The organism is Oceanotoga sp., assembly GCF_030445905.1.
GTDB lineage: Bacteria > Thermotogota > Thermotogae > Petrotogales > Petrotogaceae > Oceanotoga > Oceanotoga teriensis.
Genome location: NZ_JASUSU010000005.1, coordinates 1 through 57,671, shown reverse-complemented (window position 1 = coordinate 57,671; position 57,671 = coordinate 1). Strand labels below are relative to the sequence as shown.

The window sequence follows — 57,671 nt, the reverse complement described above, 5'->3', positions numbered from 1 at the left end:
TATATAAAACAAATGGGAGGCTTCAATAGCCTCCCTAATTATTAATCATTTGTATAAGGTAATAGCATTACATGTCTTGCTCTATGTATTGCTTGTCTCAAAACTCTCTGATGTTTTGAACAGTTTCCATTTATTCTTTTAGGCATAATTTTACCTTTTTCATTTACATAATCAGATAATAATGTTAAATCTTTATAATCTATATATTTTGTTTTCATTGAGCATAATTTACATTTTTTTGTTCTTTTTCTTCTTTTAAATGCCATGAATTTTCACCTCCAATTAGATAGGTTTTTCATCTGAAGATAAATCATCTTCGAGATCGCTGAATGGGTCTTCGAATTCAGGCATTTCATCAGAAAGTATATCATCATCAATACTATCTATCGAAGGATTATTTTTATAACCATCTTCAACTTTTATATCTAAATTATTGAATTGTGAATATTCTTCCTGTGATTTTTTTGTTTCCATAAAATTCATTCTGGAGGCCCAAATTTCAGCTGTTTCTCTTTTTATATCGTTTCTATCGGTCCATCTATTAATATGCAATGAACCTTCAACTAATATTAATTTTCCTTTTGACAGATAATTTGAAGCAAATTCAGCTTGCTTACCAAAAGCTACAATGTTTATAAAATCTACTGCATCATTATCTTTAGTCATTCTATCAACGGCAAGGGAAAAATTTGCAACCGAAGATCCACTAACAGTAGAACGAATATCAGGATCTCTGGTTAATCTGCCAACAAGTATGACCTTGTTGTATGCAATAGCCATTTATATCACTCCGCAGCTTCTTCAGTTGTAACTGGTTCTTCAACTGTTATATTTGATTCTTTCTTTATAGCTTTTTTTTCTAAATCTTCTCTTCTTAAAGTCATAAATCTCATTACATCTTGAGTTATTTTGAAGAAATTTTCGAGTAAATTTACTTTTTCAGGATCTGCTTCATATATAAAATATGCGTAGTCACCTTCTGTATATTTACCATGTGGAGTTTTATATGCTAATTTTCTCATACCCCATCTTTTTTCTTCTTGAATTTTACCTTCAACTTTTACTTCAATAAAATTCTTTACTTTTTCTACCATGGCATTTCTTTGATCTTCTGTTAAGTCAGGTTTTACTACAATCATAGTTTCGTAGAATCTAACTTTTGCCATTACTACACCTCCTCCCGTGGTCTTGGCCTCTATTTTTTATAGAAGCGGGGTTTAACCTTAAAGATTATATCAGAATTTTTTCTTTTTTTAATATATAGAATTTAAATTTTAGTTGAATTTATTATTAACTAATTTTATTTTGATGTTTTAATTTTTTTTATTTATTGTATAATATAGTTGAAAATAGGAGGTTTTAAATGAAAAATTATTATTTGAGACTTAGAAGGATTATTGTTTCTTTTATAGTTATTATCTTTATAATAATAATAGGTACAGCAGGATATATGGCATTAGAAAAATGGACATTTATTGATTCTTTATTTTTTACATTGGTTACTTTAAGTACTGTTGGTTATAGTATTCCAGATGATCTAAGTTTTGTAAGTCAATATTTCACAATATTCTTGATTTTATCTGGAATGACTTTTGTGATTTATTCTCTTTCTCAGATAACTTCATTTATCATAGAAGGAGAAATAAAGAATCTTTTGGAGGTTAGAAAAAGGATGAAACAAATTTCTAATATGAATAATCATTTTATAGTTGTTGGAGCGGGAAAAACTGGATTTTATGTCTGTGAAACTTTAAAAAAAAGTAATAAAGATTTTGTTCTTATCGATAAAAATGAAGAGAATGTAAATAAAATTATAAATAATTTTAATTCGGATTTTCCTTTTATAATAGGAGATATAAAAGATGAAGATGTTTTTATTAATGCAGGAATAGAAAAAGCTGGAACTATTATATTAACACTTCCTTCTGATATAGATAATTTATTTGTTATACTTACTGTTAAAACTATAAACGAAAATATAAAAATCATTTCCAAGGCAAACGAACCTGAATCATTAAAAAAATTAAAATATGCCGGAGTAGATAAAGTAGTTCTTGAATCTGAAATAACTGGTAATAGGCTTGGTTATTTGTCAATAAGACCTAACATAGTAACTTTTTTAGAGACCATTACAAGAACAGAAGATAAAGAGTTAAGACTAGAAGAAGTTAAAATACCTCAAGAATCTTGGATGGTAAATAAAACTTTAAAAGAAATATCTTTACCTAATTTAGTTGATTTAATAGTTATTTCAATAAAAAAATATTATGATGAAGATATATTCAATCCTAAAGCTGATTCATTAATAGAAGCTAATGATAGAATAATAGTTCTTGGCGAAGAAGAAAAAGTTCAAAATCTTAGAAAAATAGTTAAGGGGGATTATAAATGACTTTTTTTAAAAGTATTTTTTTTATGGCATTTATACAATTTGCAATTTTAGGAACTCTTGGAGAGATAGTAGCTTTAAAACTATCTAAAAAGAAAATTATAGTTTTAAAAACTATATATTCTGCTATTGTATGGGGGGTTCTTGGTATAATTATAAAATTTGTTTTTGTAGGGTTTAATGGATTTGTAAATGAACTTGTATCTTATGGATATCTTCCATCTGGAGATTTTTGGAAAGCCTTTTTTAAATCATTGTTTATGAATTCTATGTTTGGACCTGTTATGGTTGTAATACACAGATTTTTAGAAAATTTATATAATTTAAAGTTAAAAATTTCTAAAGAAGGTCTGAAAAAAGCATTTTGGGCTTTATTATGGTTTTGGTTACCGGCGCATACAATAACTTTTATGTTACCAAATAATTGGCAAATAACTCTCGCAGCGGTTTGGAGTTTTGTTTTAGGTCTTCTTTTAAGTTTTTTCAATACTATGAAGAAAGAAAGTGATTAATTATAATTAATCACTTTGCATTTTTATAGTATAACTTTTTAATTCAATCAACTATTAATTTAAAGGGACTTTTTCTAAATATTTTAAAGCCTCTCTTGCATCTTTTGCATAAAAATCAGCACCTATTGAATTTGCAAATGTTTTTGTAACTACTGCTCCACCAATTATTATTTTTATATCATCAAATTTTTTTCTTATTTCTTTTACAGTATTTTCCATATTTATAAGAGTTGTAGTCATTAAGGCTGAAAGTCCCACTATTTTAGCCTTAGAATCTTGAATTTTTTCTAGTATTTTATTACAAGCAACATCTTTACCTAAATCTATTATTTCATAACCATAATTTTCAAGTATTACTTTTACTATATTTTTTCCTATATCATGTATATCTCCTTCAACAGTAGCAAGTATTATTTTATCTTTTTTATTTGATGAATCTAAATCAGGTAATTTATTTTTTATTTCTTTAAATACTATTTTTGCAGTTTCTGCCGATTGTATTAATTGAGGTAAGAAGATTATTTCTTTTTCATATTTATCACCAACTTTATTTAACGTTGGGATTAATATATTATTTATTATTTCAAGAGGATCTGTATTTTTTAATTTTTCAATAGTTATAATTTTTGTTTTTTCTTTTAATCCATTTTCTATACAGTATTCCAATGTTTCATTTTTTAGTTCTTCTTCTTTTTGTTCGGAGTAAATACTTATATATTTTTTGCAATCTTTATCTATATTTGCAAGTACTTTGTAAGAATTTATTGTATCCATCATATCTTGTGATGATGTGTTTATTATTGGTAAGTTTAATCCAGCTTGCAAAGCCATGGCTAAAAATGTTCTATTTAATATTTTTCTATTTGGAAGACCAAAAGATACATTACTTACACCTAAAGTTGTATTATAATTATATGTGTTTTTGACATAAGATAAAGTGGACAATGTATTGTATAGTTCATTTTGTTGAGCCGATACTGCCAATACTAAAAAATCAAATATTAAATCTTTTTTTGATATTCCGTATTTCAATGCTGTGTTTTCTATGTTTTTGGCAATTTGTAACCTTTTTTCCATTGTTTCAGGTATTCCATCTTCATTTAAAGTAAGGCAAATAACCATAGCTCCATATTTTTTTATTACAGGGAATATTTCTTTCATAGAATTTTTTTTACCATTTACAGAATTTATTATAGCTTTACCATTATAATATCTTAAACCATTATCTATAACCTCTATATTTGTTGAATCTATTTGAAGTGGAATATCAATTAATTTTTGGATTTCTTTTATAGATTTTATCATTAATTTATTTTCATCTATTTTTGGAACACCCATATTTACATCTAGTATTTCTGCTCCTTCTTCTTTTTGTTTTAATGCAAGATTAGTTATATATTCCATATTTTCTTCTATTATGGCTTGTCTTAATTTTTTCTTTCCAGTTGGATTGATTCTTTCTCCTATTATATGAATATTTTTGCTAACATCATATGTTTTTGAATAAGAAGATATGAATGAATAGTTTTTATCGAATACAGGTTTAAATGGAATTTGTTTTCTTGAATTATTTAATTTTCTTATATATTCATCGGTTGTTCCACAACATCCGCCTATAATTTGAATACCTTTATTCATTAATTTTTTTGTATGTTCATTATATTCATTTGAGTTAATATTATATATTGTATTTCCATTTTTGTAATCTGGGAGTCCTGCATTTGCTTGAACTATTATTGGTGTAGATGAATATTTTACTAATTTATCTACTAATGATCCCATTTTATCTGGGCCAAGAGAACAGTTTATACCAAGTGCGTTAACATTAAGTCCTTCAAGAACAGATATCATTGTTTTAATATCTGTTCCAGTGAATGTTCTTTTATCATCAGAAAAAGTCATTGTAGCAAATATCGGTAATTTTGTGTTCTCTTTAGCTGAGAGTATTCCAGATTTTAATTCGTATATATCTGAAAATGTTTCAAATAATATTAAATCAGCTCCATATTTTTCGCCCGCTATAACCTGTTTTTTAAAAAATTCATAACTTTCATCAAAAGTCATTTTTCCCATAGGTTCTATCATTCTACCTATGGGACCTATATCGAGAGCTATTAAATTGTTTTTTTGAACTGACTTTGCTATTTCAATTGCATTTTTGATTATTAAATCTGAATCTACATTATATTTTTTTAATTTATGATTATTTGCACCAAATGTATTTGTTGTTATAATATCTGCACCAGCTTCAATATATTTTTTGTGTATAGATCTTATTAAATTAGGATTTTCTAAATTTAATAGTTCAGGCAATGTATTGATGTTTTCTTTTTGAATCATGCTTCCCATAGCACCATCAAAAAGAATAAATTTTTTATTAAGCAAATTACTTAAATTCATATTATCCCTCCAAACAATAATTCAATATTTTTAAATTTTTTTAATACCTATTAAGGCTGTTATCGTTTTTATTGGAATTAAATTATTATATTCATCTGTGTATATTCCACAACTTTTACTTGCATTTAATTCTTCTAATATATCATGTTGAATATTTAATTTTAAATCTCCATATCCAGGTGAGTATCTTCTTGTAAAGATATGAGATTTGTATTTTAATTTTAATTCTTTTTCAATTTCATCACATATTTCATCAATGTATACTGATGAAGTTGTATTGAATATAATACCTTTTGCTAAATTAATTTTTTCTAAGTATTTTATTTTTTTATCTATATTAATTCCTAAAGTTGCTGCAAATATTATTACTTTGTTGCAATTAATTAATAATTTGTTTATGCTTTTTCCTTTAAGCTGAATTTCAGAGTTTTCTAATTGAATAATTTCTTCAGAAATTGATTTTATTTTATAAATTTTATATGTATATCTAATATTAGAATATTTTTCAACTTCTTCAATAGATTCATTTAAATATATTTTTGTTTTTTCATCTAAAATTTGATTTTTATAGTTTAAATATCTTAATATCTCTTTTTTATCCATTATTTTCACCTAAATATTTTAAAATATTTTTAATTCTTTCTACTATTTTTCTTGCAGTAATAGGGTTATTCATTACATACAAATGTATTCCATCTACATCAGAAGACAATAAATCAATTATTTGATCACAAGCGTAAGTTACTCCTGCATCTAATAAAGCTTCTTTATTATTTTCGTATTTATTCATAACTTTTATAAATTTTTCTGGCATATAAGTTCCACATAATGATACTATTTTTTCTACTTGTTTTTTATTTACAACTGGCATAATACCAGCTTGAAGTGGGATTTTTATATTTCTGTTTTTTAGTTTTTCTTGATATTCATAAAAAAATTTATTTTTAAAAAATAACTGACTTATTAGAAAATCAGTACCTTTATTGATTTTTTCTTGTGTATAAAATAAATCCATGCTTTTATTTAATGCTTCTAAATGTCCTTCTGGATAAACTGCAGAACCTATACAAAAATTAAAATTTTCTTTTATATATTCTATTAAATCAGAAGCATGATTAAAATCTTTTTTCAATTTATAATCTGGATGAATATCACCTCTTAAAGCTAAAATATTTTCTATGTTTTCATTTTCTAAATTGTTTAAAGTATTATAAATATCTTTTTTGTTAGAATTTATGCAAGTTAAATGAGCAAGTGATTCAATATTGTATTTATTTTTTATTATTGAAGCAATTTCTGTAGTTTTATCATGTTCAGATCCTCCAGCTCCATAAGTTACGCTTATATAATCTGGAGTTAATACGGCTAATTCTTCTATAGTTTTATAAATCTTTTTAATAGACCCAGTTTTTTTAGGTGGAAATATTTCAAATGAAATTATAGGTTTTTTATTTATAAATTTATCTTTAATAAACATATTATCAACTCCTGAAAATTACTTTTAATTTTATTTAACAGATGTTTATATTACCTATTGCACCAACTTTATCATCTTTTATTATTATTCCCCCATTTATATTATCTATACTATTTATATAATTTAATACATTTTTTATATCATTCTTTGATTTTATTTTATTGGCTGCTGATGTTGCTAAACTGTCAGCAAGTAATGTATCTTTAGATATTATTACTACTGCATCAGCTTTTCCATAGCTATAAGAATGACCAAAAGTTCCTGCAGAAGTACAAATTCCAAGTTCGGAATTTTTTGATATTAATATTGATAATTTATTGGATAAAGGAGATTTTCCAGCATAAATTTTAATCTTTCTATCTATTAAAGTTTTTAAGAAAATATCTCCACCATTTTCTATAATTATTTCATCTGTAAATAATAAAGCTATTTTTCCAATATATTCTGAAATACAACCAGCTATACTTGCCATAGGCCCAACATTTACTTTTGAAGAAGCTATGATCATTTTTTGAATTATTATATTATATGAATAATCATTATTTATGGGGGTATGGGATTTTAAAAATGAAGAATTATAAATACAATGCATTTTTATTATATTTCTTATGTATTTTAATTGAATTAGCAATAATTTACTCAAATTAATTTTTGAGGATATATTCAAATCTGATTCTTCTACGCATATATTATAATTTATTAAATTTTTAGGTTTCATTATATTCCTATAATTTCTTTTTTCATACATAAATTCACCTCATTTTTTCATTTCTTTAACTTTCGTATTATTAAATTTTCTTATAGGTTTAGTTAAATAAAATTTTTTATTTAAAATTTTTTCTTTTAATTTTATGCAAATTTTTTCTGATTTATATAAACTTGAAATTGATGATGTTTTAATTATTTTCCCATTTATTTCCACTTTTCCAGATCTTAATTGATCATAATTAACTCTTTTAATTGTTGGTTTGTTTTCTTTTGAATAATCTAAAATATTAGTGTAAATATCTTTATTTCTAATAGCTAAGCTTTTTAATATATCTTTATTTAATACTGGAATAGGTATACCAATACCAATAAACATAGAAATGCCATAACCTTTAAGAATTGCAGGTTTTATATATTCTTTATCCATGTCTTTTAAATCTCCGATAACAGCAAGTGTTGCAGCGGGTGCTACAGGTAATTTATTTTCATCTCTTTTTATATCAGAATTAAATTGAGTTCCTTCATGAACTATCATTCCTGTAGCTCCTGCAAGAAATATTGAAGTTCCAATACCTATTGTTTGATAAGTTGGATCATTCAATAGAGGACTTATTTCTCCTGAAGTACAAAAATTTATATTTTCTGAATTTTCAAAAAGTATTCCCATATATGTATGAAGTTTTTTATTAGATGTATTTATTGCGGCATTATAATTTTGATATACATTTCTTGGATTGAATAAATAAGCTTCATTTAAATCGGATAGTTTTAGTTTTCTTTTAATATATTTTCTGGGATAACAATCGGTACCTTTTCCACTTGCTATTATTTCTACTTCTTTTCCACATATTAAATCATAAATTACATGAGCTCCTCCATAATTATTATTAACTTTAGATTCTTGTGTAACTCCTATATAAGTATCTACAGCTGCAATACCAGAATAAGATTCTACATTGTTTATAAAGGTTTTTTCCATTCTAATGGGAGGATTTGCATGACCAAAATTTAAAAATGCTCCCGATGAACACATAGGTCCAAATGTAGCTGTTGTTACAACATCAACTTTTTCAAAAACTTTATCTATACTTTCTTTTTCAATTAAATTTTTTACTTCGATAGCTGTTAATACTACAGCTTCACCATTTTTTATTTTATTATTTATTTCATCAAATGTTCTCATATTATTTCCTCCTGTTTTTTGAGATCAGATTCTATTAATTCATAATGTAGCAAATTTATAGCTTTACAAATGTTTTTTTTATCAATTAATAAAGAAATATTTATTTCAGAACAAGAAATCATATTTATATTTATTTTATTTTGATTTAATGTATTAATTATTTTACTTATTATTCCATAATTGTCTTTTATTCCATCTCCGACAATAGAAATTTTTGATAAATTTTTATAAATATTAATATTTAATATATTAATATTGGATTTTATAGTATTTAATAATGAAATTGTCTTTTCGTAATACTTATTATTAATTGAAATAGATATGTTTTTTAGTGATTGAGATACTATATTTATGTTTATTTTATTTTCAGATAGTATTTTAAAAAAATCTGAAAGATCTTTTAAATTGGTTATTTCAAAATTAATAATAAAATTATCTTCTAATAAAGAAATACCACTGATAAAAGATTTTTCTATATTATCATGAATGATAGTTCCAGTTTTATTTGAGAATGTATTTTTTAAATTAATTTTTAAATCATATTTATGGGCTATTTCTACACATCTATTATGTAACACTTTTGCTCCAGATGAAGATAATTCAATCATTTCTTCATAAGATAATGATTTGTTTTTTATAGGATTTTTAACTAATTTTGGATCACAAGAATATACATAATCCACATCAGTATAGATATCTACGTATTCTAAAGATAAAGCAGCAGCTATAGCTATTGCTGTAATATCAGAACCACCTCTACCAAGTGTGGTCACTTCAAATTTTTCTGATATTCCTTGAAATCCAGGTATTATTAGTACATCATAAAGTCTTAAAAGATCATATATTTTGTTTATATCGATTCTTTTAATCTTTGCATTATTAAAATTATTATCTGTGATAAGATCTATATCTCTAGGGTTTACAAATGAAGATTTAATATCATTATTTTTCAATATAGAAGATAAAACAGAAATAGAAATATTTTCTCCTAAAGATAAAATCAAGTCTAACTCTTTGTTACTTGGATTAGGACTCATTTCTTCTATTAATTTTTGAAGATAATTAGTAATACCAGATGGTGCTGATACAATTGTTATTACTTTTTTGTTTTTTGTTAACTCTTGTGTTATTTTTTTTACAACTAATTTTATAGATTCTTTGTTTGCCATAGATGTTCCACCAAATTTTTGAACTATTATATTCAAAGATTACACCTCCAAATAAAAAAGTCAGTTATGCATTGGCATAACTGACTAAAAAATCTATAGCAAACTTTTTAGGCATTTTTATGTTATGCCAATAATCAAAACTTTTTTATGTTTATTTGATTTTATTGAATTATTAATTTTCATATTATACATATCACTCATATCACAATTTATTTTAATCACCTCTTAAAAAAAGAATTCCTCTTTCTATTGTTTGAAAGAGGAATAAATATTTTATCTTATCTTTCATTTCAAATAGAAATGTCGGATTTAGCACCAACGCAATTGCAGGTTGCTGAAGTATCAACGGGCCGATTCCCTACTCTTCTCTGGATAAGTACTATTTAATTTGATAAAATAATAACATAATTATTTTTATTTGTCAAATTTGATTTAAATATTTTATATTTTATTTTTTGCAAAGTTAGCTTGACAAAAAATGCAAAGTATGCTAAACTAAAAATGTAAAGTTAACTTTGCAAAATTAGTAGGTGATTTTTTTGAAAAATAAAATTAGAGAATTAAGGAAAAAGAACAAATTATCTCAGGAAGACTTGGCATTGGAAGTAGGCACTACAAGACAAACGATAACTTCTATTGAAACTGAAAAATATACCGCTTCTTTGATTCTTGCATATAAGATATCAAAATATTTTGGGTTATCAATTGAAGAAGTTTTTGATTTTTCTGAAATAGAATAGAGGAGATGAACCATGGAGAATTTTAGAAAAAAAGTTATAAAAAGAATTAGAATTTTAACTGTATTTATTTTGATTTTTTGTGTTTATATTGTTTTGGATGTTTTTTTTATTAGGAATAATATTGATTCAGAGAATTTTATAAATTCTTTTCAATTTGGATTGATGTTTGGTTTAGAAATGTTAGCTATTATAAATTTAATCAAATTGAATAAAGTTGTTAAAAGTGATAAAAAATTAAAATTATTGTATAATAAAGAAAATGATGAAAGATTAAAGTTAATACGTAGTAAAGCAGGAATGCCATTATTGCTTATTAATTCGGTTATTATGATAATATCGGGTATAATATTGGGGTATTTTAATACAATTATATTTTTAACTCTAATAATCACTGCCGGTATTCAAATGTTGATTGGATTGTTCATAAAATTTTATTGTTTAAGAAAATTTTAGGTTAAAATATGAAAAAATTTTTTATAGGATCTTTTTTGTATACAATAATGATATTATTAATAGTTTTTATGTTTGTTAATTTTTTTATATATCGATTTCCAGATTGGATTGTAAGAATTGTAGGAATTTTTATGTTAATCAATATATTTTTAATTTCATATAATATTAATAAAAAAATAAAAAGATAATTTTTGAGTTTGTTATTAATATATAAAAAAGGGCATCATTTTGATGCCCTTTTTGATTATTTTAATATTATTACTGGTTGATCTCCATCGACTGAATCACCTTTTTTAACAAGTATTTTATCAATTATTCCTGAATATTCAGATTGTATATCATTTTCCATTTTCATAGCTTCTATTACTAATAATTTATCACCTTTATTTATTTGTTGACCTTCATTTACTAATATATCTAATATTACTCCTGGAAGTGGAGCTAAAATTTCTTCTCCAGAAGATTTTTCAACGATTTTTTCTTCTTTTTTTGGTTCTGTTACTTCTTTTTTTGCGATTGTTTTTTCTAGATTTTTTTCTTGAGGTTTTATATCAATATTTTGTTGGGTTTTATTTTCTATTATTTCATTATTTAATTCTTCTACTTCTACATCATATGATTTACCATTTACTTTAACTTTAAAATTTTTAATCATTTTCCTACCCCTCCAAATTATCTATTTGTTCTCCATATTTGTACTGGTTGAACAGAACCCCATCTTGCAGGTTTTGATTGTTTGATTTTTATTTCATTTTCTTTTTCTATACTTCTGATTTTATATTTTTTGTTACCCATAAAATACGAAATTGCAGCACTTATTGCAGCAATTTCTTCTAAATCATCTTCTTTGTTTTCTGCAAAATATTTTGTTTCTTTAGAAATAGTTTCTTTAGGAGATATTTTATTTAATTTTTTAAGATCTTTTTTTGTATTTTTTGTAGATACTTTTCCAAATATTATGAAAACTATCATTAATATCAATAGTACAATAAAAACCGTAAAAATTCCTGTTAGAGTTATTAAAGCAACATCACTCATTTATATTCGCCTCCATTATAATGGAATATTTCCATGTTTTTTGTTAGGCTTAGATTCAGCTTTAGTTGAAGCGAAATTAAGTGCATAGGATAATTTGTATCTTGTTTCTTTTGGATCTATTACATCTTCGATGTATCCTCTGGCAGCTGCTTCATAAGGGTTTGCAAATCTATTTTTATATTCATCTATTTTTTCTTTTCTTGTTATTTCAGGAGTTTCTGAATTTTTTATATCTTTTGCAAATATAATATTTGCAGCACCTTCTGGTCCCATAACAGCAATTTCAGCTGTTGGCCAAGCATAAACAAAATCAGCTCCTAAATGCTGAGAAGACATTGCTATATATGCTCCTCCATAAGATTTTCTTAGTATTATAGATAATTTTGGTACAGATGCTTCAGAGTATGCATATAATAATTTTGCACCATGTCTTATTATTCCACCATGTTCTTGATTCACTCCTGGCAAGAATCCAGGTGTATCAACAAATGTTATTATTGGAATATTAAAAGCATCACAAAATCTAATGAATCTTGCAGCTTTATCTGAAGCATTTATATCTAATGCACCAGCAAGAACTTTTGGCTGATTTGCTATTATACCTATTGATTGGCCTTCCAATCTTGCAAACCCAATTACCATATTTTTTGCAAAATGGGGTTGTATTTCAAAAAATGATTTTTCGTCAAAAACTTCATTTAAAACATCTCTAACATCATAAGATTTTTTTGGGTTCGGAGACACTAATTCATATATTTTATCTGATATTTCTTTTTCTTTATATTCAATATTTTCTACAGGGTCTAAATTATTAGCAGGTATATAAGAAAGAAGTTTTTTTGTCAAATTCATGGCTTCTTCATCATTTTTTGCTATTAGATGAGCAACTCCGCTTATTGAATTATGAACTTTTGCTCCTCCTAAACTTTCTTTATCTACATTTTCACCAGTTACAGCCTTTATTACTTGAGGACCAGTTATAAACATTTGAGAACTTTTATCTACCATTATTATAAAATCAGTTATAGCAGGAGAATAAACTGCACCACCAGCACATGGACCAGCAATAACAGTGATTTGTGGTATTACTCCTGAAGAAATAGTATTTCTATAGAAAATTCCACCATAACCGTATAAAGCATCTATTGCTTCTTGAATTCTTGCTCCACCTGAATCATTTACTCCTATTATAGGTACTCCAAATTTTAACGCCATATCTTGGACTTTCATTATTTTTTTTGCATGCATTTCTCCCAATGATCCACCTTGTACTGTAAAGTCTTGAGAAAAAACGGCAACTCTTTTACCATTTACAGTTCCAAAACCGGTTACAACTCCATCATATGGAAATTCTTTTTTATCTAATCCAAAATAAGTACTTCTGTGTTTTACAAATTTGTCAATTTCTTCAAAAGAATTTTCATCTAAAAATAGATTTAATCTTTCTCTTGCGGTTAATTTATTTTTTTCATGTTGTTTTTCAATTTTATCTTTACCGCCACCAAGTGAGAGTTTATCTTTTTTTTCATGAAACTCTCCGAGAATATTTTTTAACTGCTCATCAGCCATTTTAATGACCTCCCTATTTGTGTTGGACAAGTTCTGTTAAAATCCCGTTTGCAGATTTAGGATGTAGAAAAGCAACTAATGTATTATGTGCCCCATCTTTAGGAACATCGGATAGAGGCTTAAAACCCATATTTTTGGCTTCTTCTATAGCTTTTGAAACATCTTCAACTTTATAAGCTATATGATGAAATCCATTTCCTCTTTTTTCTAAAAATTTTGAAACTTCTGAATTATCTGATATAGGTTGTAATAATTCAATTCTTGTATCTCCTATCTCTAAAAAAACTACTTTCAATCCTCTATCTTCTAATATTTCTTCTCCAGAAGGTTCTATTTTTAACAAATTTTTATATAAAGGTAATGCTTCTTCGATTGAATTTACAGCAATACCTATATGATCTATTTTAGTCATTTGATTTACCTCCAGTTAATTTTTTTATTAAATTATCTTTCAGTTCAAATAAGTTTTCTTCTTCTATTTTATAATCTTTTATTGTATAATCAAGTTTTCTTATTATGTTACTTCTTGTTCTTCTAACTTTTCTTCTTTTTATTCTATCTTCTATTTCATTTGTTTTATATAAATTTTGTTTATGTTTATCTATCCAATCAATTACCTCATCTAATCCTTTATTCATTATTGCACTTATACCAAATATTTCTCTTAAATGTTTTTCTTCGTATTCAAGATTTAATGTGTTTTTTAATTGTGTTAAAAATCTATTAGCACTTTGGAGATCTATTTTGTTTACTATATATGAATCAGCTATTTCCATTATTCCAGCTTTAAACATCTGTACTTCATCACCAGAATCAGGTGACATGACTAATAATATAGTATCAGCAACATAGACAACTTCTATTTCTGATTGGCCGGCTCCTACAGTTTCAATTATTATTTTATCAAAACCATATGAACTCATCACATCTACTATATCAAATATTGAGTCACATAATCCTCCAACAGATCCCCTTGAAGCAACACTTCTTATATAAACATTTTCAGGATTTAAAGTTCTCATTCTTATTCTATCACCTAAAAATGCTCCGCCAGTAAATGGACTACTTGGATCCACTGCAATTATTCCGATTTTTTGATTTTTTTCTGAGTATTTTTCAACCAGTTTTGATACCATAGTACTTTTTCCAGCTCCTGGAGAACCTGTTATTCCTATTATGTGAGGAGATTTATTTTTAGGAAGTTTGGAAATTATTTTCCAAGCATCATCTGGATTATTTTCTACTAAAGTTATCATTTTAGCTAAAGCGTATTTGTTTTTATTTTTAAAACTTTCGATTATATCATTAAACTTCTTTTCCCAAAACAATTTCTTTCACCCTTGTAGAAATAAGATTTAAAGAAGTACCAGGTCCAAATACTTCAGTAACTCCTATTTTTTTTAGTTGTGGTATATCATTTTCTGGTATAATACCTCCAAGGAAAAGTGGAACATTATCTAATCCTTTTTCTTTCATTATTTCTATTACTTTTTCACATAACCTTATATGTGCTCCAGATAAAATTGAAAGTCCTATTATATCAGCGTCTTCTTCAAGGGCAGTTTCAATTATTTCTGATGGTGTTTGTCTTATACCTGTATATATCACTTCCATACCGGCATCTCTCAAAGCTCTTGAAACAACTTTTGCACCTCTATCATGACCATCTAAACCTGGTTTTCCTATTACAACTCTTATTCTTCTATCCATAAAAATGCACTCCTTTTATAGAATTACCGACTCGTTGAATTCACCATAGATTTCTCTTAAAACATTAGTTATTTCTCCAAGTGTTGCATAAGATTTTACACATTCTAATATGAATGGCATAACATTTTCATTATTTTTTGCAGCATTTTTTAGAGAATCAAGATTTTTCTTTACTAAATCATTGTCTCTATTTTGTCTTAATTTTTTTAATTTTTCTTTCTGTTTTAATTCCATTTCAGGATTAACTTTTAATATTTCGCGTGGAGGTTCATGATCAGTTTCAAATTTATTAACACCTATGATTATATCTTCTTTGTTTTCAATCTTTAATTGAGCATCATAAGCTGAATTTAAGATTTCTTTCTGTATATAACCATTTTCTATAGCTTTTACCATTCCACCCATTTCATCTATTTTTTCAATATAGTTCATAGCTTGTTCTTCTATATCATTTGTTAGTTTTTCAATAACATAAGAACCAGCAAATGGATCTATTGTATTAGTTACTCCAGATTCATATGCTATTATTTGTTGAGTTCTTAAGGCAATTGTTGCAGACTCTTCTGTTGGTAATCCCAATGCTTCATCATATGAATTTGTATGCAAAGATTGTGTTCCGCCCATAACTGCTGATAATGCTTGTAAAGCTACTCTAACAACATTATTCATAGGTTGTTGTGCCGTTAAGGTTGAACCTGCTGTTTGAGTATGAAATTTTAATTTCATAGCTCTTTCGCTTTTTGCTTTAAATCTATTTTTCATTATTTTTGCCCATAATCTTCTTGCGGCTCTAAATTTTGCTATTTCTTCTAAAAAATTATTATGAGCATTAAAAAAGAAAGAAAGGTTATTTCCAAAAACATCTACATCTAATCCAGCTTTTATTGCAGCATCAACATAAGAGATACCATCTGCAAGTGTAAAAGCAACTTCTTGAGCTGCATTTGCACCAGCTTCTCTAATATGATATCCAGATATACTTATGAGATTAAATTTTGGTAAATTTTTTGAACCATATTCAAAAATATCAACTATTACTTTCATTGAAGGTTCTGGAGGGAATACATAAGTACCTCTTGCGATATATTCTTTTAATATATCATTTTGTATAGTACCTCTTAATTGTTCAGGTTTTACACCTTGTTTTTCTGCTACGGCTATTAACATTGATAATAATACTGAAGCAGTTGAATTTATTGTCATTGATACAGATACTTTATCTAAAGGAATTTCATTGAATAGAATTTCCATATCTTCTAAAGAATCAATAGCAACACCAACTTTTCCAACTTCTCCATCAGACATATCATCATCTGAATCATATCCAATTTGTGTGGGAAGATCAAAAGCAACCGAAAGACCTGTTTGTCCTTGAGATAATAAATATTTATATCTTTTATTTGATTCTTCGGCTGAAGCAAATCCAGCGTATTGTCTCATGGTCCAAAATCTTCCTCTGTACATTGTAGGCTGTACACCTCTTGTGAAAGGATACTGGCCTGGAAATCCAAGATCTTTAGAATAATTTAAATTTTCAATATCTTCAGGAGTATAAATTCTTTTTAATTCTTCTCCATATGTTGTTTCAAATTTTTCTTTTCTCTCTGGAAACTTTGATAATGCTTTGTTTACAGAATTTTGCCATTTTTCTTTTTCGCTTATTAAATTTTTATCTTCACGTTCTGCCATAGAAAACACCCCCAGAATCATTTTACATCTTATATTTTACATTATTATTTTTAATATTACAAACTTGCAAAAGATTATTATTGAATACTTTTAAAAGAATAATGAAAAAAATTTCATTCTATTTGGCTCTTATTTATTTATTTGGACTATTAAGTGTTTTCTTTTTTTGTGGTATTATATGATAGAAGAAGAATTTTGGGGGGAGTGAAGATATGGATGATTTCATATACGCCAAAATAATTGATGGTGACATTATTTTCTTTTTTGAAGAAGGTTGCACTCAAAAAGAGTTATTTGAACAGTTTCAAAAGAAATTGAATATGATGAAAAACTTTTTTAAGATGGGTGACTCTTTTTATATTTATTTAAAAGATGATACTCAGTATAATTTGTTACCTAAAGTAGCTAAGTTTGCATCTACTTTGAATTTACAACTTGCAGGGGCGTATTTTGGTGATTTACCTTCAGTAAAAAAATCAAAAAAAGAATTGAATCTCTCCAGTACAAAAATTTTTAGAAAACATGTCAGATCTGGACAAGTCATAGAAAATCCGGGAGATATAATTATTTTTGGTAATATTAATAAAGGTGCAGAGGTTAATGCTGGTGGAAGTGTAATTGTTTTTGGTAAAGTAGCTGGAATAATAAGAGCTGGTTTGAGTAATAAAAGAAATGTTTTTATAATCGCTTCACAAATGGAATCTTCTCTTATAGAAATAGCAGAAATACCTCTTTTTAATTATCAATGGCCTGAAACACCTGTTTCTATAAGAACAACTGGAGATGAAGCTTTGGTAGAACAGCTTGAGATCTAATTTTAATTTTTAGGAGGTTTTTTCATGGATACAAAAGAAGTATTGATGAAACTTTCAAACTCTTTTGGAGTTAGTTCATATGAAAGTTATACATTTGATCTGATAGAAAACATTATAAAAGAGAATTTTAAAGATATAGAACTGAGAAAATCTGGTACAGGTAATTTAATTGCAAAATATGGAAATACAGGTAAAAAAATTGGTTTTTTTGCGCATGTTGATGAAATTGGAGTTGTTATTTCAAAAATTGTTGATGATTGTTTTGCTAGAGTTGAAATGATTGGTGGAGTAGATCCAAGAGTTTTAATTTCAAAAAGAATTTATTTTGTTAAAAATGGAAAAGAGAAAATTGGAGTTATAGGTATGCTTGCTCCACATCTTCAGAATGCTAAAAATAAAAGTAAGTCACCATCATTTGATGAATTGTTTATAGATTTTTCTATTTCTGGAGGCACAAAGGATATAGATGTTGGTGATATGGGGTATATTAAAATGGAATCAAAGGAACTACAAAATGGTGTAATTACCGGAAAATCTCTTGATAATAGAGTGGGAGTTACAGTTCTTTTGAAAGCATTAGATTATTTAAAAGATTTTAAATTTGATGGAGAATTGCATCTTGCATTCAATAAGGGAGAAGAAGTTGGGCTTGTTGGAGCTAAAGGGACAGCATATGATATTTTTCCTGAGTCTGCAATAATAGTAGATGTTACTTTTTCTGAAGACTTACCGGCAAATGTTGAAACGATGTTGTTAGGCAAAGGACCTGCAATTGCAAGAGGATCGGCTATAAACGATGAAGTTTTTGATTTATTAATAAAAATATGTAAAGATGAAAATATAAAACATCAAGTAGAAGTTCTTCCTATGAGAACAGGGACAGAGACTGATGTCGTTCAAATGACAAAAACAGGAGTTAAAACAGGATTGGTATCCGTTCCAATATATAATATGCATAGTCCAGTTGAATGTGTTGATTTAAGTGATATAGATGCATCTTCAAAACTTCTCGCACTTTTTGCTATGAAAGAGGGGAAAAAAAGATGAGAAAATATTTAAAAGAATTAGTTGAAATTCATGGTCCATCTGGAAAAGAAAAAAAGGTAAGAGATTATATAAAAGAAAAAATTGAAGGTAAAATAGATGAAATAAAAGAAGATTGTATGGGTAATTTGATAGTTTTTAAAAAAGGAAATAATCCTCAAAAAAAATTAATGGTTGCTGCACATATGGATGAAGTAGGATTTTTGATTACTAAGATAAACAAAGATGGAACTTTTGGAATTTCTCCAGTAGGAGGTATCGATCCAAGAGTTGTTAAAGCTCAAAGACTTTTAATAAACGGAGAGATAAGTGCGGTAATAAATTCAAAACCTATACATCTTGAAAAAGATACAAGTGCTGTTGCTAATTATTCTGAAATAAAATTATATGCCGGCTTTACAAATGATGAAAATGCGAAGAGTAAAGTTAATCTTGGAGATATGGTTACATTTGATGTCGATTATATTGAAAGTGATGGACATGCTCTTTGTAAAGCTTTTGATGACAGAGCTGGTTGTTCTGTAATGCTTGATACTATAGATTTTTTGTTTGAAAATGATTTGAAACCAGAATATGATACTTATTTTTGTTTTGTAGTTCAAGAAGAAACAGGTCTTAGAGGTAGTGGTTCAGCGGCTGAATATGTTAAGCCAGATGCTGCTTTGATTTTAGAAGGTACGACAGCTGGAGATAATCCTGAAAATGAGCCTGAAAAATGGGCAACTCATATTGGAAATGGTCCGGTTTTAACTTTCATGCATTCTGGAGTTGTATTGGATAAAAAAATATATGAAAACATTGTAAATACAGCTCAAGATTTAAATATAATCTATCAGCATAAAATGAGAACTGCTGGAGGAACTGATGCTGCAAGACTTTCAAGAAGTATGTATGGAATACCTTGTGGAGTTATTTCTGTTCCTTGTAGATATTTACATTCTCCTAATACAATAATAAGTCTTGATGACTATGATGGAGTTGTAAAGCTAGTTAAATCATTAATTTCAGAAGGGAGGATTTTTTAATTATGAAAGAATTAATAAAAAATATAACAGAAATATATTCTCCAAGTGGAAGAGAAGATAAGGTGAGAGAATTTATAATTAATGAAATAAAGGATTATGTTGATGATATAAAAATAGACAAGTTGGGTAATTTAATAGCTATTAAAAAAGGTCAATCAGATAAAACTATATTATTTGATGGACATATGGATGAAATAGGTCTTGTTGTTACTCATATTACAGAAACAGGATTTTTAAAAGTTGATGCTGTTGGTGGAGTAAATCCAACTATTTTATTGGGAACAAGACTTCAATTTAATGGTGTTACAGGTGTTGCTGGAGTTGAAGGAGAAACGCTAAAGGAATTAAGAGAAAATAATACATCTTTAAGTATGGATAGTATATTTATAGATATCGGTGCTTCTAACAGAGAAGAAGCTGAGAAAATAGCTCCTATTGGAACATTTGGTACATATGATGCGAATTTTGTTGATCTTGGTAATAGATTGATTTCTAAAGCTATGGATGATAGAATAGCTTGTGCAATTATGATACAAGCTATTAAAGGTATTAAAGATAATAAAAACAATATTATATTTGCATTTACAGTACAAGAAGAGGTTGGTCTTGTGGGAGCAAGTGTTGCAGGTTATGACTATGATATAGATATGGCAATTGCAATAGATGTAACTATGGCTGGAGATACTCCTAAAGGTCTTAAAAGAATATCTATGGAACTTGATAGAGGACCATGTATAAAAGTAAAAGATTCAGCTTCTATAAGCGATAGAGAAGTTGTTGATTTTATTAAGGAAACTGCAATTGAAGAAAAAATCCCTTATCAAATGGAAGTATTGTTATTTGGAGGAACTAATGCAGCTGGATATCAAAAGACTAAAGCAGGAATTCCAGTAAGTACAATATCAATAGCTACAAGATATATACATACACCACATGAAGTTGTTTCATATGAAGATGTTGAAAATACTGTAAAATTAATTCTTGCTATGAGCAAGAAAGATATATAGGTGATAAAATGAATGTTGCTTTAATAGCTCATGATAAGAAAAAATTAGATTTAGTTATGTTTGTTAAAGAGTGGAAACATGTTTTTGGGCAATGTAATCTTTTTGCTACTAAAACTACTGGAACATTGATAGAAGAAAAAATAGGACTCGATATTAAAACATTCAATTCTGGTCCTCTTGGTGGCGATTTACAAATAGGTGCTCTTTTAGTTACTGGAGATATCGATTTTGTTATTTTTTTAAGAGATCCTCTTACAGCTCAACCACATGAACCAGATGTTTCAGCGTTTCTTAGAATTTGTGATGTTCATAATATACCTCTTGCTACTAATGTTGCATCAGCAGAGGCATTAGTTCTTGAAATAGAAAAACATTTGAAAAAATAATGAAATAAATAAAAAGGGATTGATTATAAATCAATCCCTTTATTCATGTATTTTAAAAATATTTTATAAACTATTAAAGCGAGTATTAATTTGAATATATCTAACCAAATAAATGTTGGAACAAGAATTTTTATTGCTAAAAATATATCTATATCTTTATAAACTTTAAAAAAATATATTCCAGTTATATATATTATTATTATTTGAAATATACCAGAAATTAAATTATTAAAATTAAAAAAATAAATAAATGAAGAAATAAAAAATCCAATCAAAAATCCACCTGTTGGTCCAAGTAAAGTACCTATTCCACTATTAAAACCAGAAAAAACAGGCAAACCTAATATACCAAGTATTAAATATATACCTAATATTTTCCATGAGTTTTTTTTCAGGATAAAAGATATTAATAATACACCAAATACTTGAAAAGTAAAGGGTATACCCATTGGTAAAGGAATATAAATCCAAGAAAATAATATCATTAAACATACAAATATAGCATATAAAGAGATTTTTTTACTTTTTATTTTTATCAACTCCGTTTATTTTAAAATAAAAATAGCTGAAAAAGCTGAAGCTAATATAATATATATTGGATCTATTTTAGTAAATATGAAAAAAATAAAAGAAATTGCTGAAATTATAAATGTACTGTATTCTTTATTTAAAAATACAGTTTCGGTAAGACTTATAAGGCTAAATGAAATTAAAAGAACAGTACCTAATTTTAAAGAGTTTAAAAGATTTTTTCTATTTACATTTATCTTTTTTAATATGAATAAGCCAATGTAAAATAATATTATAGGTGGCAATATTAAAAAAATAGTATTTAAAAGTCCTCCTATAAATCCATAAGCACTATAACCAACATAAGTAGCTACGTTAACTGCAACTGGTCCTGGTGTCATTTGAGCAATTGAAACAGCTTCATTGAACTTTTCTAAAGATAATAATCCATTATTAACTATTTCTTCTCTGAAAATCCCAACTGCTGACCATCCACCACCAAATGAAATAAAACCAACTTTAAAGAATATCATTATCATTTTTAACATTTTTTATCACAACCACGATTTTCTTTTATATAAGCAAATAATACTATTGCTACGAAAATAGGGATCATCAAATCTGATTTCATATAAACAATTATTAAAGAAAATATTATTAACATAATTTTATATAAATTCCAGGATTGATTTTTATATAATTTATAAACTAATCCTGATATCATTCCCAAAAGAGCTCCATAGGCACCCCTTAAAAATCTTTGTAGATATATATTATCTTGATATTTCATTATTATACTCGAAGCTAAAACTATTGCAAAAAATGGTGGTATCATAACCCCTAAACTTGCAAAAAGAGCTCCTTTAAATCCATTTAATTTTTTCCCAGTAAGCCAAGATATGTTAAAAGCTATTGGACCTGGTAATGCTTGAGCTATTGTTAGAAGTGTATAAAAATCTTCATCAGACATCCAACCTTTTTTTTCAAGATTTTTTTGTATTACTGGTACCATAGCATAACCACCACCAATAGTTAATGCTGATATTTTGAAAAAGGTTAAGAATAATTTTAACATATAATTTGCTCCTTTAATATTTTAATTTGTCAAAACCTTGGCCATAAACACTTGAAGAATTTGATATAGATATAAAAGCATCAGGATCTATTTGATGGATACTTCTTAATACCCATTGAACTTCTTTTTTTCTAACTATTACAAGTATAACTTCTTTTTCATTTTTAGTATACCAACCTTTAGCTTTTAAAAGAGTAATACCTCTTTTAATCTCTTCGCTTATTTTATTTGAAACTTCATCATACTTATCTGAAATGATAAGAATTTGAGAAGTTTGCTTTCTTCCTTCTAATATCATGTCTATTGTATATGCAGCTATTGCCATAGTTACAAAACCATATATCATAGTTTCAACAGATCTAAAAACTATATAAGAACTTCCAATTATAATTAAATCTAAAATAAAAAAAACTTTTCCAGGGGATATATCTTTATAATGAGTTATAATCATTGTTATTAGATCTGTCCCACCTGTACTTGCACCTTCATAAAAATAAATTCCTACTCCTGCTCCAGATAAAAATCCTCCAATAACTGTAGCCATAAAAGAGTCTTTTACTAAAGGTTCTTTTATAAAACCTTGTAATAAAAATACAAAAAAAGCAGATAAAAATATTCCATATAAAGTTTTGAACCCAAATTTAGCTCCAACTATTTTAACGCTTATAATTATTAAAATAGTATTTAAGACAGCTATAGATATCCCTACAGGAATTTTAGTTGCATAGTATATTATAGTTGAAAGCCCTGTAAAACCACCACCAACGATTTTGGAAGGAATTAAGAAACCTGCCCAACCAAATGAGTTTACAAATATACCTAAAGTTATTATAAAATAACTCCAAAATTTTTTATTTTTTTGTACCATAAAATCCCTCCGAATTATGTTATCATATTTATGTAAACTATTTTTATTTATATATTGGAATTTCAAGAAAATAAAGAGGAGTGATAATATTGAAAAAAGTAGCATTTACTTATAGGATACCAGAAAAAGGAATTAATTTTTTGAAAAATAAATATGAAGTTTGGGTAAATAATGAAAATAGACAACTCACAAAAAATGAACTTATTAATATTTTTGAAGAAAATGATGCTGTAGTTACTTTGTTATCTGATAAAATAGATAGTGATATTTTGAGATCTAAAAAAAATAGAGTAAAAATAATATCAAATTATGCTGTTGGATATAATAATATCGACGTAAAAACAGCCAAAGAATTGGGAATAAAAGTTACAAATACTCCCGATGTTTTAACAAATGCAACAGCTGATTTAGCTTGGACTTTACTTATGTCAATTTCAAGAAGAATAGTAGAATCTGATAAATTTGTTAGAGAAGGAAAATTTAAAGGTTGGGAACCTGAATTATTTTTAGGTAGTAATTTAGTTGGAAAAAAATTAGGAGTTATAGGCTTTGGGAGAATTGGAAGAGCTTTTGCTAAGAGAGCTAAAGGATTTGATATGGAAGTATTTTATTATAAAAGAAAAAGACTTGATGATGATACAGAAAGATCTTTAGAAGTGTTATATTCAGATATTGATTATATAATGAGAGAATGTGATTTTATAAGTCTTCATATGCCTTTAACTGAAGATACGCATCATATTATAAACAAAAGAAGATTGGATATGATGAAAAAAAATTCTTATATAATAAATACTGCAAGAGGTGCAATAATAGATGAAAAAGCTCTATTCGAAAAATTAAAAAATAATGAAATTAGCGGAGCAGGTTTAGATGTATATGAATTTGAACCTAATCTTACAGAAGGATTGAAAAAATTAAATAATGTTGTTTTATCACCACATATAGGATCTGCAACCGTTGAAACTAGAAATGAAATGTCATTAATGGTCGCAAAAGATATAGATCTTTTATTATCTGATAAAAAACCAATAAATGAAGTTGTATAAATCAAGAGGATATCAATTAAGATATCCTTTTTTTGTTATGTAATATTTACAAGAAAAAAAGTAAAAAAATACATATAAATTCATTTATGATGATAAAATATAGAAGGATTATTAAAGGGAGGTATAAAAAATAATATATAAAAAAGTTGATTTAAATGATTTTAAAAATATAGCTAAAAAACTTTCTTTGAAGATAAAAAAGGGCGATAAAATTCTGCTTTTTGGAGAATTAGGTGCAGGTAAAACAACATTTTCACAATTTTTAATAAAAAATATATTAAAAGAAATAGATTATGTTTCGAGTCCAACTTTTTCTATAATGAATGAATATGGTGAGGATATCAAAATATATCATGCTGATTTGTACAGGATTGCTGATCCTTATGAAATAGAATATATAGATCTTTTTAATGATGAAGAGGGTATTTACCTTATAGAATGGGCTGAATATTTAGATTATTTAACCCCAAAAAATAGATTAGAAATAAAAATAAAATATAATGAAGATATTAAATATAGAGATATAGAAATAAATTATATAGGAAATGAATATGATGAGAAATTTCAGGAGGAATTAATATGAAAATAGGAATTTTTGGATTACCAATGAGTGGAAAAACAACTATTTTTTCTTTATTAACAGATACACCATATGATGGATCTTATAAAGTTAACTCAGAAGAAAAAAGAGCTTTTATAAGAGATGAAAGAATAGAAAAACTTTCAGAAATATATCAACCCAAAAAAACTACGTATGCTGAACTTGATTTTGTTGATATACCAAGTTTTGATTCTTCTTCAGATCAAAAAGAAAAAAGTAGAATATTACAAATGATTCAAAATGTTGATTCTATGATACTTGTAATAAGAGCTTTTGAAAATGATGAAGTTCCATATCCAGATAATAATGAAACTCCATTAAAACAATTAAATACTTTAATTGCAGAACTTATAATAAGAGATATAGAAGTTGTTGAGAATAGGTTGGCAAGACTTGAAATTTCAATAAAGAAAAATAAAGCATCTAAAGATGAGATAAAAGAAAATGAAATTTTAGAAGGAATTAAGAATCTTTTAATGGAAGAAAAATTTGCAAGTAACTATGAATTAAATGAAGAAGAAAAAAAATTAATAAGTTCATTGTCTTTATTTACTTTAAAACCAATAATAGCTGTTGTGAATATTGATGAAAATCAACATGATTCTGATGATTACTCTCAAAAAGAAGAATTAATATCTACTTGTAAAGACAATAATTTTGCTTATATAGACATATCTGGAAAAATAGAATCTGATCTTGTAGAACTTAATGAAGATGAAAGAAAAATGTTTATGGAAGAGCTCAATATAGAAAGACCAGGTATATCAAGATTATCAAAGGTAGTTTATGATCATATAGGTTTAATTTCTTATTTTACTGTTGGTAAAGATGAAGTTAGAGCTTGGACTATAAAAAAAGGGACTAATATGAAAAAAGCTGCTGGAGCAATACATTCTGCTTTAGAAAAAGGTTTTATAAAAGCTGAAGTTATCAAATATGAAGATTTAATAGTAGCTGGAAATGATGAAGAAGCTAGAAAACAAGGATTAAGTAGGCTTGCTGGAAAAGATGAAATTGTAGAAGATGGTAATATAATGGAGATAAGGGCGAATAGTTAATGTCTATTCAAAGAATAATTAATGTTTTGAATGAAAAAGATTATTATGAACATGTAAAAAGAATGAAAAAAATATTTAATCTTGCAAGTTTTTATATAAAAAAGCCTAAAGAACTTGATAATAGAAGAATGTTTTGGATATACAGAGTTCTTGGAAATGATGCGGAAAGAAAAATACCAAGAAAACATTTAAATGATTTTCAATTTTTAGTGATGCATGTTTTAAAAAAACCAACCGAAAATAGATTTGAAGATATAAAAAAACATTATAATTTAAAAGATGAAACCTTACAGAATATAAAATTTTTAATATATCCAGATAAATTTCCGCCTGGTAAATATAATGAAGGTTTAAAAAAATATGATGTAGAATTTTATGATTCAAAAATTATTTTAAAAAAATTAAAATTTAAAGATTATAGGGATCTATATTATTTGATGACATATTTTCCAATAGATTCTAAAAGTCCTTTTATTCAAAATATTCTTGATGAAATTTTAGGATTAAATCCTTTATTATCTAAAAAATCATATTATATTAAAATTAAAGAAATATATAAAAGTTTAAATAATTATGAAAAACAAATGATTAATATACATTTAAAAAGTTATTCGTATTATCATTATAAACTTATAAATTCAAATCCAAGAGGCATTATTATAGATGGAAGTAATATAATAAGATTTGAAAATAATAATAAAATTAAAACATTAATAGATTTAATTGATAATTTATATATAAATGAATATGCTTTTTTTCCATGCATAATAGTTTTTGATAAAAATATAGAATATATCTTAAATTATGAAGATAGAGATATTTTAAGAGAATTAAGTAATTCAAAAAGAGTTTATTATAATTCACCGGCAGATGAACTTATAATATATATATCAAATAAATTAAAATATAATATTGTATCTAATGATAAATTTTCGGAATATGAATTTGATAATAATCTGTTGTATGAAATTGGGAGGTTTATAGATGTATAGAATAGAAGAGTATGATTATTATCTTCCTCAGGAACAAATAGCACAAGATCCAGTTGAACCAAGAGATTCTTCTAAATTAATGATTTTAGATAGAGAAAAAAAAACAATTGAACATAAAATTTTCAGAGAAATAATAGATTATTTAAATCCTAAAGATCTTTTAATTGTGAACAATACTAAAGTTATACCTGCAAGAATATACGGAAAAAAATCAACTGGTGCAAAAATTGAAATATTATTGCTTGAAAAAATTGGAGAAGGAAATAAATGGAAATCTCTTGTAAAACCTGGTGGAAAAATAAAATTAGGAAATGAATTAATATTTTCAAATAAATTAAAAGCTAAAGTAATAAAGCATTATGATGATGGAGCAAGATTGTTAGAATTTTATGGTGAAAATATATGGGATGAAATTAATAAAATTGGAGAAACTCCATTACCACCTTATATTCATAAAAAACTTGAAGATAATAATAGATATCAAACTAATTATGCAAAAATTGAAGGAGCTGTTGCAGCTCCAACTGCTGGATTGCATTTTACAAAAGAATTATTAGATAAAATAAGTAAAAAAGGTATAGACCTTGAAGAAGTAACTTTACATGTTGGCCTTGGAACGTTTAGACCCGTTAATGAAGAGGACATAAGGAATCATCAAATACATGAAGAGTACTATTCTATATCTGAAGATGTTAAAAACAAAATAGAAGAAACTAAAAAAAATGGTGGAAGAATAATAGCTGTTGGGACAACAGTAGTGAGGACATTAGAATCATATGCATTAAATAAAAAACTTTCAGGAAAAACGAATATATACATATATCCACCGTATAATTTTAAAATTGTAGATGGACTAATAACTAACTTTCATCTTCCTAAGTCATCTTTATTAATGCTTGTAAGCGCTTTTAATGGTCATCAATTTACTATGAAATCATATAAAGAAGCTGTAGAAAAAAATTATAGATTTTTTTCTTTCGGTGATGCAATGTTTATAAAATAGGGGGGAATAAAAATGTCTTTATGGGGAAAGGTTTTTCAAAAATTTAATCCAATAACAGAAATAATAAATCATGCAAGAATAATTGAAAATGCTTCTGATTACTTACCAGAATTATTTAGAAAGTATCTTGAACATGAAGATATAACTAATATAGTAAATGTAATAGATTCTCTTGAAGATGAAGCAGATGAAATAAAAAGAAATATACGCCAAAACTTAAAAAGAGGCTATATGTATAGATTTGAAAGGGTAGATCTATTAGATTATATAGAAATTCAAGATAAAATAGCTGATAGTTTTGAAGATATAGGACGTTTAATGCTTTTAAATGAAGTTGAAATTACTCCAGAAGCAAAGGCTAAAATCTTTTCTATAGTTGAAGAAGTTGAAAAGATGATAGATTTATTTAAAAAATCTGTAAAATTTTTAGAAGAAGTTATAGATTCTGATTTTTCAAAAGAAAAATTAGAGGCCCATTTTAAAGATATAACAGAAATAAAATGGTATGAAAAAGATATTGATAGTAAAATATTTGAATTTGGGAAATGGCTTTTTTCACAAAAAAATGATATGAATCCTGTTGATATATTTTTCTTAAGACAAATTATTTTAATTTTATCAGAAATAGCCGATACATGCCAAAATGTTAGTGACAGAATATTTATTCTAATAAATGGATAACGGGAGTGATTTTAATTGAATGTGACCCTGGTTCTTGGATTGTTGATAGGTTTTGGAATGTCTTTAGCTATAGGTGCAAATGATGTAGCCAATTCTATGGCTACTGCAGTGGGAGCGAAAGCTATTACACCCAAACAAGCTGTTTTTATAGCAGGTATTTTAGAATTTGCAGGTGCAACTTTTTTTGGGAGTCAAGTTACAGAGACAATAAGAAAAGGTATTGTTAATATTGAATTGTTAAAAGATCCTAACATTGTAATTATTGGATCTATGGCAGCGTTAATAGGAGCAACTCTATGGCTTGTAACAGCAACTATTTTCTCTTGGCCTGTGTCTACGACTCATTCAATAGTAGGTGGAATGGTTGGTTATGGTATAGCTGCTGGTGGTTTTGGGGCTGTACATTGGTCTAAAGTTCTTACTATAACAGTTAGTTGGTTAGTAGCCCCTGTATTAGGCCTTATTATGTCATTTGTTCTATTTAAAATAATTTCTAAAACAACTCTTCATGGTAAAAACCTCGAAAAAAAGATAAAAATATGGATTCCTGTATACTTAGCTTTGACCTTTTTTATAATATCTCTCTCTTTTATATTGAAAGCTTTACATCTTTCAATAACTTTAAAAGCACTTCTTTATGCGATTTTGCTTGGAACTGCTGGAGGTATTATAGCATTTTTGATAATTATTATTAAAAATAAAAGGGAAATAAAAAATCCTGAAATGTTTGTAGAAAAAATGTTTAGAAAAGCTCAGGTTGTTACTTCATGTTATGTTGCTTTAGCTCATGGTGCAAATGATGTTGCGAATGCTATTGGGCCGGTTGCTGCTATTTATGCTGCTTCAATTTCTGGAACAGTTGGATCAGAAGTTGAAATACCAAGGTTTATACTAGCCTTTGGTGGAATAGGAATTGCATTAGGTGTTGCAATTTGGGGAAAAAGAGTTATGAAAACAGTTGGAAGTGATATAACAGAATTAAATAATTCGAGAGGATTTACAATTGATTTTGCAACTGCAACAACAGTTCTTGGAGCCTCAAATTTAGGTATGCCTGTTTCTTCAACACATACAGTTGTTGGTTCTGTAATAGGTATAGGTCTTGCAAGGGGTGTAGGATCTATAAATACTGGTATAATTAAAGAAATATTTATGTCATGGGTATTAACTGTTCCTGCTTCTGCTATTGTTGGATTTTTAATGTTTCATTTATTAAACTTTATTTTTTAATATGTTATAATTTTTTTGAGGGGAAAAAAGTAGGGGAGATAAATGAAATATGATATAATTAGTATTTTAAACCAAAATGAATTTTATATCGACTATATAGTTTATTTTGAAGAAAAACTTTATAGAATGAGGAAGTTGGAATCTTTTCACTTTTTAAATCTTGATATAATTTCAAAATTTGAAGGTAATTTTAAAAGTCTAAAAGAATATGGTTTAATATATCCAGAAAAGATAAATTTAAAAAGTAAAAAACCTGAACTTTTCTATATATATAGAGAAGAAAATAATTTATTCTGTCAAAAAAGTGAAAAAGCTATAGTTGATTCTATAGCTTATTTTTTCTATATTTTAGATGATTTAGTACATTTTAGTAATTTTATTCCGAATTATATAAATTTGGACGATTTTTTTATAGACCATAATAAAAATTTTTATTTTTTTGCACCAATTTTAAGAAATATCTCTAATGAAAAGATATTTCTCATTAAAGAACAGTTTGAAGATAATTTAATAAGTTCATTAATAGAATTTATTAAATATTTAAATTTTAATATAAAGTTAAATAGTATTCAAAAACTTTTTAGAGATATAGAAGATAAAAAAAATATAAGTTGTGTATCTCAATTTAAAAATTATTTTCAAATAAAAAATAAAAGAAAATTCAAAAAAGTTCAATTTACTGGAAGAAAAGAGCTCCTTGAAGAACTTTATCAAAAAGTAAATTCTAATGAAAACTTACTTCAAGAAATACTATTTTGGGGTGAACAAAGAACAGGAAAGACGACTATATTGAATTTAATAATTAAAAAATTAAAATTTCAAAAAAATTTTAAAGTTTTAAATGTAAAAAAATATGAAGATATTTTTTATTTTTTTGGTTCTGAAAAAAATGATTTATTAGATCTTATAAATCGATTGAAAGATTTATCTAAAGAAAATAAATATTTAATTATTATAGATGAATATCAAAATAAAAGAAAAAAAATAGATGAAATAATTGATATAATAAAAAAAAGTAATTTAAAAATTCCTATAAATATAATTTATGTAACTCATGGAGAAATTTCAAATAAAAAATTTGATATGAACTATAATATATCAGGATTAAGTTTAAAAGAGACTTATAATTTATTATCGACTATGACTGATAATAAATTCTTAAATGAAAATAGTTATTTTTCAAAAGAACTTTATAATTATTCAAAAGGATATCCAGGAATTATCATAAAAACGATGACTGATTTGTATAATAGTAATATACTTAGATATGATGATTATGAAAACAAATGGATTATAAAAGATAAATTTATTTTTGACAAAAATATAGATGTAAATTTCTCTCTTTTAAAAGTATTGGATAAAATAAGTTTAGAAGAATTAAAGTATATATCTATACTCGGATATACATTTTCTATAATGAGTTTAAAAAAATTAGAAAAAATTTTATCGAAAAGATTTAATATTAATATTTTTTTAAATTATGAAATAATACAATTGGAAAATGGAGTTTATAGGTTTTTTAATATGAAATATAGAGATTACTTTTATTCTAAATTAGAAAAAGAAATAAAATTAAAAATTCATAATGATATGTATTTATTAGAAAATGATTTTGAGCTTTCTATATGGCATCTTGAGCAAATAAACCGAAAAGAAAAAATTGTCGCTGAATATACAAAAAAAATAAAAAAATACTATTTTGATTGGAATAATCTTGAGTTAATAAAACCTTATTTTAAAGAAATTGTTGATAATGGTTATTATAATGAAACAGCTATTTGTATATATGTTGATTATATGATTTACTCAGAGAATTTTGTAGAAGCAAAAAAATATATAAATAAATTAAAAAGCAATTTCACAAAATATTATAAACTAAAATTTTATTCAGAAATAGATCCGGATATAGCAATAATAGAATTAAAAAATGAATTTGCTAATAAATCTATCACAGACTATCAGAAAATTTTATATTTAGAAATTCTTTTGAAAGCTAATATAAATAAAAATAATTCTTCAATAAATAAAAATATTTTTAAAAAAATAAAAAAAATATATCAAAATAATTCTAAAAATAATAATTTCACAAGATCTTATATAAGATCGCTAATAAATTTATCTGATTATTATTCTTATGATAAAATAAATTGTTTAAAGCATTTAAATGAAGCATTAAATATTTCAAATATATTGAAAGAAAATAAATATAAGGGTATAATAATATTAAAAATGACAAGATTTCAAATAGAAAATCCTGCATATTACGATTCTTTAATAGAAGATTCTATTGGGATATTTAGAAATTCTAATGATTTAAGTAAATTTCCAGAAATATATTTTAATAAAGCCTATATAAGTCTTTATAAAGGAAATATAGATGATTTTTTTTATAATGTTAATGAAAGTCTAAAATTTTCAAGAATTATAAATAATAGAATAGTTGAAATACAATGTTATTCTTTAAAAGCTTTTTATTATTTTTATAGCGAAGATGAAGATAATTTTTATTTTGAAATTAGAAAAATAAAATATTATAAAAATTTAATTTCATTAAAAGAAAAAGATAAACAGACTTATTATATTTTTTATTTAGAGTTATTAAATAGTATATATAAAAGAGATAAAAAAGTGAATATAAATAATTTTGATTATTATATAAATGAAAAATATAGTTTCTTTAAAAATATTTGGGAGATATATACTAGTGAAGATGAAAATAAAATATATAAGAATTTCGTAAATACATGTAATGGAGATGTAAATATAGAAGAAAGTATATTTCTTTTATATTATAAATTTATAAATATAAAAGAAGATAATTTCGTATATAATATTGAAAAAGTCATAAAAAATTTTAAAGAAAATGGTTACAAATTAAGTTTAGCATTAGTTTATGAAGGTCTTTCAAATTTTTATAAAGTAAAAAAAGATACTTTAAGAGCTTTTAAATATTATAGATTATCTGTTTTAGCCTATAAAAATATGGGGATGAGTTTTAAAATTAATATTTTGAGTAGAAATTTTGTTGATTTTATTGAAAATGTAAATGAATCATTAAAATATAATATAAATTATAATGAAATAAAGGATCTAAAATTTTATGATGATCTTATAAATATATCAACTAAAATAATATCTATGGATAATGTGCAAGAAATATTAGATGCTATTTTAAATTTTATTAAGAAAAAATTTCCAATATCAGATATTTATATAAAAGTAGATACAGAAATTTTTGAAGCACAATCTACAACTTCTTATGAAATGCTTATTCCAAATAATGAAAAATTATCTATAACACCATTTGAAATATTTTTTATTTCAAATTATAAAGATTATTCAATTAAATATTATTTAAAAAATGAAAATTTACTTTTAAATCTTAAAATATTTGAAAATATATTTGATACTTTAATAATATTAGATGATTATTTATCGGGTACTTTGAACAGGATTATTCATCAACAAAATTCTATTCAAGATTATTTAACAGGGGCTTATAGTAGAAGGTATTTATATTTAAGATTAAAAGAAGAATTTATAAAAGCAAAAAGAGAAGAACTACCTTTATCTTTAATAATGTTAGATATAGATGATTTTAAAAAAATAAATGATACATATGGACATAAAAAAGGTGATGAAATATTAAAAGCTATAGTAAGAGATTTAAATATGAATCTTAGAATAACTGATATAATTGGTAGATACGGTGGAGAAGAGTTTATAATAATCTTACCAAAAACAGATATAGTTTTAGCATATGATATAGCTGAAAGACTTAGGAAATCTATAAATGAAAGAGTTAGTCTATGTTATGGATTTGAAGTATCGGCTTCATTTGGAATTTCAACTAAGAAAAATTGTGAAAATATAGATGATTATAGAGTATTGATAGAAAGAGCAGATATTGCAAGTTATATTTCTAAAAGTAGAGGGAAAAATACAGTAAGTATATTTTCAAAAAATAAAGATTTTTCAGAAATTGACGATATATAAATGATAGATCTTATTTTTAAATAATCCAAGGAGGGGTTAATATGGAAATCAGGGATGTTTCTATGAATAATTATCAGAAATATGATAATAAAATTAACAAAACACCCATTCAAAAAGATGAAATTGGAAAATATACCAAAAATCAAGAAAAAAATTCTGAAAACAATTCATCTTTAAAAGATATCACAAATATACTTCAAAAAAAGCTCGATAAAATTCAGAAAATTTTTAATTCTGAAGCAAAATTTGAAGTTAATGATGATGTTGATATGGTTGTTGTAAAGATTGTTGATAAGGATACTAAAGAAGTTATAAGACAGATACCACCTGAAACTTCTATAAAACTTGCCAAAGCATTAAATGATTTAGAAGGAATTCTTTTTGATGAGCAAGCATAAATAAAAAGCGAATTATTAAATTCGCTTTTTATTCTACAAGTTGTGTAATTCATTTATTGTTAAAATATCATTTAAATGTGATTTGACTTCTTTAAAAGAAGAAAGTTTTGATAGATTACTTCTTAATTCTTTTGAACCTTTTATACCTTTAGTATATCCAACTAAAAATTTTTTAAATCTGTCTACACCATTTTTTTCATTTTTTGAATCTAATATCAAAGAATCTAAATGTTTTAAACATAATTCAAATTTTTCATGGATATTTGGAATTTTATTTTCAAAAATCCAAGGGTTTCCTATTGCACCTCTTGCGATTATTATAAAATCAGTTTTAATTTCATTTAAATAATAATCTATATCTTCTTTTTCAAATATATCTCCAGAACCGCCTATAAGTATTTTAGATTTTTCTTTTATATTTGGGAAAAAATCTCTTCTTGCAATTCCTTTATAAAATTCTTCTCTTGTTCTTCCGTGTATTATTAAATAATCCGCACCAGCATCTTCTACTTTTTTTTGTATTTCATCTAAAATAAAACTATCATAACCGATTCTTACTTTTACTCCTACTGGAATGCTAACCTTCTTTTTTATAGAGAATATTATATTTGATAAATTATCTAAATCTTTTAATAATGCTGAACCAGCACCTCTTTTAACAACTTTTTTTACTGGACAGCCGGCATTTATATCTATCCAATCACCGTAATTTTCAACTATTTTAGCAGCATCTGACATTACAGATGGAGAATTTCCAAATAATTGGATTCCAATATTTTTTTCATCTTCATGTGGTAAAAGTTTGAAAGTTGGTTTTATATTTTTTATTATAGCATCTGAGGATATCATTTCTGTGATTGTAAATTCAGCTCCATGATCTACACAGATTTTTCTGAATATATAATCACTATAATCTGCCATTGGTGCAAGCCCTTTTTTGTTAATTAAATCCATTTTATAACTCCTTAAGTCCTAAATTAGGTATAGCATCTAAATTTAAATCTGAAAATTGATTTCTTATAAATTTTTCATATCCTGCTCTTGCTATCATAGCGGCATTATCTGTACAATATTTCAGATTTGGATAATAAATATTTATATTTTTTATTCCATCAAATTTAGATCTCAATAAAGAATTAGCTGCAACACCACCGGCTATAACTACTTTTTTAACTCCAGAATCATTTGAATATTTAACAACTTTATGTACAAGGGTATCTATTAGAGATTCTTGAAATGAACAAGCAATATCTTCGATATTTGCTTGACTATGTTCTTTTAAAAAATATAATACAGAAGTTTTTAATCCAGAAAAAGAAAAATCATAACCATTATTATATAATGGTTTAGGAAATTTATATATATTTTTACCCATTTTTGCCAGTCTATCTATTACGGGTCCACCTGGATAACCTGTATTCATCATTTTAGAAACTTTATCAAAAGCTTCTCCAGCAGCATCATCTCTAGTTTTCCCAATTATTTCAAAATCCATATAATCTTTTGCATGTATTATCATTGTATGGCCACCAGAAACTAATAAAACAATAAAAGGTGGTTTTAAGTCTTTAAAAGCTAAAAAATTTGCATAAATATGACCCATTAAATGATTAACTCCTATTAAAGGTTTATTTAAAGAAAAACTTAAAGATTTAGCAAAATTTAAACCCATAAGTAAAGAGCCTACTAATCCAGGACCATAAGTAACTGCAATTGCATCTATATCATCATATTTAATATTTGCTTTTTGAAATACTTCTTTTGTTATTTTATATAAAAAATCTATATGTTTTCTTGAAGCTACTTCTGGTACTACACCACCAAAAATTTTATGTATATCTATTTGAGAGATGATTATATCAGATAATATTTCGTGTTTTCCTTTTAATAAAGCTACAGATGTTTCATCGCAGGATGTTTCAATTCCTAATATTATAGGTTCCATATGATCACCTCAAGCAGATTTTTTCTTTATTAATATAGCTTGTTTTTCATTCTTTACAACATTTTCATCTATTATTATTTTATCAATTTCATCTTTTATATCTGGTGCATCATACATTATATCAATCATAACTTCTTCAAAAACACTTTTTAAGGCTCTTGCACCAGTGCCTCTTTTTAAAGCTGTTTTTGCGATTTCTATTAATGCATCATCTGTAAATTCTATTTCTATATCATCTAAATCCAACATTTTTGTATATTGTTTTAAAATGGCATTTTTTGGTTCTTTAATTATTCTAACTAAATCATTTTCATTTAAATCACCTAAAGTACTCAAAACAGGAAATCTTCCTACAAATTCTGGAATCAATCCAAAATGAACTAAATCATCAGGTGTTGCCATAGATAAAAATTCACCATCTCTTAAGGCTTTCTTTGATTTTATATCTGCACCAAAACCCATTGTTGATGATTGTGTTCTTTTTTTAATAATATCTACAAGACCATCAAAAGCTCCACCTGCTATAAATAATATATTTGAAGTATCAACTTTTATGAACTCTTGATAAGGATGTTTTCTACCACCTTGAGGGGGAATATTAGCAACAGTACCTTCTACTATCTTTAACAAGGCTTGTTGAACTCCTTCACCTGAAACATCTCTTGTTATTGAAGGATTTGGTGATTTTCTTGTTATTTTATCGATTTCATCTATATATATTATTCCTTTTTGAGCTTTTTCAACATCGAAGTTAGCCGATTGTAAGAGTCTTAAAATAATATTTTCAACATCATCTCCAACATATCCTGCTTCTGTTAATGGAGTTGCATCAGCAATTGCAAAAGGAACATCTAAAATTCTTGCTAAGGTTTGAGCTATTAAAGTTTTTCCAGTTCCAGTAGGGCCAACCATTAAAACATTTGATTTATCTATTTCAATGTCTTCAAAGTTTTTTCCCGCAGCAATTCTTTTATAATGATTATAAACAGCAACAGAAATTATTTTTTTAGCTTTATCTTGACCGACTATATATTTGTCAAGTTCTGATTTTATTAGTTTTGGTGTTGGAATATCATTTAAGTTTTTAATATCTTTTTTTGTCTCTTTATTTAAATTATCTTCTATTAGATCACCAAAAAGATCTATACATTCATCACATATATATATTCCATTTGGACCAGCTATTAATGCATTTACTTCTTCTTGAGATTTTCCACAAAAAGAGCAATATTTTTCTTTCATAAAAATTCCTCCTATTAAAATAATCGCATCTTATATTTTATCATTTTATATAAAAATCAATATAACATTTTAATTACAAAAAAAGGGCTATATAAAGCCCTTTTTATAATAATTTTATAATAAACTCATATATCTTTCACCAGAATCACAAGCTATTGTTAATATTCTTCTATTATCTCCGAGTTTTTTCAATAATTTTATAGCTGCAGCTACATTAGCACCAGATGAAATACCGACAAATAAACCTTCTTCTTTTGCTAATCTTTTTTGATATTCTAAGGCTTCATCACTTTCTATTTTTATTATTTCATCTAAAATCTCTAAATTTAAATTTTTAGGAATAAAACCAGCACCAATACCTTGTATTTTATGTTTTCCAGGATTTTCGCCTGATAATACAGCTGATTCATAAGGTTCAACAGCACTTATATTTATGCATTCTCCAAAGAAATTTCTGAGTACTTTACCGATTCCTGAAATAGTTCCGCCAGTTCCAACACCTGCAACAAAGCCATCTAAATTGAAATCCATTTGTTTTAGTATTTCAGGACCAGTTGTAATTTCATGTGCTTTTGGATTTGCTGGATTTTCAAATTGATTTGGCATAAAAGCATTTAATTCATTTTTAATTTCTAAAGCTTTTTCAATTGATCCTTTCATACCTTTTTCAGCAGGAGTTAATACTAATTTCGCTCCAAGTAATTCCAAAACTTTTCTTCTTTCATGACTCATACTTTCAGGCATAGTTAAAATAACTTCATATCCTTTACTTATTCCAATAGAAGCCAATGCAATTCCAGTATTACCGCTTGTTGGCTCTACAATTATTTTTTGATGAGGGCCTAAAAAACCATTTTTCTCAGCATCTTGAATCATAAAAAATGCTGGTCTATCTTTAACACTTCCAGCAGGATTATTTTTTTCAAGTTTTATAAAAATTTGGCCTTTTTTTACAATATTAGATAAAGTAATTATAGGGGTATTTCCTATAGCTGTATATATCATATTTAATTCCTCCTTATATTATGAAGTCGGCATTTGAACTTTTATCATTTAAATACATTACAGAATTTGAAGTACAATTAATTTTTTTGATTTTTGCAGGAATTCCAACAGCTAGAGATTTTGGAGGAATATCCATCAATACAACAGAGTTAGAACCTATTATTGAACCATTTCCTACAAAAATAGGTCCTAAAATTTTTGCTCCAGATCCCAACATAACATCTTTTCCTATTTCTGGATGTCTTTTACCTTTTACAACTTTTTTAGAACCAAGAGTTACTCCATGATATATTAAAGTTCCTTCACCAACTTTAGCAGTTTCACCAATTACTATTCCAAAACCATGATCTATTACTATTCCAGCCTCTAATTCAGCTGCTGGATGAATTTCCATTGAATAAAGAATTTTTCCGAAAATATGGATTAAATAAGATATAAAATATAATTTATATTTATAGAAAAAATGTGAAAATCTATAATTTAACAGGCCATGAAATGCTGTTGAAGTAAAAAAAACTTTTGCTTTTGAACTTGCTGTTGGATCTTTTTTTAAATACATTGAAAGATCTTTATTGGCATTTTGAAATATTTTAAAGAAATCTTTTATAAAATTAAACAATTTAATTCCCCCTTGGAATTAGTATAAAAAAAGTCGGAATTATATAATAAAAACAAGTTGCTAATTGCAACCTGTTTTTATTATATACTATAAATTTTTCATTTCAACTATTTTAGATTAAGAAATTTTAAACTTTTTTTCAAAAGTAATTTATCATTAAATAACCAATTTAATTTCTTCAATAAACATTATAGCTATAAAGTCATTTTTATCTTTTATCATTATTCTATCCTCATAAAAAAACAAAGTTATTTTACCTTTCATTCTTGATAAATAGGATCTTAATTTTCTTATATGAATTTTAATTAAATATTGATTTATAGTTGAATAAGGTAGTTTCCAAGATATATTTGAATCATTTTCTTTTTTATATAAAAAACTATGATCTTGTTTAAAAATTAAATAGGATATATTATTTTTTGAAAAAGATATATAAAATTTATCAAGAGCTTTTTTTAAGTGTGTTGGATCTATTTGTAATTTTTCTAAAATAGATTTTGAAAAGTTTATTTTTAAAAAATCATTTTCTTTAGAACATATATTCATTATTAATCCTGGGGCATATATCAATAAAGTTTCATTTTTATAACCAATTGCAATATTATTATTTTTATTTAATTTTTTTAATGATTTTACTATATGCCTTGCACTTGTAAAAGGAATTTTTATGTTTATTTCTTGATTAAAATCTTTTATCGAAGATTGTAAAATGTAAAATTGATTCTGATATCTAAAATTCAACAAATTTTTATCAGTATATATTTCTATAAAATCATCTTCATTAGCAGAAACAGATACATAATCAAGTGTGTTATAAAAATCTTTTATATTCAAAGTTTTTAAAGGAGTAAATTCTTTTAAAATATAAGGAATTTCTTCTTCTTTTTGAATTTGTGCAGATAATGTCATATCATCATATTCTATCTCTAATTTGTCTTCTAATATACTCAATTTTACTATTGAATTTTTTTGATTTTTGCTTCCCCTTAATAAACCTTTTAAATATCTTATTGGAATTATTGATACCCCATCAAAAGGTAAAAAATCTCTTGAAAAGTTCATCAACATTTTTGCACATCCATCACTGGCATAAACTTTTAAACCTTTATCATAAAAAAAAGTAACTTTTCTATGAGAAGGTTCAGTTGTACCACAAAAAGAGTCCACAAATTCAGTTAATTTTTTTAATTGTTTTAAACTTATAAAACCTTCCATTATATACCACCGAATAAAGACATTTGATTTTTATCTGGTAATCCATCTAATATTTTCATGTCTTTTAAAGTTTCTATATTAGATTTATTTACACCAGTTCTTGAAATCAATTCTTCTATAGATTGAAATTCACCTTTATTTCTTGCTACAATTACGCTTTTAGCGGCTTTTTCACCTAAATTAGGAATTTTTATAAAAGGAATTATTAAGCTTTTACCATCTATTAAAAATTTTTTAGAATCTGATCTATAAAGATCAACGTTTTTAAATGAAAATCCTCTTAATAGCATTTCTAAAGCTATTTCTAAAACAGTTCTTTCATTTTTTTTCTTTACATCTAATTCCATACTTCTAAGTTCCATTAATCTTCTTTTTATAGAATCCTTTCCTTTTATTATTACTTCAAGATTAAATTCATCGCCTTTTACACTAAAATAAGTTGCATAAAATGCTAAAGGTTTGTGTACTTTAAACCAAGCAATTCTAAAAGCCATGGAAACATAAGCAGCAGCATGTGCTTTAGGAAACAAATATTTGATTTTTTTACAAGAATTTAAAAACCATTCGGGTACTTTTACATTTTTCATAAGTTCTTCATCTTCGGGGGTTAAACCTTTTCCTTTTCTAACTTTTTCCATTATGAAGAAAGATTTCTTTGGATCTGCACCTTTTAATATTAAATAATTCATTATATCGTCTCTACAAGCTATTACATCATTTAAAGTTGCAATTCCATCATCTATATAATTTTTTGCATTTCCTGACCAAACATCAGTACCATGTGATAACCCTGAGATTCTAACGAGTTCAGCGAATGTTTTTGGTCTAGTGTCTTCAAGCATTCTTCGAACAAAATTTGTTCCAAATTCAGGGATTCCAAGAGAACCAACAGTCGTATTTAATTCGTTTTTTAAATCTATATTTAAGGTTTGAGTTGATGAGAATATACTCATAGTTTTTTTATCATCCATGGGAATATCAAATGGAGATATTCCTGTCAGATCAGTCAACATTCTTATAAATGTTGGATCATCATGTCCTAATGCATCAAGTTTTACGAGATCATCATGTATTACATGATAATCAAAATGTGTAGTTTTAACATCTGATTTTGTATCATTAGCTGGAAACTGTATAGGTGTAAAATCAAAAATTTCAAATTCTTTTGGAACTATCATCAAACCACCAGGATGTTGACCTGTAGTTCTTTTTACACCTGTTATTGCATTAGCTATTCTTTGCATTTCACAGTTTCTAAGAGTTTTTCCAGTTACTTCGGAGTATTTTTCTGAATATTTTCTTGCATATTCAAAAGCAGTTCTTTCAGCTACTGTTGATATAGTTCCTGCTTTAAAAACATGCCCCGTTCCAAACATTTCTTCAACGTATTTATGTGCTCTTGCTTGATATTCTCCAGAAAAATTCAAATCTATATCAGGGATTTTATCTCCTTCAAATCCCATAAAAGTTTCAAAAGGAATGTCCTGTCCATTTTTTTTCATCATAATATTACAATCTTCACATTTTTTATCTGGCAAATCATATCCAGAACCATATTTTCCATCTGTAAAAAAGATGCTTTTTTTACATTTTGGACAATAATAATGAGGCGGTAAAGGATTAACTTCTGTTATACCCATCATAGTTGCTACAAGAGAACTTCCAACAGAACCTCTTGAACCAACAAGATAACCATCATCATTAGATTTTTTTACTATTTTTTGAGCCATTAAATATAAAACAGAATAACCATGTTTAATTATGGAGTTTAATTCTCTTTCAAGTCTTTTCATAACTATTTCAGGCAATTTTTCACCATACATTTCATAAGCTTTATTCATAGTCAATTCTCTAACTTGGTTTTCAGCATTTTCAATATTAGGAGGATTTAATTTTTTCTTTAAAGGTTGAATTTCTTCTATAGAATCTGCTATTAGATTGCTATTTTTTATAACTAATTCTTCGCATATTGATTTATTATTAAATATTTTAAAAGTTGCATCAAGCATTTCATCTGTTGTTCTAAAATATCTATTAGATTTATAATATCTCTTTTTATCTGCGACTTTTAAAGCAGTTCTAAACTTTCTTTCATGTTTTTCAAGATAATGAACATTACCAGTCATTACTGCTGGAATATCGAGTTCTCTTGCGACTTCATATATCATTTTATACATTTCAATGGCTCTTTCATCAGAGAATTCTTCTCTGATTTCAAGAGAATCTATTGGCATTATTTCGATATAATCAAAAAATTTTGCAGTTTCTAATAATTCATCTTTTGTTGCACCACGAATAAAAGCTTGACAAAGTTCACCGTTTTCACAACCTGATCCTATCAATAATCCATCTCTTAGATTAGATAATTCACTTTTTAATATTCTTGGAATTCTATAAAAATATTTTATATGTGAATTTGAGACAAGCTTATAAAGATTTTTAAGACCTGTTCTATTTTTTACCAAAACAGTCATATGCATAGGTCTTAAACTTTTATAATCTATAAATTTTCTTAGTTTATCGAAGTCGGATAAATATTTAACTCCTCTTGACATAGCCATTTCTATTAATTTTAAAAATACTAAAGCTGTTATATGAGCATCTTCATCAGCTCTATGATGATTAAAATTGCCGAGATTAAGACCTTTTACAACTTTATCGAGAGAATAACCACTAAGGTTCATTAAAGATTTCGAAAGTGATAAAGTATCTATATAAGTATTCTTATATTTTTTGTTTTGAACTTTTCCAACCCATTCTCTTAAAAATCTATAATCAAAATCAGCATTATGAGCTACCAAAATGGAATTACCTATGAATTTCAAGAATTTTGGTAATTCTTCTTCTATACTATTTTTATCTTTTAACATATCTTCATCTATTCCAGTTATTTTAGTTATTATTGGTGGAAGAGATTTTTCTGGTTTTATTAATGAATGAAATTTTTCAATAACTTCACCATTTTTTACTTTCACAGCTCCTATTTCAATTATTTCATTTACCGCTGGTTGAAGTCCAGTTGTTTCAAAATCAAAAACAACATATTCACATTTATCTATTAATTGATCTTCAGTGTTTATATTTATAATATTTATAAAATCATCTACGACATTAGCTTCTAATCCATAAATTGCTTTAATTTCCATTGAAGAAGCTGCATCATAAAATTGAGGTATACTTTGTATAGCACCATGATCAGTTATTGCTATAGCCTTATGACCAAATTTTTTTGCTTTTTTCACTAAATCTTTAACTTCTATTATCCCATCCATTTGAGAAAGCTTAGAATGAGAATGTAATTCTACTCTTTTACTTTCATTATTATCTTCAGAAGTTTTGAACTCTTCTTGAATTTTAACAAGATTAAAAGGTTTTACACAAAAATCTTTTATAAAAGTATCATAGAATATACTTCCTTCGATCAATAACATATCTCCAATATTTACTTTTGAATTTATTTCTGCTCCTAAAGAAGCAAAATGTTTTACTACTATAGAATCATTATTATCAGTAACATATAAAGAAACTATATTATTTTTATCATTAAATTCTTTATAAAAAACTTTTCCCTTTATTACCGCAATTCTTCCTTCTGTTGATTGAATGCTACTTATATCTGTATGAATTTTTTTAAAATTATTTCCAATTATTATGATATCATTTTTTTTATTAGAGATTTTATTGACTGTATTATCATAATAATTTGATGGTTCATTAAAGTAATAATCCATAGGTTTGGAATCTGGTTTTAATTTATCATCAAGTTCAAATTCATAATTTATATTATTACCTATGTATCTTGCGATAAAAGAATTTAAGGTTGATTTTTCTCTTTTTAATCTTGTCACAACATATTTTGAAAATGTTTTAAAAATTATTTTTTCTCCATCAAATATAGGAAGTAGTAGCATCAAATATTCATATAGATTATTACCAATTATCAATTTTTGCCAATTTTCTATAAAATATTCAACAGAATTATTACCCACGGGAGTAATCTTTACTTCTGATTTTAGCATACGTGTTAAATATTTTTTTAAATATATTTCAAAAGCTTCATTTTTATTATTTTCTATATATATTTCATAAATATCTTCTATACCATTATTAACTTTTTTGATTTCTCCTTTTATATCAAAAGGAATAAAACCTATATTATCTATAAAAAATTTATTTATATTATTTTGCAAAATTAACACCTCTAAAGTTCCCATGACAAAAAGCTGCAGCTAAAGCATCAGCAGCGTCATCTGGAGTAGGAGTCTTTTTTAAATTTAAAAGTAATTTTAAAGTTCTTTGTATTTGACCTTTTTCAGCTCTTCCATAACCCGTTACAGCTTGTTTTATTTGAAATGGAGTGTATTCATAAATTGGTATGTTCTTCTCAACTAAAGAAACTAATATTACACCTCTTGCTTCTCCAACTTGAATAGCGGTTGTAACATTTCTAAAAAAGAATAATTCTTCAACTGAAGATTCATCAGGTTCATATTTATCTACTAATTCATAAATGGAATTTTGAATTTGATGAAGCCTTGAAGGTAAATCTAATTCTTTATCCGTATAAATAACTCCATAGTTAACAGTCTTAAATTTATTTCCTGTTTTATCTAATAATCCATAACCAATTCTTCCATAACCAGGATCAATTCCTAAAATTCGCATAAAAAATACACCTCTTGTAAAAACATTTATAATAAAGTCTAAATTTATTATACAGTATCAAAATTAATTTTATCATAAGTAACTTGAAAAAAATCTTACGTGTTATAATTAAAGTATAATTATTTTATCAATAGAGGGAGGAATAAAATTGAAACATTTTTTTCAAAAGAGAAGAAATAAAATATTAAATTATATGAAAGATAATTCTATTGCTGTAATATTTTGTGGGAATCCTATTCATAAAAGTGCAGATGAAAATTATAAATTTCATCCAAATTATAATTTTTATTATTTAACGGGTTTAGAAGAAGAAAAATTTATATTAGTTTTAACAAAATTAAATTATAAAACTCAAGAATATTTGTTTATAGAAAAAAATGATGAACAATTAACAAGATGGATTGGCGAAAAGATGAGCCCTGATGAAACTCAAGAAATCTCAGGAATAGAAAAAATAATGTATTTAGAAAATTTTAATAGTTATATAGATGCATTATTAAATTCTAAGTATGAAAATATTTATTTTAATATTGAAAATTATAATCATGAAGATAAAAAAAATCCTGATATAACTTATGCGAACAAAATAAATAAAAGATATCCACATTTAAAAATACATAATTTATTTTATGAGATAAATGATTTAAGAATAGTTAAAGATGAATATGAAATAGATATGACTAAAAAAGCTATTGAAATAACCAAAAATGGAATTTATGAAATGATGAAAAATAGTAAACCAGATATGATGGAATATCAAATAGAAGCTTATTTTGATTTTATTTTAAAATCAAATGGAGTTACAGAATATGCCTTTCCTACCATTGCTGCATCAGGAAAAAATGGAGCTATTTTGCATTATTCATCTAATAATTCTAAAGCTTCTAATGGAGATCTTATTCTTTTTGATCTTGGAGCAAAATGGAATAATTATTCAGCTGATATATCAAGAACATTTCCAGTTAATGGTAGATTTACTCAAAGACAAAAGGATATTTATAATGTTATTTTAGATACTATGAAAGAAATCGAAAATAATGCTAAACCTGGTATTACATTGGGAAACCTTAATGAACTTTCAAAAAGACTTCTTGCAGATGGATGTAAAAAATTAGGATTAATAGAAGATGAAAAAGATCTTTCTAAATATTATTTTCATTCTATTGGACATTTTTTAGGACTTGATACTCATGATGTTGGACAAAGAGGAAAAGAATTTGAACCTGGTATGATAATTACTAATGAACCCGGACTTTATATTCCAGAAGAAAATATTGGAATAAGAATTGAAGATGATCTACTAATAACTGAAAATGGATGTGAAAATTTATCCAAAGAAATAATAAAAGAGATTGAAGATATAGAAAACTTTATGAAATAAATACATACCCCTTTTTCACACAAAACTATATATTGTTACATATCTAAAAAATAACATATTTTTAATACTATATGTTGGTAAATCTGATATAATAACTTTGATTATTTTTTAAGGGGGTTGTTTGATGATAGAAAAATTAAAATCTTTGAATAAGAAAATATCAAGAAATGCTTATACAATATTAAAAGATAGATATTTTCTAAAAGATGGCGAAGGAAATTATTTGGAAGATTCTTGGGAACAAATAGCGAGGAGAATTTCAAGACATGTTTCATCTGCTGAAATTAATTATATTAAAGATGAAAAAGAGATAAAAAGAATAGAAGAAATATACTTTAATCTAATTAATTCAAGAGTTTTTTTACCAAACAGTCCAACTATATTTAACTCTGGAAAAGCTATAGATAGAGAAGTTTTTCAAAAAAATTCAGAAGATATGACTTTACAGGATTATAAAAAAATATATGATTCAAGGTCAAAACATAATATGCTTTCAGCTTGTTTTGTTGTACCTATGGATGATTCTATGAATGGAATATTTGAATCTGTAAAACAATCTGCAATGATAATGAAATATGGTGGTGGAGTTGGTTATGATTTTTCTGTATTAAGACCTAAAGGTTCTTCAATTGCTGGAACTGGTGGAAAATCTTCTGGGCCTATAAGTTTTATGCATGTTTTTAATACATCGGCATCTACTATAGAACAAGGAGGAGCAAGAAGAGCTGCACAAATGGCTGTTTTGAAATATAATCATCCAGATGTTTTAGATTTTATAAAAGCAAAAAAAGATAATAATGGTAACTCTGTCTTAAATTATTTTAATATATCTGTAAATATAGATGATGTTGAAGATTTTAAAAATTCTTTAGAAAATGACACTGAAATAAAATTGAAACATGATATTTCTGATAGAAAAGGAAACATAAAAGCTGAAGAACTTTTGAAGATAATATCTGAAAATGCTTGGAGATCAGGAGATCCAGGATTATTATTTCTTGGAAAACATAATCAATATTATGCAATGAGTGAACATACACCAGTAAGTGCTACCAATCCTTGTGGTGAAGAGCCATTGCCACCTTTTGGAAGTTGTAATTTAGGATCTATTGATATATCAAAATTAATCGATATTATTGATATAGGAAATCCTTTTTCAGATTCACAGAGATTATTTGAAGAAATAATATATTGGTGTACAAGATTTTTAGATGATGTAATAGATATAAATGTATATCCTTTGAAGGAAATAGATGAAGTCTCCAAAGATCAAAGATTTATAGGATTAGGTATAATGGGAATGGCAGATACATTATATAAAAAAGAGATTTCTTATAGCAGTGAAGAAGGAAGAAAGTTTATGGCGAATGCAACAGCCGCATTAGCATATTTTTCTCATGTATCAAGTTCAAAATTAGCTAAAGAAAGAGGGAATTTTCCTTCTTTTGAGAAATCAAAATATAAAGATGGATTTATACCTATGCCATTACTTGAAGATGAATATGATGAATTTATAAAAGAATGGAATTCTAAAATAAGGGAACATTTTAAAAATGAAGCAAAACATTTTAAAAGAAATGTACAAACAAATACAATAGCTCCTACTGGCTCTATATCTAATATAGCAGATACTTCAAGTGGAATAGAACCTAATTTTATGCTTGCTTATATAAGATATATGACTGATAAAGAAGGTAAAAAAGTGCCTTTACCGTATATAAATAATATTTTAATTAATAAACTTAACTCTCATCTTACTGAAAATCTTGAAGCTAAGATAATAGATTCTGGAACTATTCAAAACATTGAAGAAATAGATGAAAATCTAAAAAAGGTTTTTGTTACTTCTATGGATATAAAACCAATAGATCATCTTTTAGCTCAACATGTAATTCAAAGTTATTTAGATGCTTCATGTTCAAAAACGATAAATATGCCTAATGAAATAACGGTTGAAGAAGTCTATGATATATATAAAAAATCTTTTGATTTAAATATTAAAGGAATTACAATATATAGAGATGGAAGTCTTCAGACTCAAGTTTTGACGGCAAATAAAGAAAAAAAAGATGATCAGAAAATAACATTTTTTGTATTAGATGAAAAACACAAATTAAGAGCAAGACCAAGAAAAGAAACTCTTAGAAGTGTAACAAGAAAATTTAAATTTGATGATTCAACTATTTATATAACAGTTTCTTTTGATGATAATGGAGAAGCGATAGAAGTATTTTTATCTGATGGAACTGAAACAACAGAAATAATAGGAAGATTGTCTTCAATAGCTCTTAGAGCTGGAGTATCCGCTGATGAAATAATTGAACAACTTAAGAAAGTCAAAGGCGGTTATTGTAAAAACTTAGCTGAAGAAGTAAAAAAAGCAATAGATGATTTTACTAATTTATGGAAAGAAGAAAACGGAGATTTTGAATTTATAAAAACAGGAATACCAAAATCTAAAGAAGATATAGAGAAATTTGTTCATGTTAATGGTCTGAAATATGAAAAAGGTGTTTATATAGATTCTGAAAAAAATACTTATTGTCCAAGTTGTTTATCTAAAAACTCTTTGATGATGGAGTCTGGATGCACCTCTTGTAAAACATGTGGATGGTCAAAATGCTCTTAAATAAAGTGGAGGTGTAAAATGAAAGATAAGTTTCATAAATTATTCTTAGACAGTGCATTGAATGATGGCTTTATACATAAAGATCATATTCATCCTGTTATAGTTGTATGGGCTAGTCTCAATGAAAATACTAAAGAGGATTTTATAAAATATGTCAATGATTTTGATAAAGAATATGCTGTTGAGTTAAAAGAATATATAGAAGATTTAAACTATATAGAAGATATAATACCTATATATTTCCCTTTTGAAGTAGAAAGCGAAGAACAATTAGAAGCATTTAATAATTTCTTAGAAAAAATAAAAGATGTAATAGATATAAAATCATATTCTATTCTTTCAGAAGTTAACATAACAGATGATGATGATATTGAAGAAGTGGATGATGAAGATTTGGTGTATTATCCTTCAATTTTTACTGAAAATGATAGTGGAGAATGCTATATGACGGTTGTTAATTATGAAAACTTAGAAGTTGTTGATGAATATTCTGGAGAGTTTGAAAAAAATGATCCATATATACAGGGTTTGAGATTTCCAATATTATAAAATAAAAACCTGATTTAGATGAATCTAAATCAGGTTTATTTTTTTATTCAGGATATTTTACGAAATTCATTAAATAATTTCTATGAGGCATAAAGGGATGATTAGCAATTACTCTAACATTGTAACCATAATTACCTCTTTCTTCTATTTCGAAAGTTCCTTCAAATTTATATAAATCTTTTTGAATTTCTTTTTTTAGTTTTAAATCAAAAGATTTAATAGAAACTACTTTTTCATCTTCTAATCTTGCTATTATAATTTCTGGAGTTATTGAATCTGGTCCTATTCCTGGTAAATATATTTCTGCATTGACATTTATTTCTTTACCAACTGCAATTTCTTCTGATAAATCAGTATCTACAACTGCTTTTATTTTTATAGAATTCCAATTTCTTTCTAAGATTTCTTTCCAATAAGTAAAATCTTTTACTATTTCAAAATCATTTGAATAGAAATTTTTTCCCTGAACAATTGCTGGCATATAAAGTTTTTGTGTATATTCTTTGAGCATTCTATGAGTGTTAAAGAACGATGAAACTGTTTTTATAGAATTTTTCATTACTTCAATCCAATCATGTGAATATCCTTTATCTGAAGTATTATAATATTTAGGGATAATTTCATTTTCCAGTTGATTATAAATAGATACACTATCAATCTTATCTTGAAGTTCAAGATCTTCATAATCCCTATTATCACCTATTGCCCAACCATTATTGCCATCAAAACCTTCAACCCACCAACCATCTAATACAGAAAAATTAATAGCTCCATTCATTCCAGCTTTTTCTCCAGATGTACCAGATGCTTCATGAGGTCTTCTTGGATTATTTAACCACATATCTACACCACTTACTAAATATCTTGCCATATTCATATCATAGTTTTCTAATATAATTATTTTATTTTTAAATTTAGGCATTCTTGAAATTTCATAGATTCTTTTGATCAACTCTTGACCTGGTTTATCTGCTGGATGAGCTTTACCGGCAAATATTAATTGTACAGGTTTTTCTTCATCGTTTAATATTTTTTCGAGTCTTTCTAAATCTTTGAATATTAAAGTAGCTCTTTTATATGTTGCAAATCTTCTTGCAAAACCTATAGTTAATATATTGTTATCACCTATTTTTTCTATTTCATTTAATTGCTCTACTGTTTCACCATGTCTTGCTCTTTGAAGTTTAATTCTATCATGTAAAAATCTTATTAAATCAGATTTTAATTTCTTATGTATAGTCCATATTTCTTCATCTGGAATGTCATCTACCTTACTCCAAATATCTGGATCATCTAATTTATTTCTCCAATCTGTACTGAGATATTTATCAAAAAGTTTTTGTAAATCATTAGATATCCATGTTTCTGAATGAACACCATTTGTAACATGAGTTATAGGTACTTCAACAGCTTCTAAACCTTCCCAAGCATGTTTCCATAAATTTCTTGATACTTTTCCATGAAGCTCAGAAACTCCATTAGACCTTCCTGCTAGTTTTAATGCAAGTATTGTCATAGAGAACATATGTGAACCATCTTCTCTAATTTCTAAACCAAGATTAAAGAATTCATCTCTTGAAGCACCGAGGTTCTCCCAATAATAGTTAAAGTATCTTTCTATCATATGTACAGGAAAAGCATCGTTACCAGCTGGTACAGGTGTATGAGTTGTAAAAATAGAATTAGATCTTACAGCTTCAACAGATTGCTTGAAATTTAATCCCTTTTCTGCAAATTCTCTAATTCTTTCAAGATTTAAAAATGCTGCATGTCCTTCATTCATATGCCAAACAGAAGGATTTACTCCAACTCTTCTTAAAGCTTTCACACCAGCTATTCCAAGAAGAATTTCTTGTTTGATTCTCATTTCATGGTCTCCACCATAAAGTCTATGTGTTAATAATCTATCTTCAGGATCATTTTGATCTATATCAGTATCTAATAAATACAGAGGAACTCTGCCTACATCTATTTTCCATAATTTTACATATACTTTTCTTCTCAATATATTCATTTCTATATATATATCTTCATTATTTTCATCTTTAGCGGGTTCAACAGGAAAATCCGAAAAATCATAATTAATATAATGACTTTCTTGATTTCCATTTGAATCAAGTTTTTGTATGAAATATCCTTCTTTATATAAGAAACCAACTGCAACAAAAGGTAAACCTAAATCTGAAGCAGTTTTTACATGATCACCGGCAAGAACTCCAAGTCCTCCAGAGTATATAGGAAATGATTCATGTAGTCCATACTCAGCACAAAAATAAGCTATTTCGCCATCGTTATAATTTTTATGAGTAGAATTAAACCAAGTGTTCTTTTCCTGTAAATATGATTTAAAGCTACTAAAAACGTTATCATATCTTTCTAAAAAAGAATCATTTGAAACAACTTTATCAAGACTTTTTTGATTTACTTGTTTCAAAAATATAACAGGGTTATGATTTGTTTTTTCCCAAAGAACTTTATCAATATCTTCAAATAAAGTCTGACAATCATAATTCCATGTCCACCATAAATTTTTAGATATCTCTTTTAAACCTGATATTCTTTCAGGTAATTTAGCAACAGCTGTAACCTTATTTAAAAATTTCATTGGATATCCTCCCTCCAAAATGTGAAATTTTTTTCCAAGCGACTGATTAAATTATACCAGAAAAATTGTGAAAATCAAGTTAAAACGAAAATTTTTACTCTTTTTCGAAAATATACACTCCTTCTTCCATGTCAGTGTCTATATTTGCTAATTTTACTAATACTTCTTCTCTTGATTTTGATGTTGGAAGATTTTTACCTATATAATTTGCTCTAACTGGAAATTCTCTATGACCTCTATCAACTAAAACAAGAAGTTCAATAAATTCAGGCCTTCCTCTTTTAATTAATCCTTCCATTGCAGCTCTTATAGTTCTACCTGTGAATAATACATCATCTACAAGTATAACTTTTTTACCATTTAAATTATCTTCTATTTTACTTGTATCGTTTTCAGATTTTTTATTGTCATCTCTATAAGGAGTTACATCAAGTTCTCCAACAGGTACATCAAAAGATTCGATCAATTTCAAATTATCTTTTAATCTTTGAGCTATAAATACTCCTCTTGTTTTTATACCAATTAGGATGATATCTTCTACACCTTTATTTTTTTCAACAATTTCATGCGATAATCTCATCAAAGTTCTTTTGATATCTTTTGAATCAAGTATTTTAGTTTTTAAGTTCATAAATAACTCCTTTCATATCATTTATACATTCATTATAGCATATTTATCATTATTTTTCATAAAAATTATATTTATTTTTAATAATAGAATGGTATAATTTGTTTCAACAATTAAATATTATAGCTTTGTATATTTATCGCCGGATAAGTATACAATAAAAAGCGTTAGAAACTCATATCATTAGGCCTTAGGATATGATTTTCTAACGTTTTTTATTGAAAGGAGAAGTTTATATGCAAGAAGTTTTAAAAAACAACTATATTAATAATTTTTTAAAACAAGTTATTTTTAATATTTTAAGTATGATTGGTATATCTTTATATGTTTTAGCTGATACTTTTTTTGTTGCAAATGGAATTGGAAATGAAGGTTTAGCAGCATTAAATATATCTATACCAATTTTTTCATTTTTAAATGGAATAGGACTTTTAATTGGAATGGGAGGGGCTATACAATATTCTATATATAAAGAAAATATAAAAAAAACAAATAGAATTTTTAATAATTCTCTAATTTTTTCTTTGTTAGCTAGTATAGTATTTACATTATTGGGAGTGTTTTTTTCAGAAGATCTTTCGATGATATTAGGCGCAAACGAAGTTATAAAAGATATGTCAAGTACATATATAAAAATTATTTTATCTTTTTCAAGTTTTTTTATTTTTAACAATGTTTTTATATGTTTTATTAGAAATGATAATAAACCAAAGTTAGCAATGTTCGCCATGCTATCTGGTAGCATTTTGAATATATTTTTAGATTATTATTTCATATTTATTTTAGATCTTGGAATAAGAGGAGCAGCTATAGCAACTGTATTTTCTCCTTTATTTAGCATACTTATTATATTTAAATATATATTAAAAAATTTTAAAATATTAAAGTTATATAATTTAGATTTTTCAATTTTCAAAAAAACTGTTCATCTTGGTATAACTTACTTTTTAAATGAATTCTCTTCTGGTATAATAATTATTCTATTTAATTTAATAATAATGAATTTAATGGGAAATATTGGGGTTGCAGCTTATGGAATAATTGCTAATGTTGCATTAGTTGTAATGACTATATTTACAGGATTATCTCAAGGTATTCAACCTGTAATAAGTGAAAATTATGGAATGGATTTAAAAAATAATGTAAAAACTCTTTTAATAATAGCATTAATGATAGCTTTAATTTTGGGAATTATTATATATGGATTTGTTTTTATTTATTCAAAAGAGATTGTAAATCTATTTAATAAAGAGTCCAACTTTATGATGTTTGAAATAGCTAATACGGGTTTAAAAATATATTTTGTAGGATTCTTATTTATGGGAATAAATTTTGTGATCGCATCATTTTTTTCATCTGTTAATATGTCTAAACCATCTTTTATTATATCTTTCTCAAGAGGTTTTTTATTTATAATACCTTTTTTATTAATACTATCATATTTTTATGGAATAAAAGGAGTTTGGGCTACAGTGCCTGCTGCGGAGTCAATAACATTTATTATATCTTATATTTTTATTATAAAACATAAAAAATCAAATATAAAAAAATATTAATGATAATTTTTTATATTATCATCTATAATTTTTACTTTTTCAGTTCTACCCATTAAACTATAATAATTTCTCCATTCATTTACGGATTGAAGAGGTATATTTATACCATTAATTTCAATATAATCTTTAATATCCTCTTGTTTTAATGGAAAATAGAAATTTTGATTATTATTGACTATTGTAAATCCGGCAATTATATCAATATCTAAACAATCTACTTTGAATTCAAGAAATTTTTTAGTCTTATATTTAATATTCGGGTTTTCTGGTTCAAGTTTTCCAAGTTTTAATAATATTTTTTTAGTTTTACTTATATCTTTTTCTGCAATTATAATATCGATGTCTTGAAAATCATCCAAAAATCCTTTTAAATATAGTAATAAAGAAGCACCTATTGCCCATGTAACATGGGCATTATTTAATTCTTTTCCAATTTTAGATAAAATTTTTAATTTTTTATTTATTTCCATATGTTTACCCCCATGATTTTTTATATTTATATAGTATACATTATAAAAGATATTCTAATTGGCAATCATAAGGTTCTTTTTCAACATGTTCTTTACTATATTCTAAAGCTTCTTGGCATCCTAAAGATTTATAAAATGCTTGCGATTCTACCGCAGAATGTGCAGAAATATACATTTTTTTTGCTCCTTGAGATTTTGCCCATTCTACAGCAATTTGAAAGAGTTTTTTACCTATACCATGACCCCTCATATCTTCAGATACATGAATTGATGAAAGATCAGAGTATTCTTTGTTTTTACCAATAAATCCATTTTCTACAGAAACAAAACCTTTTAAAGAGTTCTCTAAAAAAGCTCCGTATACGATTCCCCCAGTATCTAATGTTTTTTTTAGGCATTTTATTAGTTCATTATAATTGTCTTCACTCCACTGATCTATAAATGAAATATCCTTAATAATCCATTCATCATTTATTTTTCTCCAGCATTTCGTGACTTTTTGATAACGTTTAAATTTGTCAAATAATTGTCTATTAATTTCATCAATTTGTAATTTTCTATAATCCATATTCTTTACCTCACATTAATTTTCATATACATTTTCTTATAGTATAACATTATTTTATTTTATTCCAAAAATTTTGGTCATTGCAAAAAAAATAAAAATAATGATAGAATATACTTAACCCATTCATATATTAACCATATCATATAAAAATAGAGAGGTAAAATGATGAAAAGTTATATTAAAGTATCAGGTGCAAGAGAAAAAAATTTAAAAAATATAAATATTATGATACCAAAAAAAGAGATTACAGTTTTTACAGGTGTTTCAGGATCTGGAAAATCATCTTTAGTATTTGATACAATAGCTGCAGAGTCGCAAAGACAATTAAATGAAACTTACACAAGTTTTATTCGTAATCGCATGCCACATTATGGAACTCCAATACAATTATTTCGGAACTTCTAAATAGAATTCAACATATGATATCTATAGGCTTAGATTATTTGAGTTTAAATAGAGAAACTTCAACTCTTTCAGGGGGTGAATCTCAAAGAATTAAGATGATTAGTCAACTTGGGAGTAGTTTGACAGATCTTACATATATTTTTGATGAACCAAGTATAGGTCTTCATCCTCATGATATAAAAAAAATTAATGAAATTATGAAATTATTACGGGATAAAGGAAATACTGTTTTAATTGTAGAACATGATCCAGATATGATAAAAATTGCAGATTATATTATTGATATGGGACCGAAGTCCGGAATTGATGGAGGAGAAATTGTATATCAAGGGAACTTTGAAGGACTAAAAACATCAGATACCCTTACAGGAAAATGTTTAGCCAACTTACCAAAAATAAAATCTTTTCCTCGAAGTACAAAAGGTTGGCTTTCCATTAAAAATGCAACAATGCATAATTTAAAAAATATTTCAATTGATATACCAAAAGGAGTAATGACTGTTGTAACTGGAGTTGCTGGGTCAGGAAAAAGTACGCTTGTTAATGGGATATTGTCGCAATTATATCCAGAAACTGTTTTTATTGATCAGAAAAGAATTCAAGAATCAAAACGTTCAAATATTGCAACTTTTACAGGAATTTTTGATATTATCAGAAAATTATTTGCAAAAAATAATAATGTAAATGCCTCTTTATTTAGTTTCAATTCCAAAGGAGCTTGTCCTAATTGTAAAGGATTAGGTGTTACTTATACTGATTTGGCATTCATGGATACAATGGTTACAGTGTGTGAAAAATGTCATGGAAATCGTTATACTGAAGAAGTACTTAATTATAATTTAAGAGGAAAAAATATCGCTGATATTCTTAAAATGACAATTAAAGAAGCATTAGAATTTTTCCAAGAAAAAGAAATCATAAATGTTTTAAAACGACTTTCAGATGTTGGTATTACTTATATTACTTTAGGACAACCATTAAGTACTCTTTCGGGAGGAGAATTACAAAGAATTAAAATTGCTTCTGAACTTGAAAATAAAGGTAATATTTATGTGTTGGACGAACCATCAACAGGTTTACATATGGCTGATATGAAAAAATTAATTGATGTAATGAATCATCTTGTAGATAAAGATTCAACTCTTATTGTTATAGAGCATAATTTAGATATTATTTGTCAAGCAGATTGGATTATTGATATAGGTCCATATGCAGGAGAAAATGGAGGTAAAATTATGTTTTCAGGAGTACCGAAAGATTTAATTAAATGTTCAGAATCTTTAACTGGAAAATATCTAAAAAAATATATTAATAAATAGTGACTTGAAAAATAGAGCAATAAAAAAGGGATATGAAATAAAAAACAAGTAAATGAAAAGCAACAAAAATAAAAACAAGTAAAAAAGGAATAAAA

54 protein-coding genes, 1 pseudogene and 1 riboswitch are annotated in these 57,671 nt (G+C 25.9%); of the genes and pseudogenes, 23 read left to right on the top strand and 32 right to left on the bottom strand.

All coding sequences use genetic code 11. The features are described 5' to 3' along the window. Positions 1–41 precede the first annotated feature (41 nt). Genes rpsR through rpsF form a run of 3 tightly spaced genes read right to left on the bottom strand, consistent with a single transcriptional unit; the run spans position 42 to position 1,166 of the window. On the bottom strand, positions 42–266 hold the full coding sequence (gene rpsR / locus PWP28_RS02470; protein ID WP_109603542.1) for a 30S ribosomal protein S18: 225 nt from the start codon (positions 264–266) through the stop codon (positions 42–44). A 16-nt stretch (positions 267–282) separates the two neighbouring features. Beyond that, the gene (locus PWP28_RS02465; RefSeq protein WP_206050479.1) at positions 283–780 is read right to left on the bottom strand and encodes a single-stranded DNA-binding protein; all 498 of its coding nucleotides are present in this window, start codon (positions 778–780) and stop codon (positions 283–285) included. A gap of 5 nt (positions 781–785) precedes the next feature. Next, positions 786–1,166 (bottom strand): 30S ribosomal protein S6, encoded by a 381-nt coding sequence (gene rpsF, locus PWP28_RS02460; RefSeq protein ID WP_109603541.1) that lies wholly within the window; start codon positions 1,164–1,166, stop codon positions 786–788. 197 nt (positions 1,167–1,363) lie between these two features. Between rpsF and PWP28_RS02455 the strand changes: the two genes are divergently transcribed. Both PWP28_RS02455 and PWP28_RS02450 read left to right on the top strand, forming a co-directional pair. After that, entirely contained in the window at positions 1,364–2,392 is a 1,029-nt protein-coding gene (locus tag PWP28_RS02455; RefSeq protein WP_264150063.1) for a TrkA family potassium uptake protein, read from the top strand. Further along, positions 2,389–2,901, top strand: coding sequence for a hypothetical protein (locus PWP28_RS02450; RefSeq protein WP_264150064.1), 513 nt, complete (start codon positions 2,389–2,391; stop codon positions 2,899–2,901). The genes PWP28_RS02455 and PWP28_RS02450 overlap by 4 nt, the downstream gene beginning before the upstream one ends. Before the next feature lie 54 nt (positions 2,902–2,955). On the opposite strand, the gene PWP28_RS02445 is transcribed toward PWP28_RS02450, so the two are convergent. The 6 genes from PWP28_RS02445 to PWP28_RS02420 are packed head-to-tail and all read right to left on the bottom strand — an operon-like array spanning position 2,956 to position 9,874. After that, positions 2,956–5,301, bottom strand: coding sequence for a homocysteine S-methyltransferase family protein (locus tag PWP28_RS02445; protein ID WP_308644202.1), 2,346 nt, complete (start codon positions 5,299–5,301; stop codon positions 2,956–2,958). Positions 5,302–5,331: 30 nt separating this feature from the next. After that, positions 5,332–5,904 carry a hypothetical protein gene (locus PWP28_RS02440; RefSeq protein WP_264150066.1) on the bottom strand — a complete coding sequence of 191 codons (573 nt, stop codon included), beginning with the start codon at positions 5,902–5,904 and terminating at the stop codon, positions 5,332–5,334. Continuing rightward, the gene (gene metF / locus PWP28_RS02435; protein ID WP_308644201.1) at positions 5,897–6,778 is read right to left on the bottom strand and encodes a methylenetetrahydrofolate reductase [NAD(P)H]; all 882 of its coding nucleotides are present in this window, start codon (positions 6,776–6,778) and stop codon (positions 5,897–5,899) included. Before metF ends, PWP28_RS02440 begins: the two co-directional genes overlap by 8 nt. Before the next feature lie 34 nt (positions 6,779–6,812). Further along, positions 6,813–7,526 (bottom strand): UPF0280 family protein, encoded by a 714-nt coding sequence (locus PWP28_RS02430; protein WP_109603535.1) that lies wholly within the window; start codon positions 7,524–7,526, stop codon positions 6,813–6,815. Between the two features lie 9 nt (positions 7,527–7,535). Then, on the bottom strand, positions 7,536–8,669 hold the full coding sequence (locus tag PWP28_RS02425; RefSeq protein WP_308644200.1) for a homocysteine biosynthesis protein: 1,134 nt from the start codon (positions 8,667–8,669) through the stop codon (positions 7,536–7,538). Further along, positions 8,666–9,874 carry an aspartate kinase gene (locus PWP28_RS02420; protein WP_308644199.1) on the bottom strand — a complete coding sequence of 403 codons (1,209 nt, stop codon included), beginning with the start codon at positions 9,872–9,874 and terminating at the stop codon, positions 8,666–8,668. The genes PWP28_RS02425 and PWP28_RS02420 overlap by 4 nt, the downstream gene beginning before the upstream one ends. A gap of 239 nt (positions 9,875–10,113) precedes the next feature. Next, positions 10,114–10,217, bottom strand: a riboswitch (SAM riboswitch). 160 nt (positions 10,218–10,377) lie between these two features. On the opposite strand from PWP28_RS02420, the gene PWP28_RS02415 reads away from it, so the two are divergent. Both PWP28_RS02415 and PWP28_RS02410 read left to right on the top strand, forming a co-directional pair. Continuing rightward, on the top strand, positions 10,378–10,578 hold the full coding sequence (locus PWP28_RS02415) for a helix-turn-helix transcriptional regulator (RefSeq protein WP_109603532.1): 201 nt from the start codon (positions 10,378–10,380) through the stop codon (positions 10,576–10,578). Between the two features lie 12 nt (positions 10,579–10,590). Then, positions 10,591–11,031, top strand: a complete 441-nt coding sequence (locus PWP28_RS02410; protein WP_109603531.1) for a hypothetical protein — start codon at positions 10,591–10,593, stop codon at positions 11,029–11,031. A 244-nt stretch (positions 11,032–11,275) separates the two neighbouring features. Here the strand turns inward: PWP28_RS02410 and PWP28_RS02405 are convergent, their stop codons facing one another. The 7 genes from PWP28_RS02405 to PWP28_RS02375 are packed head-to-tail and all read right to left on the bottom strand — an operon-like array spanning position 11,276 to position 17,037. Next, a complete protein-coding gene (locus PWP28_RS02405) occupies positions 11,276–11,686 on the bottom strand; it encodes a biotin/lipoyl-containing protein (protein WP_109603529.1) in 411 nt (136 codons plus the stop codon). A 17-nt stretch (positions 11,687–11,703) separates the two neighbouring features. Continuing rightward, entirely contained in the window at positions 11,704–12,069 is a 366-nt protein-coding gene (locus PWP28_RS02400; RefSeq protein WP_308644198.1) for an OadG family protein, read from the bottom strand. Positions 12,070–12,084: 15 nt separating this feature from the next. Then, on the bottom strand, positions 12,085–13,638 hold the full coding sequence (locus PWP28_RS02395) for an acyl-CoA carboxylase subunit beta (RefSeq protein ID WP_109603527.1): 1,554 nt from the start codon (positions 13,636–13,638) through the stop codon (positions 12,085–12,087). A 13-nt stretch (positions 13,639–13,651) separates the two neighbouring features. Then, positions 13,652–14,050, bottom strand: coding sequence for a methylmalonyl-CoA epimerase (gene mce / locus PWP28_RS02390; RefSeq protein ID WP_109603526.1), 399 nt, complete (start codon positions 14,048–14,050; stop codon positions 13,652–13,654). After that, the gene (gene meaB, locus PWP28_RS02385) at positions 14,043–14,966 is read right to left on the bottom strand and encodes a methylmalonyl Co-A mutase-associated GTPase MeaB (RefSeq protein ID WP_264150074.1); all 924 of its coding nucleotides are present in this window, start codon (positions 14,964–14,966) and stop codon (positions 14,043–14,045) included. Before meaB ends, mce begins: the two co-directional genes overlap by 8 nt. Continuing rightward, positions 14,944–15,348 (bottom strand): cobalamin B12-binding domain-containing protein, encoded by a 405-nt coding sequence (locus PWP28_RS02380; RefSeq protein WP_109603524.1) that lies wholly within the window; start codon positions 15,346–15,348, stop codon positions 14,944–14,946. Before PWP28_RS02380 ends, meaB begins: the two co-directional genes overlap by 23 nt. Positions 15,349–15,363: 15 nt before the next feature. After that, entirely contained in the window at positions 15,364–17,037 is a 1,674-nt protein-coding gene (locus tag PWP28_RS02375; protein WP_109603523.1) for a methylmalonyl-CoA mutase, read from the bottom strand. A 212-nt stretch (positions 17,038–17,249) separates the two neighbouring features. Between PWP28_RS02375 and minC the strand changes: the two genes are divergently transcribed. Genes minC through PWP28_RS02350 form a run of 5 tightly spaced genes read left to right on the top strand, consistent with a single transcriptional unit; the run spans position 17,250 to position 21,314 of the window. Beyond that, positions 17,250–17,852 carry a septum site-determining protein MinC gene (gene minC, locus PWP28_RS02370; protein ID WP_109603522.1) on the top strand — a complete coding sequence of 201 codons (603 nt, stop codon included), beginning with the start codon at positions 17,250–17,252 and terminating at the stop codon, positions 17,850–17,852. A 24-nt stretch (positions 17,853–17,876) separates the two neighbouring features. Beyond that, positions 17,877–18,899 (top strand): M20/M25/M40 family metallo-hydrolase, encoded by a 1,023-nt coding sequence (locus tag PWP28_RS02365; protein ID WP_109603521.1) that lies wholly within the window; start codon positions 17,877–17,879, stop codon positions 18,897–18,899. Continuing rightward, a complete protein-coding gene (locus PWP28_RS02360) occupies positions 18,896–19,921 on the top strand; it encodes a M42 family metallopeptidase (RefSeq protein ID WP_109603520.1) in 1,026 nt (341 codons plus the stop codon). The genes PWP28_RS02365 and PWP28_RS02360 overlap by 4 nt, the downstream gene beginning before the upstream one ends. Before the next feature lie 2 nt (positions 19,922–19,923). After that, positions 19,924–20,928, top strand: coding sequence for a M42 family metallopeptidase (locus tag PWP28_RS02355; RefSeq protein ID WP_109603519.1), 1,005 nt, complete (start codon positions 19,924–19,926; stop codon positions 20,926–20,928). Between the two features lie 8 nt (positions 20,929–20,936). After that, a complete protein-coding gene (locus PWP28_RS02350; protein ID WP_109603518.1) occupies positions 20,937–21,314 on the top strand; it encodes a methylglyoxal synthase in 378 nt (125 codons plus the stop codon). A 23-nt stretch (positions 21,315–21,337) separates the two neighbouring features. Here PWP28_RS02350 and PWP28_RS02345 read toward each other — a convergent pair whose 3' ends face one another. From PWP28_RS02345 to PWP28_RS02330, 4 genes are read right to left on the bottom strand one after another with little or no spacing between them, the layout of a single operon-like run. Further along, complete coding sequence (locus PWP28_RS02345; protein ID WP_109603517.1) at positions 21,338–21,853, bottom strand: biotin transporter BioY; 516 nt, start codon at positions 21,851–21,853, stop codon at positions 21,338–21,340. Positions 21,854–21,859: 6 nt separating this feature from the next. Further along, entirely contained in the window at positions 21,860–22,372 is a 513-nt protein-coding gene (locus tag PWP28_RS02340) for a chromate transporter (RefSeq protein WP_109603516.1), read from the bottom strand. Beyond that, a complete protein-coding gene (locus PWP28_RS02335) occupies positions 22,366–22,899 on the bottom strand; it encodes a chromate transporter (RefSeq protein ID WP_109603515.1) in 534 nt (177 codons plus the stop codon). Before PWP28_RS02335 ends, PWP28_RS02340 begins: the two co-directional genes overlap by 7 nt. Before the next feature lie 13 nt (positions 22,900–22,912). After that, complete coding sequence (locus tag PWP28_RS02330; protein ID WP_158274731.1) at positions 22,913–23,767, bottom strand: YitT family protein; 855 nt, start codon at positions 23,765–23,767, stop codon at positions 22,913–22,915. Positions 23,768–23,856: 89 nt separating this feature from the next. On the opposite strand from PWP28_RS02330, the gene PWP28_RS02325 reads away from it, so the two are divergent. The 9 genes from PWP28_RS02325 (at position 23,857) to PWP28_RS02285 (ending at position 34,775) form a co-directional block, all read left to right on the top strand. Then, positions 23,857–24,816: a D-glycerate dehydrogenase gene (locus tag PWP28_RS02325; protein WP_308644197.1), complete on the top strand. Its 960-nt coding sequence runs from the start codon at positions 23,857–23,859 to the stop codon at positions 24,814–24,816. Between the two features lie 130 nt (positions 24,817–24,946). Next, positions 24,947–25,399, top strand: a complete 453-nt coding sequence (gene tsaE / locus PWP28_RS02320; protein WP_109603513.1) for a tRNA (adenosine(37)-N6)-threonylcarbamoyltransferase complex ATPase subunit type 1 TsaE — start codon at positions 24,947–24,949, stop codon at positions 25,397–25,399. Then, a complete protein-coding gene (locus PWP28_RS02315) occupies positions 25,396–26,475 on the top strand; it encodes a DUF933 domain-containing protein (protein ID WP_308644196.1) in 1,080 nt (359 codons plus the stop codon). The genes tsaE and PWP28_RS02315 overlap by 4 nt, the downstream gene beginning before the upstream one ends. After that, the gene (locus PWP28_RS02310) at positions 26,475–27,467 is read left to right on the top strand and encodes a hypothetical protein (protein ID WP_109603511.1); all 993 of its coding nucleotides are present in this window, start codon (positions 26,475–26,477) and stop codon (positions 27,465–27,467) included. Before PWP28_RS02315 ends, PWP28_RS02310 begins: the two co-directional genes overlap by 1 nt. Then, on the top strand, positions 27,460–28,470 hold the full coding sequence (queA, locus tag PWP28_RS02305) for a tRNA preQ1(34) S-adenosylmethionine ribosyltransferase-isomerase QueA (protein WP_109603510.1): 1,011 nt from the start codon (positions 27,460–27,462) through the stop codon (positions 28,468–28,470). Before PWP28_RS02310 ends, queA begins: the two co-directional genes overlap by 8 nt. 12 nt (positions 28,471–28,482) lie before the next feature. Next, positions 28,483–29,151, top strand: a complete 669-nt coding sequence (locus PWP28_RS02300) for a DUF47 domain-containing protein (protein WP_109603509.1) — start codon at positions 28,483–28,485, stop codon at positions 29,149–29,151. Between the two features lie 57 nt (positions 29,152–29,208). Beyond that, a complete protein-coding gene (locus PWP28_RS02295; protein WP_109603714.1) occupies positions 29,209–30,381 on the top strand; it encodes an inorganic phosphate transporter in 1,173 nt (390 codons plus the stop codon). Positions 30,382–30,423: 42 nt separating this feature from the next. Continuing rightward, the gene (locus tag PWP28_RS02290; RefSeq protein ID WP_109603508.1) at positions 30,424–34,377 is read left to right on the top strand and encodes a diguanylate cyclase; all 3,954 of its coding nucleotides are present in this window, start codon (positions 30,424–30,426) and stop codon (positions 34,375–34,377) included. 41 nt (positions 34,378–34,418) lie between these two features. Further along, positions 34,419–34,775, top strand: a complete 357-nt coding sequence (locus PWP28_RS02285; protein ID WP_109603507.1) for a flagellar protein FlaG — start codon at positions 34,419–34,421, stop codon at positions 34,773–34,775. 33 nt (positions 34,776–34,808) lie between these two features. Here the strand turns inward: PWP28_RS02285 and PWP28_RS02280 are convergent, their stop codons facing one another. The 8 genes from PWP28_RS02280 to ruvC form a co-directional block, all read right to left on the bottom strand. Then, positions 34,809–35,729, bottom strand: coding sequence for a tRNA-dihydrouridine synthase (locus tag PWP28_RS02280; protein ID WP_109603506.1), 921 nt, complete (start codon positions 35,727–35,729; stop codon positions 34,809–34,811). Between the two features lies 1 nt (position 35,730). Beyond that, positions 35,731–36,720: a tRNA (adenosine(37)-N6)-threonylcarbamoyltransferase complex transferase subunit TsaD gene (gene tsaD, locus PWP28_RS02275; protein WP_109603505.1), complete on the bottom strand. Its 990-nt coding sequence runs from the start codon at positions 36,718–36,720 to the stop codon at positions 35,731–35,733. Between the two features lie 9 nt (positions 36,721–36,729). Beyond that, positions 36,730–37,962, bottom strand: coding sequence for an ATP-dependent Clp protease ATP-binding subunit ClpX (clpX, locus tag PWP28_RS02270; protein ID WP_308644195.1), 1,233 nt, complete (start codon positions 37,960–37,962; stop codon positions 36,730–36,732). Between the two features lie 114 nt (positions 37,963–38,076). Further along, a complete protein-coding gene (gene cysK / locus PWP28_RS02265) occupies positions 38,077–38,967 on the bottom strand; it encodes a cysteine synthase A (protein ID WP_308644194.1) in 891 nt (296 codons plus the stop codon). A gap of 13 nt (positions 38,968–38,980) precedes the next feature. Beyond that, the gene (epsC, locus tag PWP28_RS02260; protein WP_308644193.1) at positions 38,981–39,586 is read right to left on the bottom strand and encodes a serine O-acetyltransferase EpsC; all 606 of its coding nucleotides are present in this window, start codon (positions 39,584–39,586) and stop codon (positions 38,981–38,983) included. Between the two features lie 156 nt (positions 39,587–39,742). After that, entirely contained in the window at positions 39,743–40,801 is a 1,059-nt protein-coding gene (locus PWP28_RS02255) for a hypothetical protein (RefSeq protein WP_109603502.1), read from the bottom strand. Continuing rightward, the gene (locus tag PWP28_RS02250; protein ID WP_308644192.1) at positions 40,801–44,991 is read right to left on the bottom strand and encodes a PolC-type DNA polymerase III; all 4,191 of its coding nucleotides are present in this window, start codon (positions 44,989–44,991) and stop codon (positions 40,801–40,803) included. The genes PWP28_RS02255 and PWP28_RS02250 overlap by 1 nt, the downstream gene beginning before the upstream one ends. Then, positions 44,981–45,466, bottom strand: a complete 486-nt coding sequence (gene ruvC / locus PWP28_RS02245; RefSeq protein WP_109603500.1) for a crossover junction endodeoxyribonuclease RuvC — start codon at positions 45,464–45,466, stop codon at positions 44,981–44,983. Before ruvC ends, PWP28_RS02250 begins: the two co-directional genes overlap by 11 nt. A 148-nt stretch (positions 45,467–45,614) precedes the next feature. Between ruvC and PWP28_RS02240 the strand changes: the two genes are divergently transcribed. From PWP28_RS02240 to PWP28_RS02230, 3 genes are all read left to right on the top strand, one after another. Beyond that, the gene (locus PWP28_RS02240; protein ID WP_308644191.1) at positions 45,615–46,847 is read left to right on the top strand and encodes an aminopeptidase P family protein; all 1,233 of its coding nucleotides are present in this window, start codon (positions 45,615–45,617) and stop codon (positions 46,845–46,847) included. Positions 46,848–46,971: 124 nt separating this feature from the next. After that, the gene (locus PWP28_RS02235) at positions 46,972–49,476 is read left to right on the top strand and encodes an adenosylcobalamin-dependent ribonucleoside-diphosphate reductase (RefSeq protein WP_308644190.1); all 2,505 of its coding nucleotides are present in this window, start codon (positions 46,972–46,974) and stop codon (positions 49,474–49,476) included. 18 nt (positions 49,477–49,494) lie between these two features. Continuing rightward, complete coding sequence (locus PWP28_RS02230) at positions 49,495–50,025, top strand: hypothetical protein (protein WP_109603498.1); 531 nt, start codon at positions 49,495–49,497, stop codon at positions 50,023–50,025. Between the two features lie 43 nt (positions 50,026–50,068). Here PWP28_RS02230 and glgP read toward each other — a convergent pair whose 3' ends face one another. Then, positions 50,069–52,630 carry an alpha-glucan family phosphorylase gene (gene glgP, locus PWP28_RS02225; RefSeq protein ID WP_109603497.1) on the bottom strand — a complete coding sequence of 854 codons (2,562 nt, stop codon included), beginning with the start codon at positions 52,628–52,630 and terminating at the stop codon, positions 50,069–50,071. A gap of 94 nt (positions 52,631–52,724) precedes the next feature. Beyond that, positions 52,725–53,261 (bottom strand): bifunctional pyr operon transcriptional regulator/uracil phosphoribosyltransferase PyrR, encoded by a 537-nt coding sequence (gene pyrR, locus PWP28_RS02220; protein WP_109603496.1) that lies wholly within the window; start codon positions 53,259–53,261, stop codon positions 52,725–52,727. A gap of 233 nt (positions 53,262–53,494) precedes the next feature. Between pyrR and PWP28_RS02215 the strand changes: the two genes are divergently transcribed. Beyond that, on the top strand, positions 53,495–54,814 hold the full coding sequence (locus PWP28_RS02215; protein WP_308644189.1) for an MATE family efflux transporter: 1,320 nt from the start codon (positions 53,495–53,497) through the stop codon (positions 54,812–54,814). Here PWP28_RS02215 and PWP28_RS02210 read toward each other — a convergent pair. Together PWP28_RS02210 and PWP28_RS02205 are read right to left on the bottom strand one after the other, a co-directional pair. Next, positions 54,811–55,284: a hypothetical protein gene (locus PWP28_RS02210; RefSeq protein ID WP_308644188.1), complete on the bottom strand. Its 474-nt coding sequence runs from the start codon at positions 55,282–55,284 to the stop codon at positions 54,811–54,813. The two genes, PWP28_RS02215 and PWP28_RS02210, sit on opposite strands and share 4 nt — an antisense overlap. A 40-nt stretch (positions 55,285–55,324) precedes the next feature. Beyond that, positions 55,325–55,852, bottom strand: coding sequence for a GNAT family N-acetyltransferase (locus PWP28_RS02205; protein WP_109603493.1), 528 nt, complete (start codon positions 55,850–55,852; stop codon positions 55,325–55,327). A 162-nt stretch (positions 55,853–56,014) separates the two neighbouring features. Between PWP28_RS02205 and PWP28_RS02195 the strand changes: the two are divergent. Further along, positions 56,015–57,576, top strand: a pseudogene (locus PWP28_RS02195) (ATP-binding cassette domain-containing protein). Positions 57,577–57,671: the final 95 nt, after the last annotated feature.

What these genes read in the sequence shown, in the direction of transcription:
- PWP28_RS02365 (WP_109603521.1), top strand. Translation starts at nt 17,877, where the DNA reads ATGGATACAAAAGAAGTATTGATGAAACTTTCAAACTCTTTTGGAGTT.
- PWP28_RS02395 (WP_109603527.1), bottom strand. Translation starts at nt 13,638, where the DNA reads ATGGCTGATGAGCAGTTAAAAAATATTCTCGGAGAGTTTCATGAAAAA.
- PWP28_RS02465 (WP_206050479.1), bottom strand. Translation starts at nt 780, where the DNA reads ATGGCTATTGCATACAACAAGGTCATACTTGTTGGCAGATTAACCAGA.
- PWP28_RS02335 (WP_109603515.1), bottom strand. Translation starts at nt 22,899, where the DNA reads ATGTTAAAATTATTCTTAACCTTTTTCAAAATATCAGCATTAACTATT.
- metF (WP_308644201.1), bottom strand. Translation starts at nt 6,778, where the DNA reads ATGTTTATTAAAGATAAATTTATAAATAAAAAACCTATAATTTCATTT.
- cysK (WP_308644194.1), bottom strand. Translation starts at nt 38,967, where the DNA reads ATGATATATACAGCTATAGGAAATACCCCTATAATTACTTTATCTAAT.
- queA (WP_109603510.1), top strand. Translation starts at nt 27,460, where the DNA reads ATGTATAGAATAGAAGAGTATGATTATTATCTTCCTCAGGAACAAATA.
- PWP28_RS02380 (WP_109603524.1), bottom strand. Translation starts at nt 15,348, where the DNA reads ATGGATAGAAGAATAAGAGTTGTAATAGGAAAACCAGGTTTAGATGGT.
- rpsR (WP_109603542.1), bottom strand. Translation starts at nt 266, where the DNA reads ATGGCATTTAAAAGAAGAAAAAGAACAAAAAAATGTAAATTATGCTCA.
- PWP28_RS02315 (WP_308644196.1), top strand. Translation starts at nt 25,396, where the DNA reads ATGAAAATAGGAATTTTTGGATTACCAATGAGTGGAAAAACAACTATT.
- clpX (WP_308644195.1), bottom strand. Translation starts at nt 37,962, where the DNA reads ATGAAAGAAAAATATTGCTCTTTTTGTGGAAAATCTCAAGAAGAAGTA.
- PWP28_RS02400 (WP_308644198.1), bottom strand. Translation starts at nt 12,069, where the DNA reads ATGAGTGATGTTGCTTTAATAACTCTAACAGGAATTTTTACGGTTTTT.
- PWP28_RS02295 (WP_109603714.1), top strand. Translation starts at nt 29,209, where the DNA reads ATGTCTTTAGCTATAGGTGCAAATGATGTAGCCAATTCTATGGCTACT.
- minC (WP_109603522.1), top strand. Translation starts at nt 17,250, where the DNA reads ATGGATGATTTCATATACGCCAAAATAATTGATGGTGACATTATTTTC.
- glgP (WP_109603497.1), bottom strand. Translation starts at nt 52,630, where the DNA reads ATGAAATTTTTAAATAAGGTTACAGCTGTTGCTAAATTACCTGAAAGA.
- PWP28_RS02340 (WP_109603516.1), bottom strand. Translation starts at nt 22,372, where the DNA reads ATGTTAAAAATGATAATGATATTCTTTAAAGTTGGTTTTATTTCATTT.
- PWP28_RS02235 (WP_308644190.1), top strand. Translation starts at nt 46,972, where the DNA reads ATGATAGAAAAATTAAAATCTTTGAATAAGAAAATATCAAGAAATGCT.
- PWP28_RS02330 (WP_158274731.1), bottom strand. Translation starts at nt 23,767, where the DNA reads ATGGTACAAAAAAATAAAAAATTTTGGAGTTATTTTATAATAACTTTA.
- PWP28_RS02205 (WP_109603493.1), bottom strand. Translation starts at nt 55,852, where the DNA reads ATGGATTATAGAAAATTACAAATTGATGAAATTAATAGACAATTATTT.
- PWP28_RS02425 (WP_308644200.1), bottom strand. Translation starts at nt 8,669, where the DNA reads ATGAGAACATTTGATGAAATAAATAATAAAATAAAAAATGGTGAAGCT.
- PWP28_RS02280 (WP_109603506.1), bottom strand. Translation starts at nt 35,729, where the DNA reads ATGGATTTAATTAACAAAAAAGGGCTTGCACCAATGGCAGATTATAGT.
- PWP28_RS02300 (WP_109603509.1), top strand. Translation starts at nt 28,483, where the DNA reads ATGTCTTTATGGGGAAAGGTTTTTCAAAAATTTAATCCAATAACAGAA.
- PWP28_RS02410 (WP_109603531.1), top strand. Translation starts at nt 10,591, where the DNA reads ATGGAGAATTTTAGAAAAAAAGTTATAAAAAGAATTAGAATTTTAACT.
- PWP28_RS02230 (WP_109603498.1), top strand. Translation starts at nt 49,495, where the DNA reads ATGAAAGATAAGTTTCATAAATTATTCTTAGACAGTGCATTGAATGAT.
- PWP28_RS02360 (WP_109603520.1), top strand. Translation starts at nt 18,896, where the DNA reads ATGAGAAAATATTTAAAAGAATTAGTTGAAATTCATGGTCCATCTGGA.
- mce (WP_109603526.1), bottom strand. Translation starts at nt 14,050, where the DNA reads ATGACTAAAATAGATCATATAGGTATTGCTGTAAATTCAATCGAAGAA.
- tsaD (WP_109603505.1), bottom strand. Translation starts at nt 36,720, where the DNA reads ATGGAACCTATAATATTAGGAATTGAAACATCCTGCGATGAAACATCT.
- PWP28_RS02350 (WP_109603518.1), top strand. Translation starts at nt 20,937, where the DNA reads ATGAATGTTGCTTTAATAGCTCATGATAAGAAAAAATTAGATTTAGTT.
- PWP28_RS02290 (WP_109603508.1), top strand. Translation starts at nt 30,424, where the DNA reads ATGAAATATGATATAATTAGTATTTTAAACCAAAATGAATTTTATATC.
- PWP28_RS02210 (WP_308644188.1), bottom strand. Translation starts at nt 55,284, where the DNA reads ATGGAAATAAATAAAAAATTAAAAATTTTATCTAAAATTGGAAAAGAA.
- PWP28_RS02455 (WP_264150063.1), top strand. Translation starts at nt 1,364, where the DNA reads ATGAAAAATTATTATTTGAGACTTAGAAGGATTATTGTTTCTTTTATA.
- PWP28_RS02445 (WP_308644202.1), bottom strand. Translation starts at nt 5,301, where the DNA reads ATGAATTTAAGTAATTTGCTTAATAAAAAATTTATTCTTTTTGATGGT.
- PWP28_RS02355 (WP_109603519.1), top strand. Translation starts at nt 19,924, where the DNA reads ATGAAAGAATTAATAAAAAATATAACAGAAATATATTCTCCAAGTGGA.
- PWP28_RS02310 (WP_109603511.1), top strand. Translation starts at nt 26,475, where the DNA reads ATGTCTATTCAAAGAATAATTAATGTTTTGAATGAAAAAGATTATTAT.
- PWP28_RS02430 (WP_109603535.1), bottom strand. Translation starts at nt 7,526, where the DNA reads ATGTATGAAAAAAGAAATTATAGGAATATAATGAAACCTAAAAATTTA.
- ruvC (WP_109603500.1), bottom strand. Translation starts at nt 45,466, where the DNA reads ATGCGAATTTTAGGAATTGATCCTGGTTATGGAAGAATTGGTTATGGA.
- PWP28_RS02255 (WP_109603502.1), bottom strand. Translation starts at nt 40,801, where the DNA reads ATGGAAGGTTTTATAAGTTTAAAACAATTAAAAAAATTAACTGAATTT.
- PWP28_RS02285 (WP_109603507.1), top strand. Translation starts at nt 34,419, where the DNA reads ATGGAAATCAGGGATGTTTCTATGAATAATTATCAGAAATATGATAAT.
- PWP28_RS02440 (WP_264150066.1), bottom strand. Translation starts at nt 5,904, where the DNA reads ATGGATAAAAAAGAGATATTAAGATATTTAAACTATAAAAATCAAATT.
- pyrR (WP_109603496.1), bottom strand. Translation starts at nt 53,261, where the DNA reads ATGAACTTAAAAACTAAAATACTTGATTCAAAAGATATCAAAAGAACT.
- PWP28_RS02375 (WP_109603523.1), bottom strand. Translation starts at nt 17,037, where the DNA reads ATGGCAGAACGTGAAGATAAAAATTTAATAAGCGAAAAAGAAAAATGG.
- PWP28_RS02215 (WP_308644189.1), top strand. Translation starts at nt 53,495, where the DNA reads ATGCAAGAAGTTTTAAAAAACAACTATATTAATAATTTTTTAAAACAA.
- PWP28_RS02405 (WP_109603529.1), bottom strand. Translation starts at nt 11,686, where the DNA reads ATGATTAAAAATTTTAAAGTTAAAGTAAATGGTAAATCATATGATGTA.
- rpsF (WP_109603541.1), bottom strand. Translation starts at nt 1,166, where the DNA reads ATGGCAAAAGTTAGATTCTACGAAACTATGATTGTAGTAAAACCTGAC.
- PWP28_RS02450 (WP_264150064.1), top strand. Translation starts at nt 2,389, where the DNA reads ATGACTTTTTTTAAAAGTATTTTTTTTATGGCATTTATACAATTTGCA.